This window comes from Solirubrobacter deserti (assembly GCF_027587175.1).
GTDB lineage: Bacteria > Actinomycetota > Thermoleophilia > Solirubrobacterales > Solirubrobacteraceae > Solirubrobacter > Solirubrobacter deserti.
Window position 1 is genome coordinate 113,642 of record NZ_JAPCID010000005.1, and the last position, 55,430, is coordinate 169,071.

The 55,430-nt window shown below is 72.2% G+C and carries 56 protein-coding genes and 2 pseudogenes (1 of these 58 cut by a window edge); 35 read left to right on the top strand and 23 right to left on the bottom strand.

Features of this window, described 5'->3' with window-relative positions:
• The 3 genes from trhA to OJ962_RS03815 all read right to left on the bottom strand — a co-directional run.
• Positions 1 to 74, bottom strand: partial view of a PAQR family membrane homeostasis protein TrhA gene (gene trhA / locus OJ962_RS03805; RefSeq protein WP_202952214.1) — the 5' end (the start) only. 598 nt of this gene lie to the left of the window's left edge; only the first 74 of its 672 coding nucleotides appear in the window; the start codon lies at positions 72 to 74; its stop codon lies beyond the left edge, outside the window.
• 63 nt (positions 75 to 137) lie between these two features.
• Entirely contained in the window at positions 138 to 425 is a 288-nt protein-coding gene (locus OJ962_RS03810) for a hypothetical protein (protein ID WP_270006188.1), read from the bottom strand.
• 275 nt (positions 426 to 700) lie between these two features.
• The gene (locus tag OJ962_RS03815; protein ID WP_202952216.1) at positions 701 to 1,114 is read right to left on the bottom strand and encodes a Na-translocating system protein MpsC family protein; all 414 of its coding nucleotides are present in this window, start codon (positions 1,112 to 1,114) and stop codon (positions 701 to 703) included.
• A 175-nt stretch (positions 1,115 to 1,289) separates the two neighbouring features.
• Here OJ962_RS03815 and OJ962_RS03820 point away from each other — a divergent pair, with 175 nt between their 5' ends.
• The 8 genes and pseudogenes from OJ962_RS03820 (at position 1,290) to OJ962_RS03860 (ending at position 9,929) form a co-directional block, all read left to right on the top strand.
• The gene (locus OJ962_RS03820; RefSeq protein ID WP_270006189.1) at positions 1,290 to 1,973 is read left to right on the top strand and encodes an STAS domain-containing protein; all 684 of its coding nucleotides are present in this window, start codon (positions 1,290 to 1,292) and stop codon (positions 1,971 to 1,973) included.
• Between the two features lie 40 nt (positions 1,974 to 2,013).
• Positions 2,014 to 2,337 (top strand): Na-translocating system protein MpsC family protein, encoded by a 324-nt coding sequence (locus OJ962_RS03825; protein WP_202952218.1) that lies wholly within the window; start codon positions 2,014 to 2,016, stop codon positions 2,335 to 2,337.
• A 186-nt stretch (positions 2,338 to 2,523) separates the two neighbouring features.
• Positions 2,524 to 3,619: pseudogene (locus tag OJ962_RS03830) on the top strand (ferredoxin reductase).
• Between the two features lie 27 nt (positions 3,620 to 3,646).
• Positions 3,647 to 4,763: pseudogene (locus tag OJ962_RS34300) on the top strand (fatty acid desaturase family protein).
• An 82-nt stretch (positions 4,764 to 4,845) separates the two neighbouring features.
• Positions 4,846 to 5,883: a DUF892 family protein gene (locus OJ962_RS03845; RefSeq protein WP_202952223.1), complete on the top strand. Its 1,038-nt coding sequence runs from the start codon at positions 4,846 to 4,848 to the stop codon at positions 5,881 to 5,883.
• 173 nt (positions 5,884 to 6,056) lie between these two features.
• Positions 6,057 to 7,781: a S8 family serine peptidase gene (locus OJ962_RS03850; RefSeq protein ID WP_202952224.1), complete on the top strand. Its 1,725-nt coding sequence runs from the start codon at positions 6,057 to 6,059 to the stop codon at positions 7,779 to 7,781.
• A 16-nt stretch (positions 7,782 to 7,797) separates the two neighbouring features.
• Positions 7,798 to 9,648, top strand: coding sequence for a RiPP maturation radical SAM C-methyltransferase (locus tag OJ962_RS03855; protein WP_270006191.1), 1,851 nt, complete (start codon positions 7,798 to 7,800; stop codon positions 9,646 to 9,648).
• Complete coding sequence (locus OJ962_RS03860; protein WP_270006192.1) at positions 9,645 to 9,929, top strand: hypothetical protein; 285 nt, start codon at positions 9,645 to 9,647, stop codon at positions 9,927 to 9,929. Before OJ962_RS03855 ends, OJ962_RS03860 begins: the two co-directional genes overlap by 4 nt.
• Here the strand turns inward: OJ962_RS03860 and OJ962_RS03865 are convergent.
• The 3 genes from OJ962_RS03865 to OJ962_RS03875 form a co-directional block, all read right to left on the bottom strand.
• On the bottom strand, positions 9,926 to 10,357 hold the full coding sequence (locus OJ962_RS03865) for a hypothetical protein (RefSeq protein WP_270006193.1): 432 nt from the start codon (positions 10,355 to 10,357) through the stop codon (positions 9,926 to 9,928). The genes OJ962_RS03860 and OJ962_RS03865 overlap by 4 nt on opposite strands.
• Before the next feature lie 90 nt (positions 10,358 to 10,447).
• On the bottom strand, positions 10,448 to 11,113 hold the full coding sequence (locus OJ962_RS03870; protein ID WP_270006194.1) for a response regulator: 666 nt from the start codon (positions 11,111 to 11,113) through the stop codon (positions 10,448 to 10,450).
• Positions 11,110 to 11,607, bottom strand: coding sequence for a histidine kinase (locus OJ962_RS03875; protein ID WP_202952229.1), 498 nt, complete (start codon positions 11,605 to 11,607; stop codon positions 11,110 to 11,112). Before OJ962_RS03875 ends, OJ962_RS03870 begins: the two co-directional genes overlap by 4 nt.
• A gap of 88 nt (positions 11,608 to 11,695) precedes the next feature.
• On the opposite strand from OJ962_RS03875, the gene OJ962_RS03880 reads away from it, so the two are divergent.
• From OJ962_RS03880 to OJ962_RS34305, 4 genes are read left to right on the top strand one after another with little or no spacing between them, the layout of a single operon-like run.
• Entirely contained in the window at positions 11,696 to 13,522 is a 1,827-nt protein-coding gene (locus OJ962_RS03880; protein ID WP_202952230.1) for a sensor histidine kinase, read from the top strand.
• A 3-nt stretch (positions 13,523 to 13,525) separates the two neighbouring features.
• Positions 13,526 to 15,382: a sensor histidine kinase gene (locus tag OJ962_RS03885; protein ID WP_202952231.1), complete on the top strand. Its 1,857-nt coding sequence runs from the start codon at positions 13,526 to 13,528 to the stop codon at positions 15,380 to 15,382.
• 57 nt (positions 15,383 to 15,439) lie between these two features.
• Positions 15,440 to 16,639, top strand: coding sequence for a TolB family protein (locus OJ962_RS03890; protein WP_202952232.1), 1,200 nt, complete (start codon positions 15,440 to 15,442; stop codon positions 16,637 to 16,639).
• Positions 16,636 to 23,304: a right-handed parallel beta-helix repeat-containing protein gene (locus OJ962_RS34305; RefSeq protein WP_202952233.1), complete on the top strand. Its 6,669-nt coding sequence runs from the start codon at positions 16,636 to 16,638 to the stop codon at positions 23,302 to 23,304. The genes OJ962_RS03890 and OJ962_RS34305 overlap by 4 nt, the downstream gene beginning before the upstream one ends.
• Here OJ962_RS34305 and OJ962_RS03900 read toward each other — a convergent pair.
• From OJ962_RS03900 to OJ962_RS03930, 7 genes are all read right to left on the bottom strand, one after another.
• On the bottom strand, positions 23,291 to 23,929 hold the full coding sequence (locus tag OJ962_RS03900) for a ferritin-like domain-containing protein (RefSeq protein WP_202952234.1): 639 nt from the start codon (positions 23,927 to 23,929) through the stop codon (positions 23,291 to 23,293). The two genes, OJ962_RS34305 and OJ962_RS03900, sit on opposite strands and share 14 nt — an antisense overlap.
• Positions 23,930 to 23,944: 15 nt before the next feature.
• Positions 23,945 to 24,586 (bottom strand): ferritin-like domain-containing protein, encoded by a 642-nt coding sequence (locus OJ962_RS03905; protein ID WP_202952235.1) that lies wholly within the window; start codon positions 24,584 to 24,586, stop codon positions 23,945 to 23,947.
• A 63-nt stretch (positions 24,587 to 24,649) separates the two neighbouring features.
• Positions 24,650 to 25,042 (bottom strand): helix-turn-helix domain-containing protein, encoded by a 393-nt coding sequence (locus OJ962_RS03910; protein ID WP_202952236.1) that lies wholly within the window; start codon positions 25,040 to 25,042, stop codon positions 24,650 to 24,652.
• Between the two features lie 72 nt (positions 25,043 to 25,114).
• Positions 25,115 to 29,089 carry an NHL repeat-containing protein gene (locus OJ962_RS03915; RefSeq protein WP_202952237.1) on the bottom strand — a complete coding sequence of 1,325 codons (3,975 nt, stop codon included), beginning with the start codon at positions 29,087 to 29,089 and terminating at the stop codon, positions 25,115 to 25,117.
• 34 nt (positions 29,090 to 29,123) lie between these two features.
• Positions 29,124 to 31,160 (bottom strand): sensor histidine kinase, encoded by a 2,037-nt coding sequence (locus tag OJ962_RS03920; protein WP_202952238.1) that lies wholly within the window; start codon positions 31,158 to 31,160, stop codon positions 29,124 to 29,126.
• Positions 31,161 to 31,236: 76 nt separating this feature from the next.
• Positions 31,237 to 31,905 (bottom strand): response regulator, encoded by a 669-nt coding sequence (locus tag OJ962_RS03925; RefSeq protein ID WP_202952239.1) that lies wholly within the window; start codon positions 31,903 to 31,905, stop codon positions 31,237 to 31,239.
• 22 nt (positions 31,906 to 31,927) lie between these two features.
• Entirely contained in the window at positions 31,928 to 32,335 is a 408-nt protein-coding gene (locus tag OJ962_RS03930) for a ParB N-terminal domain-containing protein (protein WP_202952240.1), read from the bottom strand.
• Between the two features lie 483 nt (positions 32,336 to 32,818).
• Between OJ962_RS03930 and OJ962_RS03935 the strand changes: the two genes are divergently transcribed.
• From OJ962_RS03935 to OJ962_RS03950, 4 genes are read left to right on the top strand one after another with little or no spacing between them, the layout of a single operon-like run.
• Positions 32,819 to 33,964, top strand: coding sequence for a sensor histidine kinase (locus OJ962_RS03935; RefSeq protein ID WP_270006195.1), 1,146 nt, complete (start codon positions 32,819 to 32,821; stop codon positions 33,962 to 33,964).
• Complete coding sequence (locus OJ962_RS03940) at positions 33,961 to 34,614, top strand: response regulator (protein ID WP_270006206.1); 654 nt, start codon at positions 33,961 to 33,963, stop codon at positions 34,612 to 34,614. The genes OJ962_RS03935 and OJ962_RS03940 overlap by 4 nt, the downstream gene beginning before the upstream one ends.
• Positions 34,611 to 35,012 carry a MerR family transcriptional regulator gene (locus OJ962_RS03945; RefSeq protein ID WP_202952242.1) on the top strand — a complete coding sequence of 134 codons (402 nt, stop codon included), beginning with the start codon at positions 34,611 to 34,613 and terminating at the stop codon, positions 35,010 to 35,012. The genes OJ962_RS03940 and OJ962_RS03945 overlap by 4 nt, the downstream gene beginning before the upstream one ends.
• A gap of 11 nt (positions 35,013 to 35,023) precedes the next feature.
• Entirely contained in the window at positions 35,024 to 35,815 is a 792-nt protein-coding gene (locus tag OJ962_RS03950; protein ID WP_202952243.1) for a phosphatase PAP2 family protein, read from the top strand.
• Here the strand turns inward: OJ962_RS03950 and OJ962_RS03955 are convergent.
• Entirely contained in the window at positions 35,748 to 36,311 is a 564-nt protein-coding gene (locus tag OJ962_RS03955) for a cob(I)yrinic acid a,c-diamide adenosyltransferase (protein ID WP_202952244.1), read from the bottom strand. The genes OJ962_RS03950 and OJ962_RS03955 overlap by 68 nt on opposite strands.
• A gap of 18 nt (positions 36,312 to 36,329) precedes the next feature.
• Here OJ962_RS03955 and OJ962_RS03960 point away from each other — a divergent pair, with 18 nt between their 5' ends.
• Positions 36,330 to 37,241 carry a hypothetical protein gene (locus tag OJ962_RS03960; RefSeq protein WP_202952245.1) on the top strand — a complete coding sequence of 304 codons (912 nt, stop codon included), beginning with the start codon at positions 36,330 to 36,332 and terminating at the stop codon, positions 37,239 to 37,241.
• Here OJ962_RS03960 and OJ962_RS03965 read toward each other — a convergent pair.
• A complete protein-coding gene (locus tag OJ962_RS03965) occupies positions 37,180 to 37,698 on the bottom strand; it encodes a TetR/AcrR family transcriptional regulator (protein ID WP_202952246.1) in 519 nt (172 codons plus the stop codon). The two genes, OJ962_RS03960 and OJ962_RS03965, sit on opposite strands and share 62 nt — an antisense overlap.
• Before the next feature lie 46 nt (positions 37,699 to 37,744).
• Here OJ962_RS03965 and OJ962_RS03970 point away from each other — a divergent pair, with 46 nt between their 5' ends.
• The 7 genes from OJ962_RS03970 (at position 37,745) to OJ962_RS04000 (ending at position 42,148) form a co-directional block, all read left to right on the top strand.
• Positions 37,745 to 38,095, top strand: a complete 351-nt coding sequence (locus OJ962_RS03970) for a VOC family protein (protein WP_202952247.1) — start codon at positions 37,745 to 37,747, stop codon at positions 38,093 to 38,095.
• A gap of 13 nt (positions 38,096 to 38,108) precedes the next feature.
• The gene (locus tag OJ962_RS03975) at positions 38,109 to 39,176 is read left to right on the top strand and encodes a Re/Si-specific NAD(P)(+) transhydrogenase subunit alpha (protein WP_202952248.1); all 1,068 of its coding nucleotides are present in this window, start codon (positions 38,109 to 38,111) and stop codon (positions 39,174 to 39,176) included.
• Positions 39,177 to 39,470 carry an NAD(P) transhydrogenase subunit alpha gene (locus tag OJ962_RS03980; RefSeq protein ID WP_202952249.1) on the top strand — a complete coding sequence of 98 codons (294 nt, stop codon included), beginning with the start codon at positions 39,177 to 39,179 and terminating at the stop codon, positions 39,468 to 39,470.
• Positions 39,457 to 40,830: an NAD(P)(+) transhydrogenase (Re/Si-specific) subunit beta gene (locus OJ962_RS03985; RefSeq protein WP_202952250.1), complete on the top strand. Its 1,374-nt coding sequence runs from the start codon at positions 39,457 to 39,459 to the stop codon at positions 40,828 to 40,830. The genes OJ962_RS03980 and OJ962_RS03985 overlap by 14 nt, the downstream gene beginning before the upstream one ends.
• A gap of 69 nt (positions 40,831 to 40,899) precedes the next feature.
• Positions 40,900 to 41,325, top strand: coding sequence for a MarR family winged helix-turn-helix transcriptional regulator (locus OJ962_RS03990; protein ID WP_270006196.1), 426 nt, complete (start codon positions 40,900 to 40,902; stop codon positions 41,323 to 41,325).
• Entirely contained in the window at positions 41,322 to 41,738 is a 417-nt protein-coding gene (locus OJ962_RS03995) for an organic hydroperoxide resistance protein (protein ID WP_202952252.1), read from the top strand. The genes OJ962_RS03990 and OJ962_RS03995 overlap by 4 nt, the downstream gene beginning before the upstream one ends.
• 41 nt (positions 41,739 to 41,779) lie before the next feature.
• Positions 41,780 to 42,148 (top strand): DoxX family protein, encoded by a 369-nt coding sequence (locus OJ962_RS04000; RefSeq protein ID WP_407697487.1) that lies wholly within the window; start codon positions 41,780 to 41,782, stop codon positions 42,146 to 42,148.
• On the opposite strand, the gene OJ962_RS04005 is transcribed toward OJ962_RS04000, so the two are convergent.
• Positions 42,134 to 42,550 carry a response regulator transcription factor gene (locus OJ962_RS04005; RefSeq protein ID WP_202952254.1) on the bottom strand — a complete coding sequence of 139 codons (417 nt, stop codon included), beginning with the start codon at positions 42,548 to 42,550 and terminating at the stop codon, positions 42,134 to 42,136. The two genes, OJ962_RS04000 and OJ962_RS04005, sit on opposite strands and share 15 nt — an antisense overlap.
• Positions 42,551 to 42,592: 42 nt before the next feature.
• Between OJ962_RS04005 and OJ962_RS04010 the strand changes: the two genes are divergently transcribed.
• The 4 genes from OJ962_RS04010 to OJ962_RS04025 are packed head-to-tail and all read left to right on the top strand — an operon-like array spanning position 42,593 to position 44,281.
• The gene (locus OJ962_RS04010; protein ID WP_255525646.1) at positions 42,593 to 42,724 is read left to right on the top strand and encodes a hypothetical protein; all 132 of its coding nucleotides are present in this window, start codon (positions 42,593 to 42,595) and stop codon (positions 42,722 to 42,724) included.
• A 9-nt stretch (positions 42,725 to 42,733) separates the two neighbouring features.
• Entirely contained in the window at positions 42,734 to 42,925 is a 192-nt protein-coding gene (locus OJ962_RS04015) for a hypothetical protein (RefSeq protein WP_202952255.1), read from the top strand.
• A gap of 31 nt (positions 42,926 to 42,956) precedes the next feature.
• Complete coding sequence (locus tag OJ962_RS04020) at positions 42,957 to 43,226, top strand: MoaD/ThiS family protein (protein WP_202952256.1); 270 nt, start codon at positions 42,957 to 42,959, stop codon at positions 43,224 to 43,226.
• Positions 43,223 to 44,281 (top strand): WD40/YVTN/BNR-like repeat-containing protein, encoded by a 1,059-nt coding sequence (locus tag OJ962_RS04025; RefSeq protein WP_202952257.1) that lies wholly within the window; start codon positions 43,223 to 43,225, stop codon positions 44,279 to 44,281. The genes OJ962_RS04020 and OJ962_RS04025 overlap by 4 nt, the downstream gene beginning before the upstream one ends.
• Here the strand turns inward: OJ962_RS04025 and OJ962_RS04030 are convergent.
• The 4 genes from OJ962_RS04030 to OJ962_RS04045 all read right to left on the bottom strand — a co-directional run bounded on the left by OJ962_RS04030 (position 44,261) and on the right by OJ962_RS04045 (position 47,487).
• Positions 44,261 to 44,797: a hypothetical protein gene (locus OJ962_RS04030; RefSeq protein ID WP_270006197.1), complete on the bottom strand. Its 537-nt coding sequence runs from the start codon at positions 44,795 to 44,797 to the stop codon at positions 44,261 to 44,263. The two genes, OJ962_RS04025 and OJ962_RS04030, sit on opposite strands and share 21 nt — an antisense overlap.
• Positions 44,797 to 45,621: a hypothetical protein gene (locus OJ962_RS04035; RefSeq protein ID WP_202952259.1), complete on the bottom strand. Its 825-nt coding sequence runs from the start codon at positions 45,619 to 45,621 to the stop codon at positions 44,797 to 44,799. Before OJ962_RS04035 ends, OJ962_RS04030 begins: the two co-directional genes overlap by 1 nt.
• A 3-nt stretch (positions 45,622 to 45,624) precedes the next feature.
• Positions 45,625 to 45,978, bottom strand: coding sequence for a CAP domain-containing protein (locus tag OJ962_RS04040; RefSeq protein WP_202952260.1), 354 nt, complete (start codon positions 45,976 to 45,978; stop codon positions 45,625 to 45,627).
• A gap of 75 nt (positions 45,979 to 46,053) precedes the next feature.
• Positions 46,054 to 47,487, bottom strand: a complete 1,434-nt coding sequence (locus OJ962_RS04045; RefSeq protein ID WP_202952261.1) for a hypothetical protein — start codon at positions 47,485 to 47,487, stop codon at positions 46,054 to 46,056.
• 84 nt (positions 47,488 to 47,571) lie between these two features.
• Here OJ962_RS04045 and OJ962_RS04050 point away from each other — a divergent pair, with 84 nt between their 5' ends.
• From OJ962_RS04050 to OJ962_RS04065, 4 genes are all read left to right on the top strand, one after another.
• On the top strand, positions 47,572 to 48,012 hold the full coding sequence (locus tag OJ962_RS04050; RefSeq protein ID WP_202952262.1) for a nucleoside deaminase: 441 nt from the start codon (positions 47,572 to 47,574) through the stop codon (positions 48,010 to 48,012).
• The gene (locus OJ962_RS04055) at positions 48,009 to 48,596 is read left to right on the top strand and encodes a hypothetical protein (protein WP_202952263.1); all 588 of its coding nucleotides are present in this window, start codon (positions 48,009 to 48,011) and stop codon (positions 48,594 to 48,596) included. The genes OJ962_RS04050 and OJ962_RS04055 overlap by 4 nt, the downstream gene beginning before the upstream one ends.
• A 69-nt stretch (positions 48,597 to 48,665) precedes the next feature.
• Positions 48,666 to 49,400: a hypothetical protein gene (locus tag OJ962_RS04060; RefSeq protein ID WP_202952264.1), complete on the top strand. Its 735-nt coding sequence runs from the start codon at positions 48,666 to 48,668 to the stop codon at positions 49,398 to 49,400.
• On the top strand, positions 49,360 to 50,004 hold the full coding sequence (locus tag OJ962_RS04065) for a DUF899 family protein (protein WP_202952265.1): 645 nt from the start codon (positions 49,360 to 49,362) through the stop codon (positions 50,002 to 50,004). The genes OJ962_RS04060 and OJ962_RS04065 overlap by 41 nt, the downstream gene beginning before the upstream one ends.
• A 70-nt stretch (positions 50,005 to 50,074) precedes the next feature.
• Here OJ962_RS04065 and OJ962_RS04070 read toward each other — a convergent pair whose 3' ends face one another.
• On the bottom strand, positions 50,075 to 50,524 hold the full coding sequence (locus OJ962_RS04070) for a GNAT family N-acetyltransferase (protein WP_202952266.1): 450 nt from the start codon (positions 50,522 to 50,524) through the stop codon (positions 50,075 to 50,077).
• Positions 50,524 to 50,943, bottom strand: coding sequence for a TIGR03667 family PPOX class F420-dependent oxidoreductase (locus OJ962_RS04075; protein ID WP_202952267.1), 420 nt, complete (start codon positions 50,941 to 50,943; stop codon positions 50,524 to 50,526). The genes OJ962_RS04070 and OJ962_RS04075 overlap by 1 nt, the downstream gene beginning before the upstream one ends.
• Before the next feature lie 23 nt (positions 50,944 to 50,966).
• Between OJ962_RS04075 and OJ962_RS04080 the strand changes: the two genes are divergently transcribed.
• Positions 50,967 to 51,770, top strand: a complete 804-nt coding sequence (locus tag OJ962_RS04080; protein ID WP_202952268.1) for a hypothetical protein — start codon at positions 50,967 to 50,969, stop codon at positions 51,768 to 51,770.
• Between the two features lie 664 nt (positions 51,771 to 52,434).
• On the opposite strand, the gene OJ962_RS04085 is transcribed toward OJ962_RS04080, so the two are convergent.
• On the bottom strand, positions 52,435 to 54,144 hold the full coding sequence (locus tag OJ962_RS04085; RefSeq protein WP_270006198.1) for an FG-GAP repeat domain-containing protein: 1,710 nt from the start codon (positions 54,142 to 54,144) through the stop codon (positions 52,435 to 52,437).
• A 42-nt stretch (positions 54,145 to 54,186) separates the two neighbouring features.
• On the opposite strand from OJ962_RS04085, the gene OJ962_RS04090 reads away from it, so the two are divergent.
• Both OJ962_RS04090 and OJ962_RS04095 read left to right on the top strand, forming a co-directional pair.
• Positions 54,187 to 54,735 (top strand): cupin domain-containing protein, encoded by a 549-nt coding sequence (locus tag OJ962_RS04090; RefSeq protein ID WP_270006199.1) that lies wholly within the window; start codon positions 54,187 to 54,189, stop codon positions 54,733 to 54,735.
• A 49-nt stretch (positions 54,736 to 54,784) separates the two neighbouring features.
• Complete coding sequence (locus OJ962_RS04095; protein ID WP_202952272.1) at positions 54,785 to 55,309, top strand: hypothetical protein; 525 nt, start codon at positions 54,785 to 54,787, stop codon at positions 55,307 to 55,309.
• Positions 55,310 to 55,430 lie beyond the last annotated feature (121 nt).

Here is a 55,430-nt window from a genome sequence, read left to right on the forward strand (position 1 = left end):
CAGAACGCGTAGACGTGCAGGCGGCCGCGCATACGCGGGATCAGCTCTTCGGCGGTGGAGGACGAGGTCGCCATGGCTGCGTCCGAGGGCCCGCGCACGACGCGGCCCGCGGGTCGCGTCGTGCGGCGTGGCGACGGCTAGTCGCGGCTCTCGGTGTACGGGTCGCGGCTGCCGGACTTCGCCAGCCCGCGGCTGATCATGTAGCCCACGGTCAGCAGGGTCACGTACAGCCACGCCTGCTGGGCGCCGAAGCCGCCGGCGTCGCTCTCATCCACAATCATCGCGGCGATGAGCACGGCGACGACCGCCGCGACGTACGCGATCAGCTCGGTGGTCTTGAAGGCGGCCTTGGTCTCGGTGCTGCGCCGGACTTCAGTGTGCTCGTTGCGGGCGCGGGTGCGCTCGGACGCGGGTGCTGCGGCCATGTCGGCCTCCTTGTTGTCGTGCCGCACGGACGCCGGTAGGCCTGGCCGCTGCGATCACGGGAATAGGTCTCAGGTGGGAACGAGCGACCGCAGTCGTCACGGGACCGCGGACGGGCTCGAGCCTGGGGCGAGAGCGCAACTCGCGGACGCGTGACGGAGCATGCGGCACCGTCGGTCCGACGAAGTCAACAGACCGCCGCTCGCGTTGCGAGCCTCGGCCTCACTGCCCTCGACCCAGAGGCACTACCCGGCACCGTGCCGCTATCAAACGCCCGTCAGCCGGGCTTGACGGAACCGGGGCGCGCCTCGTGGGAGTCGACGAGGTCGCTGGGACTCAGGACGAAGACCTCGCAGATCATGTCCGGGTCCTGCTGGTTGCCGCTCATGAAGCCCACCACAGGCCGGCCGGTCGCGTGCTCGATGACGGCCACGAAGCGCTCGCGCATGACCTCTTGGAACTCCATCCGCTGCGCGATCACCGCGTGCCCGCGCCCGCCGTCGAGCAGCGTCTGCTCCACGCGCGTGAAGCCGCCGCGCAGCAGGCAGACGACGAGATCGTCCTGGTAGTAGGTCTTGGCCTGCGTCGGACCGCGGCCGTAGAACTCCTTCAGGAGCGCCACCATGCCGTCTGAGATCGCGGTCAATACCTCGCCGTGCGTCGCGTGCAGGCTGTGGGCGTCCTCGGTCACGTGAGCACAAGCGTATCTCCCGGTATCGTTTACGGGTGAGGGCTGTTCGAGAGGTCACGGATGTGGCAGCTCAACTCGGACTTCGAGGAGCAAAAGCGATCCGGAGCCCTTGATGTCTGCCGACAGCCCTTCGTCCCGTGGTGACGCGCCACGCTTCAGCTGCAGCTGGTCGCTCGTGAGCGAGCAGGCCGCCGCGGCCCGGGCCTCCGGCCGCCTGAACGCGGACGCCGCCCTCGAGCTCGCCGACGCGCTCGACGACGCGCTCGAGCACGCGCGCCTGGTGCTGCTGGAGCTGCAGGACGTCTCGGCGGCCGACGCCGCAGGGCTGGATGCCATCATCTCCCGTTCGGCTCGCGCGCGCCAAGACGGCTCCCGACTGCTCGTGATCGCGGCGCCCCCGCACCTCGATGCCCCACTTCGGCTTGCCGGCGTCGAGCTTCTGACGGCGGACCCGGACGCACCCACCGGCTCGGATGCGGGCCCGCCGGCCAATGCGGTCAACGCGCGGGTCGTTCCCGGGCGCGTGATGTCAGTCGACGGACGCGTCGTCTGGCTGCACGCGGCCGATGGACAGGTGCATCGCGCGTGGGCGCCGGAGGACGTCCGGCAGCGCCTGCGGGCCCAGACCTGGGTGGATCTGTTCCTGGACGAGCGCGACCGGCTCAACGGCTGGTATGAGGCGCAAGCCGGGATGGCGATCAACCAGCGGCTAGCCGAGGCGGACACCACGCCGGAGACCGGCGCGCCCGTCGCCTGCCAAGGCGAATGCGGCGTGGTCTGGCAAGCGGCGGCCCCGGCGAGGTTGCTCGAGCACCACGAGCGATGCCTAACCTGCGCGGGCGCACTTGTCCCCGGCTGATCCTCCCGATCCGCTCGCCGGCCAAGCGCTCCTGGATGCTGTGACCGACGCGATGGTGGCGCTGCATCTGCGCTATTACAACCGCGCGCCGGCGACGGCGAAGACTCAGATGCTCGGGGACGACCTGCTGGCCTGCGTGCTCGGCGGCATCTACACCGACGTCGAGAAGACGTTGATCGAGATCGGCCGGACAGGCAGCGTCCACGACGCCCGCGGCCAGTTTCAGGACGCGATGCGGCACAAGTTCGTGGAGGCGGTCGAGCAACTCACCGGACGCGCTGTCGTGACCTTCATCTCCAACCACCACGTCGGCCCTGATCTCGCAGTCGAGTTGTTCTGGCTCGACGGACATTCATCGGGGTAGACTCCTCGACTGGAGGGCATGTCGGCGGGGTCGAGGCGCTCGGCACCACTTGCTGACTTCCGAACTTTCGGCTCTACGAGCGGTTCGGAGGTGGCCCCTGTGTTCGCATCCTCGACGTTCCGCCCACGGTTGTGGGATCACGCCCCGCACCGGCTGAGGAACTGATGGCCGATCGCGCGGGTGTCCGTGGCTGAACGCGGCGCACAACCCCAGGTCGCGCCGGCCCACCGCGGCCTGCTGCGCGCCGCGCGCGTGCTGTTCACGCCGCTGCGGGCGACGACTACCCGGAGCTGATCAATCCGCTGTGGACGACCCGCGAGTGCGCGGGCGGATCGAGGCGATCGAGCCCGAGACCCCGGACTCGGTCACGGTCGTGATCCGGCCCGGCTGGGTGTGGCCGGGCCATCTGCCCGGCCAGTTCCTGCGCGTGGGCGTGGTGGTCGACGGCATCCACCACTGGCGGGCGTACTCGCTGACGTCGGACCCGGGCCGCCCGGACGGGTGCATCTCGATCACGCCCAAGCTGCTGGGCACCGGGAAGGTGTCGCCGTACCTCGTGCGCCAGGCGCGGCCCGGGACGATCGTGCGGCTGGGCGGCGTCGAGGGCGAGTTCACCCTGCTCGACCCGATTCCGCGCGCGCTGCTGTTCATCAGCGCCGGCAGCGGGATCACGCCGATCATGAGCATGCTGCGCGACCTCGACCGTCGCGACCGGCTGGCCGACGCCGCGCACGTGCACTCCGCGCGGACGGCGCAGGACGTCGTGTTCGGGACCCAGCTTCACGCACTCGCGGCCCGCCACCCCGGGTACCGGCTGCATCTTCAGCTCACCGGCGCGGCCGGGCGCCTGGCCGCGAGCGACCTCGAGCGCCTCTGCCCGGACTGGCGCGGCCGCGAGACCTTCGCGAGCGGGCCGGGGGCGATGCTGGACGCGCTGACCGAACATTGGTCGCGCGCCGGCGTCGCACCGCGGCTGCGGATGGAGCGCTTCCAGCCCGTGATCGACGGCCATGGCGCCGGCGGCAGCGGCGGCCCGATCGCGTTCACCGCCAGCGCGACGCACGCGCAGTCCGACGGGACCATCCCGATCCTCGTGGCCGGCGAGCGCGCGGGGCTGGACCTCGCGTACGGCTGCCGCATGGGCATCTGCCGCACGTGTGTCGGCCGCCTTGGCTCCGGCCGTGTGCGCGACCTGCGCACCGGCAAGGTCTCCGGCCAGCGTGGAGAGATCGTCCGCACCTGCATCAACGCCCCCGAAGGGCCGATCGAGATCGCGCTCTGAAACCCGAAGGAACCTGACGTGTCAACGATGATCGAAAGCCCGCTGGCGCAACTGACCGACGAGGAGATCGACGAGCTCGCGCGCGAATTCGACGCGATCCACGACGAGGTCTTCGCCGAGCTCGGCGAACGCGACCGGCGCTATATCACGCGCCTGATCCGAGTCCACCGCGAGCTGGCCGTCCTCGGTCGCGTGCTCCTGTTCGGCGCGCGCTACAAGCCCGCGTGGATCCTGGGCACGGCGACGCTCTCGGTGGCCAAGGTCCTCGAGAACATGGAGATCGGCCACAACGTGATGCACGGCCAGTGGGACTGGATGCACGACCCGTACATCCACTCCTCCTCCTGGGACTGGGATTCCGCGTCGACGCCCGCGGCGTGGAAGCACTCGCACAACTACGTCCATCACACGTACACGAACATCCGGGACAAGGACAAGGACCTCGGCTACAAGATCATGCGGATCGACCCGCACCAGCCGTGGCGCCCGGTCTACCTGCTGCAGCCGGTCTACAACGTCGGGCTGATGGCGTTCTTCGAGTGGGGGTCGCGTTCCACGACCTCGACCTCGACGCGATCCGCAGCGGGGAGAAGCCGGTCGCCGAGCTCAAGACCGAGCTGCTCGGGATGGCCCGCAAGGCGGCGAACCAGATCGCCAAGGACTACGTCGCGTATCCGCTGCTGGCGGGCCGCAAGGGGTTCAAGAGCACGCTCGCGGCGAACTTCACCGCGAACGTGCTGCGCAACGTGTGGGCGCACTCGATCATCTTCTGCGGCCACTTCCCCGACCAGACCTACACGTTCAGCGAAGCCGAGGTCGCCGACGAGAACCGCGGCCGCTTCTACGTGCGCCAGCTGCTCGGCGCCGCCAACATCGAGGGCAGTCCGCTGTTTCACGTGATGAGCGGGAACCTCGGCTACCAGGTCGAGCATCACCTGTTCCCCGACATGCCCAGCACGCGCTACTCCGAGATCGCGCCCAAGGTCAAGGACATCTGCGAGCGCTACCGGCTTCCGTACAACTCCGGTCCGTTCCTCAAGCAGCTGGGCATGTCCAGCGCACGATCCTGCGCCTCGCCTTCCCCGGCGGGCGTCCGCGGCCGAAGCCCGGGCCATATTCCGCGAACGGACGTTCGAGTGTGTGACCCCGCACACGAGTCGAACGTGCGTTTGGATGACGCGCCCGAAGGGCAGTCTCAAAGCTCGCAATGAGATTGGAGACTCCCCATGGGTCAGTCCGGACAGAGCAAGCAAGAGCAGAAGATCGTGCAGTACCTCAACGAGGCGCACGCGACCGAGCAGGCGCTCGTCCGCGTCCTGCAGTCGCAGATCGCGATGACGCCGCGCGGCGCCTACCGCAGCGCGCTCGAGACGCATCTGCGTGAGACGCGCGAGCATGCTGAGCGCGTCGCCGGTCGCCTGGGCGAGCTCGACCAGGGCTCGAACCCGGTGATGGCCGTCTTCGGCGCCGTCGGCTCCGTCGCCGGCCAGGTGCTCGCGCTGGGCAAGACGCCGTTCGATCTCGTGCGCGGCTCCGGCGGCGAGGAGAAGGTCCTCAAGAACGCCAAGGACGCCTACACGTCGGAGGCGATGGAGATCGCCACCTACACGGTGCTCGAGCACCTCGCGAACGCGGCCGGCGACACGCGGACCGCCAAGCTCGCGGCGTCGATCCGTGCCGACGAGAAGCGCATGCTGGAGCGCATCGAGCGCGAGCTCCCGAAGCTGACCGCCGCGGTCTTCGGCGCCGAGGTCAAGGGCAAGCCGTCCTACGACGTGACCGAGACCGGCGCCGCCGACGCCGTCCGCGAGGCCGGCGAGCAGACCAAGGCTACGGCGCGCAAGGCCGCGGCCGCCACCAAGCGCACCACACGCCAGGCCCGCAAGGTCCCGGGCGTCGTGCAGGCTGAGGGACAGGTCAAGGGCGCCGTCGCGGGCGAGGACAACCTGCCGATCGCGCGCTATGACTCGCTCACCGCCGACGAGATCACCAGCCGCCTGCCCGAGCTGTCCCAGATCGACCTCGCGAAGGTCGACTCGTATGAGCGGCGCGAGCGCAGCCGCAGCACGGTGCTCAACCGCATCGACACGCTGCGCGGCAACGAGCCGTGGCCCGGCTACGACGAGCTCAACGTCGCCGACATCCAGTCGCGGCTGGCCGACGGCGACGACGACGTCGCCGAGCAGGTCCGCGCGTACGAGCGCGCCCACAAGAACCGCGCGGGCGTCGTGCAGAGCGCCGAGCGCGAGCTCAGCAACGCCTGAGGGCGGCTGGCGGTGGCCAGGGCTGAAATGTCAGCGTGCAGACAAACCGGAACGTCGTCTGCTGGGGCGGAATGCGTGATCGCCGCCCCATCGCAAGGATTCTCCACGGGTAAGGATCTCCTGGATAGAACCGCGGCGCTGGTGGTTCGTCCTCACGATCCGATGGAGGTCTCATGCCGCCCAAGAAGCCTCGCGCGAGCAAGCGCAGCGCGAGTACGAAGGCCTCGGCGTTCCCGGATTTGATCTACGCGCAGGCGTCGCCGCGCTCGATCGGCGGCGGCTCGCTGTTCGACGCGGGGTCCACCGTCACGGCGGCCAACGTCGGCGCGTACGTGTCCGACGCCCGCGTGCTGCAGGCGGCGGTGACGCGGCTGCAGGAGGCGGGGTTCCGGGTGCTGCAGGTGGCGCCGACGACGATCAACATCGCCGCGCCGCGGGAGACGTACGAGGAGGCGTTCGGGACGACGCTCGTCACGGAGGAGCGGGAGGTCCTCAAGCCGGGCCAGAACCAGGACACCGCGACGTACATCGACTGCCCGGAGACGGCGCAGTCCGGGCTCATCGACGTGGCCTCGAGCCGGTTCGCAGACGTGCTCGAAGGGGTGGCGATCGAAGAGCCGATGTACCCGATGCAGAACGCGTTCGCGCCGCTGAAGTCGTACTGGCATCTGCGGGTGCCGGGGGACGTGTCGCTCGGCGTGAACGCCGACCGCGCGCACCGGGCGGGGGTGACGGGGCGCAACGTGAAGCTGGTGATGGTCGACTCGGGCTGGTTCGCGCACCCGTACTTCACCCAGCGCGGGTACCGGTCCTCGCCCGTGGTGCTCGGGCCAGCGGCGGTCAACCCCGCGGCCGACGAGAGCGGGCACGGCACCGGCGAGTCCGCCAACGCGTTCGCGGTCGCGCCGGACATCGACTTCACGATGGTGAAGATCAACTTCGTCAACTCCGTCGGCGCGTTCAACGCGGCGGTGAACCTCGCGCCGCACATCATCTCGTGCTCGTGGGGCTCGAGTCAGCCGAACGGGCCGCTCAGCGCGGCCAACCAGGCGCTGGCGGCGGCCATCTCGGCGGCGGTCGCGGGCGGGATCATCGTCGTCTTCAGCGCCGGAAACGGGCACTGGGGCTTCCCGGGCCAACATCCGGACGTGATCTCGGCGGGCGGCGTGTTCCTGCAGGCAGACGGCTCGACGCGCGCGTCGGACTACGCCAGCGGCTTCCAGAGCAACATCTATCCGGGGCGCGGCGTGCCGGACGCGTCCGGGCTGGTCGGCATGCGGCCGGGCGCGAAGTACATCATGCTGCCGGTCGAGGGCGGCGACGCCATCGACGTCGACGGCTCCGGCGGCACGCACCCGAACGGCGACGAGACGACCAACAACGACGGCTGGGCGGCGTTCAGCGGGACCTCGGCCGCGGCGCCGCAGATCGCCGGCGTCTGCGCACTCATCCGGGAGGCCTGCGGGCGGCTCACGCCCGCCGAGGTCAAGGACGTGATCCGGCGCACGGCGCGCGACGTCACCGCCGGCCGCAACCACCCCAACTTCAACCATCCCGCCGGAGCCGGGTACGACCTGGCGACGGGCGCGGGGCTCGTCGACGCCCACCGCGCGGTGCTGATGGCGCGGGTGCGGTGCCTGCGGGCGATCGGGCCGGTTCCGATCACGCCGGGGCCGATCGTGGGGCCCCAGCCCATCGGCCCGCAGCCGATCAACCCAGGCCCGATCGGGCCGCAGCCGATCGGCCCGGGCCCGATCGGCCCGCAGCCCATCGGCCCGGGGCCCGGCCCGATCAACCCGGGCCCTATCGGGCCCGCGGGCCATCAGGGCCTGTCGGCCGAGGACGCGGACGCGATCGAGGAGCTGCTCGTCAACGATGAGATCGACTTCGGCGAGTGACCCCGCGCCACCGCGGGTGCTGTTGGTCAGCGCGCCGTTCGCGGCGCTGGAGCGCCCGTCGCTCGGGCTCGGCCTGCTGCAGGCCGAGCTGGAGGCGGCGGGCATCCCGTGCGAGACCCGCTATCTCGCGTTCCCGTTCGCGGACCTGATCGGCCTGCGCGAGTACCAGTGGGTCTCGAGCGAGCTGCCGTATACGGCGTTCGCCGGCGACTGGCTGTTCACGGCCGCCCTGTATGGCCCGCGGCCAGCGGCGGACGCGGCGTACGTCGAGCGCGTCCTCACGCGCGAGTGGGGGCTCGACGAAACGGCGGTCCGCCGCCTGCTGCGCCTGCGGGCCTACTGCGAGCCGTACCTGACCCACTGCGTGCAGACGGTCGACTGGGACGCCTACGACGTCGTCGGCTTCACGTCCACGTTCGAGCAGAACATCGCCTCGCTCGCGCTGGCGCGGCGGGTCAAGCAGCACCACCCGCACCTGACGATCGCGTTCGGCGGCGCGAACTGGGAAGCGGAGATGGGCCGCGAGCTGCACCGCCGCTTCCGCTTCGTCGACCTCGTGTGCTCCGGCGAGGCCGACCGCTCGTTCCCGGCCGTGCTCGCCGCGCTTCACGGCGACCTCGGCCACGTGCGCGGGATCGTCCACCGCGCCGGCGGAACGTCGACCGCCACCGCGCCCGCGCCGCTGCTACACGACCTCGACGCGCTGCCGTACCCCGACTATGACCCGTTCCTGCGCGACCAGCAGGCCAGCCCGAGCGCCGCCGGGCTGACGCCGACGCTGCTGCTCGAGACGGGCCGCGGGTGCTGGTGGGGCGCCCGCTCGCACTGCACGTTCTGCGGCCTGAACGGCAACTCGATGGCGTTCCGCTCCAAGTCGGCGGACCGCGCGCTGGCGGAGATCCTGCACCTCGGCGAGCGCTACGGGACGACGCAGTTCAATGTCGTCGACAACATCCTCGACATGGAGTACTTCAAGACGCTCCTGCCGCGGCTGGCGCTCGAGCACCCCGGGCTCTCGCTCTTCTACGAGGTCAAGGCGAACCTCTCCAACGAGCAGCTCGCGCTGCTGGCGGCCGCGGGCGTCCGGCGCATCCAACCCGGCATCGAGAGCCTCAACGACCACGTGCTCAAGCTGATGCGCAAAGGCACCACCGCGCTGCAGAACGTGCAGCTGCTCAAGTGGTGCCGTGAGCACGGCATCCGCGCCGAGTGGAACGTCCTCTACGGGTTCCCCGGGGAGACCGCCGCCGACTACGCCGCCATGCTGGAGCTGATGGAGCGCATCCGGTTCCTGGACCCGCCGAGCGCGTACGGACCCGTGCGCCTGGACCGCTTTGCGCCCTACCACGACGACCCCGCCGCGTTCGACCTGCAGAACGTCCGGCCGCTGGTCCCGTACCGGTTCCTGTATCCGTTCCCGGACGAGGCGCTGATGCGGATCGCCTACTACTTCGACTACGACCACGCGGACGGGCGCCGCCCGGACGCCTACGCACGCGCCGTGATGGCCGCGGTCGACCGCTGGCAGCGCGAGCCCCGGCGCGGCGCGCTCTGGCGCGTCCCCGGCGGAGACGGCACCACGACGGTCGTCGCGGAGCATCCGTCCGGCGCGCGCCACGCGACCGAGCTCACTGGCTGGGAGGCGTGCGCCTACGACGCGTGCGACCGCGTCCGCTCGCGCGCCGGGCTGCTGCGCGAGCCGTGGGCCGAGAGCGTCGGCGCCGACGCGGTCGAGACGTTCCTGCGCCGCAGCGTCGGCGAAGGCTCGATGGTGCGAGACGGCGACCGCTTCCTCAGCCTGGCCGTGACCGTCCCCGCGCGCGCGTGGGCGCCGAGCGCCGCGGACGAGCTCGCGGCGACGGCATGAGCGTCGCCGCCGTCCTCGTCGTCCTGCGCGCCGACACCGAGACGGGCGAGCGCATTCGCCTGTGGTTCGAGCAGGCCGGCTTCACGGCCGGCCCGCTCGTGGGCATCTCGTTCTCCGTCGAGGCTCCGCGCGAGCTGCTGGAGGAGCGGTTCCCCGACTTCGCCGGCAACGAGGGCACCGGCGCGGAGCTGCGCCTGGACCGGCTGCCGGGCGACGTCGCCGCCGACGTGCAGGCCGTCGTCAGCGAGGCGCCGCCCGACTTCGGGCCGACGAGCTACTAGGAGAGGGTCTTCGCGGCGGAGCGGAACTTCTTGACCGCGCTCGCGAGCGTCTTGGCCGCGGACTTGATCTTCGACTTGCTCTTGTCGCCGATCGCGTCGGCGAGCTTGTTGAGGCCGTTGATGTAGGTCTCGCTTGCGTCGACCAGCTTCTTCTGCGCGGTCTTCATCTGCTGCGACTCGGGCGTCTCGGCGTCGATCTTGTCGTGGAAGCGCTGGACGGCGGGGATCAGCTTCTCCGTCTCGGTCTTGGCGTCCTGCAGCTGCGCTTCGGTCTCGAGGTCGTCCGCGACGTTCTTCTCGTAGCGATCCTCGGCCTTGCTGAGCCGCTTCGCCTCGCGCTTGACCGTGGACTTGAACGACGCGTCGCTCGCCTGCGCGGCGGCGGGAGCGAACAGGAAGGCAAGGGCAAGACCGACAACCAACGACAACCGCATGGAAGTTCCTCCGGAGAAGCCGTGATAGGGACGCCGGATTGGCTACCCGTCGCTTGATCCGGTAAACGGCTCAGAAGTGCGGAGTCAGCTCCGCCCACTACCCGGCCGCACCAGCCCGGTCTCGTAGGCCATCACGACGGCCTGCACGCGGGAGGCGACGCCGAGCTTGGACAGCATGCGGGTGACGTGCGACTTGACCGTCGTCTCGCTCAAGAACAGCTCGCGCCCCATCTCGGCGTTCGACATCCCGCGGGCGAGCAGCCCGAGGATCTCGCGCTCACGCGGCGTCAGCCCGTCCAGGCGGCCGCGCACCTCCGGGTCGAAGTCCGGCCGCGCGAGGAAGTGCTCGACCAGCCGCGTCGTGATCGCCGGATCGAGCAGCGACTCGCCGCCGGCCACGGTGCGCACCGCCTCGGCCAGGCGCTCGCCGCTCGTCGACTTGAGCAAGAAGCCCGCGGCCCCGGCGCGCAACGCGCGGTAGACGTACTCGTCGCGGTCGAAGGTGGTGATCACGAGGATGCGGGCGCGCGTGCCGGACGCCAGCAGCCGCTTGGTCGCCTCCAGCCCGTCCAGCCGCGGCATGCGGATGTCCATCAACACCACGTCCGGATGGGTGCGCAGGGTCTCGTCGACGGCCTCGACGCCGTCGGACGCCTCGGCCACGACCTCGATGTCGTCCTCGGCCTCGAGGATGGCCCGCAGGCCGCCGCGCAGGAGGGCCTGGTCATCGGCGATCAGGACCTTGATCACGCTTCGAGGGGCAGCTTGATCGCCCATCCGTCGGCGCCGCGGCGTCGGACGCTCCCCGCGCACGGCCGCACGAACGCGCGCAGCGCGGCCTCGTCGCGCGCGTCGACCTCGCCCCGGCAGCGGATCTCGAGCCAGGCCTCGTCGACCGTGAACGTGAGCTCGGACCCGGCGAGCAGCTCGACGCAGCGGTACGCGCACAGGGCGACGCCGCCGGGCAGCGGCGTCACCACCCCGGGGACGTCGCTCGGCGCGGGAGCGAGCGCGAGCGGCGTGCCGTCGTCGAGCAGCCGCGCGAGCCGGCGCAGCTCGTCCATCGCCTCGGCGGTGAGCCCGCGGACGGCCTGGATCGCGCGCGCCACGCCGGAGCTCGCGGCGTCGTCGAGCATCCGCTCGGCCACGGCGGCCTGGATCTGTATGGCAGCGATGCGGTGGGCGATCAGGTCGTTGAGGTCAGCCGCCAGTGAGAGTCGCGGACCGGAGGGAAGGCGCGTCACGGGTCCCGACGCTAGAGCACACAACCGTTGTCCACCCACACCAAAAGGTGGATGTCAGGCCCTCTTTCGGATGCCACACTCGCGCCTCGTGGCCGCTCCGCTGAAGCTTCCGATCCCCGTGGCCGCGGCTGCCCTGTTCGCGCTCAGCGTCCTCGAGCTGTGGCTGCGGCCGATCACCGACCCCGTGTGGGAGGTGATCGCGGTGCATGTCGTGCTCTTCGGCACGCTGCTCACGCTCCCCCGGGCGCCGGTCCTGGTGGCGTGGGTGCTGCTGGCCGAGGTGCTGGTCGCGCGCGGGCTCATCCTGGACCGGATCGGCATGACCGGCGGGTCGATGCTGTTCTTCGTCGCGACGTTCTCCGCCGCGTCACTGGTGCCGACCCGCCAGGCCGGCTGGCTGGTGCTGCACGTCGTCGTCCAGACCGCGTGGCGCGTGAAGCTCGGCATCGCGCCGTTCGTGGCCATGTACAGCGACGTGCTGCTGATGCTGGCCGGGATCGGGGTCGGCGTGTTCCTGCAGCGGCGCCACGAGCGCCTGGGCGCGATCCGGCGCGAGCGCGACCGCCTAGTCGCCGCACTCGAGACCGGCCCCGGCGACGCCGCGACCGCGGAGCAGCTGCGCACCTGGAGCCTGCTCGAACACCGGATCGAGCCCGCGATCGACGCGCTGCCCGGCATGGTCGAGACCGCCCGCGCCGCACGCGATCCCGCGGACGCGCTGCACGCCGTCCGCGCCCGCGCGGCCGACGCGCTGGCCGAGATGCAGGCCACGATCCACGCGCTCGGCGACTCCGCGCCGCCCACGGCCACGCGGCCCGCACCGCCCGACGTGGGGCGCACGCGCTCGATCTCGCCGCTGCCCGTCGTGTGCGGGCTGCTGGTGATCGAGGCGGTGATCGAGATGTTCGTCGGCGGGCAGGTGAGCTACTTCGCACCCATCCTGGCGCTGCTGCCGTTGCTGGCGCCGCGGGCGCTGATCACGACGTCCGTGCTGGTCGGCGTGACGGCGATCGTGTGCTCGCTGGCGGGCGAGATCCCGGTCGCCGCGCGCGCGGCGGACTACTCGGCGATCATCACCGCCGTCGTCGCCGCGACCACCGCCAGCCTCCCGCGCGCGGTCCTGAGCCTCGTGCTCGTGACGACCGGGCTGCTCGTCGCGCAGGGCCTGGATCCCACGTTCGACTGGGCTACGCTGGCGTTCATCGGGACGGCGTTCGTGTATGTCGGACACTGGTTCTTCGGGCTGCGGCTGCGTGAGGTCGCGACCGAGCAGCAGCAGGTCGAGAGCGGCCTCGCCGAGATCGCGGACGCGCTCGCGCAGCTGGAGGCGCGTGCGGCCCGGGCCGAGCGGGTCCGCCTCGCGCGCGAGCTGCACGACCTCGTGGGCCACGCGCTGACCGCCGTAGCGATCCAGGCCGGGGTGGCGCAGGCGCGGCTCCGGAAAGGGCTCGCGCCGGAGTTCGAGCCGCTGGCGGCGGCCGCGCGCCAGGGCAGCGCCGAGCTGCGGCGGCTGGCGAACGTGCTCGGCGATGACACCGACATCACGGCCGAGCTGGCGCGGATCACTGACACGGCGCGCGCGACCGGCCAGCGGGTCCAGCTCGAGCTGGAGGAGCCGCCCGCCGAGCTGGACCCGCACGTGCGGCACACGCTCGTGGCCGTCGCCAGTGAGGCGCTCACCAACGCCGCCAAGCACGCCGCCGGCGCGACCGTCCGCGTGCGCCTCGACGCCCGCCCCGATCGCCTCGAGCTGGCCGTGGTCGACGACGGTGGCGACTGCCAGGCGCTGCCCAGCGGCGGGCGCGGGACGGAGTCGATGGCGGATCGCGTGCGCGAATGCGGCGGCACGTTCGTGAGCGGCCCGCGGCCGGAGGGCGGCTGGACGGTCCAGGCGCGGCTGCCGCTCACCGCCTGAGGCATGGTCAAGCTCCCGATCACGCGCGTCGCGGCGGTGCTGTTCGCGTTCAGCTTGATCGAGCTGACGCTGATGCCGCAGACGTCCCCGGCGCCGGCGGTGATCGCCGTGCACGTGGTCGTGCTGGCGACGTTCGCGGCGCTGCCACGGGCGCCGATCGCGGTCCTGGCGCTGATCCTGCTCGAGCTGATGCTGGTCAAGGAGCTGCGGATCAACGAGTGGGTGAGCGTGTCGCTGGCGCTGTTGACGCCGTTCGCCGGCTTCGCGGCCGCCGCGCTCGCCCCCGTCCGCCGCCTGCCCGTCGTCGTCCTGCTGCTCGCCGTGCACATGACGTGGCGCGCGACGCTGCCGAGCGCCGAGGTCGTCCTAATCGTGGTCAACTGCGGTCTGATCGCGGCGGCCGTCGCCACCGGCGCGATGGTCCGCGAGCGGCACCGGCGGCTGGTGCGCCTGGTGGCCGAGCGTGACGCGCTCGTGGCGGCGCTGGACGCGGGTCCGAGCGACGCCGGCACGGCGGAGCAGCTGCGGATGTGGAGCCTGATCGAGCAGCGGGTCGAGCCCGTGATCGCGGCGCTTCCGGAGCTGGTGGAGCGCGCCGCGCACGCGCCGGAGCCCGAGGCCGCCGCGCGGCTGGCCGCCGTCCGCGCGCAGGCCGCCGACGCGCTGGCCGAGATGCAGGAGACGGTCCGCTCGCTCGACGGCCCGCCGCCGCTCGTGCCCGCCGCGGTCGACGACACCAGGCTGCGCCGGGTCCACGCGGGCGCCGCCGACCGCAGAGCTGTGCGGTTGCGCTCGGCCTCGCCGCTCGTGGTCGCGTGCGCGCTGCTCGCCGTGGCCGGACTCGTCGAGCTGGCGGTCGTCGACGGCGCGACGCCCTGGCCGCTGCTGCTGGCCGCGATCCCGCTGCTGGTCCCGCGCGCGCCGCTCGTCGCGTCCCTCGTCTTTGCCGGCGTGGCGATCGTGTGCTTCGCCTCCGGCGCGATCGCGCTGCTGGTCACCACGCCGGACTTCGCCGCCTCGCTCATGCTCGTCGTGCTGGGCGCGCACTGGTCACGGCGCGGGGCGCTGGGCGGGATGATCGTCGGGGGCGCGATGCTCGCCGCGTTCTGGCTCGACGCGGCGGGGGACTGGGAGGCGGTGTCGTACTTCTCGGCGGCGCTGCTGTACCTCGGCCACTGGATCGCGGGCGCGCTGTTGCACGACCTCGCGTCCGAGCAGCGCGCGGTCGGGATGACGCTCACCGAGGTGGCGAGCGCGCTCGACGCGCTGCGGGCGCGTGCCGTCCGGCGCGAGCGGGTGCGGCTCGCGCGCGAGCTGCACGACATGGTCGGCCACGCGCTGACCGCGGTCGCGATCCAGGCGGGTGTGGGGGAGGCGCGGCTCAAGCGCGGACTGCAGCCGACGTACGCGCCGCTGGCGGACGCGGCCCGCCAGGGCACCGTCGAGCTGCGCCGCCTCGCGCAGGTGCTCGGCCACGAGGCCGACATCGCCGCCGAGCTCCGGCGCGTCACGGACACCGCACGGGCCACGGGACAGCGGGTCGAGCTCGACCTGGAGCCGCCGGAGCGCGAGCTCGCGCCGGCGGTCCGGCACACGGTCGTGTGCGTCGTCGCCGAGGCGCTCACCAACGCCGCCAAGCATGCGGCGGGAGCGACGGTCCGCGTGCGGGTGAAGGCGCGTGCGGACCGCCTCGAGCTCGCGGTCGTCGACGACGGCGGGGGCCATCACGAGCTGCCGAGCGGCGGCCACGGGATCGACTCGATGGCGGCTCGCGTGCACGCGTGCGGTGGCACGTTCGCGAGCGGTCCACGCCCCGGAGGGGGCTGGACCGTCCAGGCCGCGCTGCCACTTTCTGTGTAGCGACGCACACCGCGCGGACGACGACGGTACCCCACTCGCCGACGGATAGTCAGCGGTATGCGGTACCTCCCCATTGCAGTGCTCCTCGCCGGCCTCGCGATTCCCGCGACGGCTCAGGCCGACTCCATCTCCTTCATCAAGGGCAACGATGTCTGGCTCGCCGAGCCCGACGGCTCCAACGCCCGGCAGGTCACGCACTACGGGACCTACAAGGCCGCCTCGCAGGGCGACGACGGGACGCTCGTCGCCATCAGCGGCAGTCACATGTACCGGATCGATCGCACCACGGGCGAGCAGTTGAACTCGATCAACATGCCGCTCGGCCCTGGCTGGTTCGGCCCCTGGGAACCGGCGGTGTCGCCCGACGGCACGAAGGTCGCGTACGAGATCCGCGACTTCAACGGGTATCCCGCCGTCGCCTACTCGAACACCGACGGCAGCATCCAGAGCCGTCCGCTGCACACGGGCTGGACCTGGCCGGCGTGGATCGACAACGAGTGGCTGCTGCACTCGGAGAAGCCGAACGCGCTCGCCAAGGACACGATCGTGCGCAAGGTCGGCTCGCCCAACAACGACGGCACCGTGTGGTTCACCCATCCGGGCCGCACGCCGCTGGCCGACGTGGACATCAAGGGCAACCTGTTCGCCGGCATCACCGACGAGCAGTTGCTGACGGTGTTCCGCTTCACGGGCCAGCCCGGAACGGGCGCGGTCGAGGGCTGCTTCCAGTACGAGCAGCCGAACGGCAAGTTCACCGGCCCGGCCTTCTCGCCCGACGCGCGCTCGCTCGTGTGGGGCGAGGGCGACGGCATCTGGCGCGGTGAGATGCCCGATCTCAGCGGCGCCTGCGTGGCGCCGCCGAACGGCCGCCTGATCATCCCGGGCGCGTACAACCCCGACTGGAGCCCCGCGCCCGTCGGCAGCGGCCCGGCGCCGCAGCCGCCCGCGCCGCAGCCGCCCGCGCCGCCCGCGCCCCCGGCTCCGGCCCCGAACGACGCCAAGCCGCTGACGATCTCCACCCCCAAGCAGAGCCTGAAGACCGCGCTCAAGAAGGGCCTGACCGTCAAGCTCGCCAACGCGACGACCAAGACGAAGGTCACGGCGATCTACAAGAAGAAGACGGTCGCGTCCGGCACGGGGACGGGCACCGTCAAGCTGACGTTCACGCGCAAGGCCGCGCGTGACCTCAAGCGCAAGAAGCGCGTCACGCTCACGCTGAAGGCGGGCGCGGTCACTCAGACGATCACCCTCAAGTGACCCGCGCGCTGCTGCTGGCGCTGACGGTGCTGGCGCTGTTCGCGCCGGCAGCAGCGGCCGACACCATCGTCGTCAACTGGGGCCTCGACGACCCCGACCACACCGACGGCACGGGCGTCTGCGAGACCGACGAGGGCAACGGCTTCTGCACGCTGCGGGCCGCGATCCAGACCGCGAACCGGACGGCGGGCAAGGACACGATCGCGTTCGATCTGGACCGGATCGCGGCGCGCATCAAGCCGCAGACCGCGCTTCCGCCCATCACGGAGGCCGTGCTGATCGACGGCTGGTCGGTGCCCGGGGCCAACCCGGAGTCCGGCACGCCGATCGTCGAGATCGACGGCTCGGACGTGCCGATCACCGACCCGGGCAGCCACAGCGGCTCGATCCGGGTCGTCACCCCGTACGGGCTCGACGTCCGCGCGGCCAACTCGGAGATCCGCGGGCTCGCGATCCACGGCTTCCCGACGGTCCAGCTGGGCCTCGCGAACGCGGACTCCACAATCGTGCAGGGCAACTACTTCGGGCTGGACTCGCTCGGCCGGGACACGGGCGCGATGGCGATCGTCGGCGTCTACGTCTACAACACGATCCAGGCCACGATCGGCGGCGCGACGGCCAAGACGCGCAACACCATCAGCGGCAACTGGACCGGGGTGCTGGTCACGGGCGGGCGCTCGGTCGCGAACCTCGTGCACGGCAACTTCCTGGGCTCCGACCCCTCAGGGCTGCGGGTGATCGGCAACGAGGCCAACGGCGTGCTCGTCACGTCCAACTTCGCCGTCGGCGCGGCCGTGAACACGCTCGTCGCGGGCAACCTGATCGTCGGCTCCGACAACGGCGTGCGCGTGATCAGCGCCACCGGGACGTCGGTGTTCAACAACTGGGTCGGCCTCACCGCCACCGGCCTCGGAACCGACGCGATGGGCGAGCGCGCCGGCAACAACGTCGGCATCGACGTCCACGGCGCCTACGACACGCTCGTCGGCGGCGGCGACGAGGCCTGGGGCAACATCGTGGCCGGCAGCCGTGACGCCGGCGTCGCGGTCCGCTACGACTCCACCGACACGCGCGTGGAGGGCAACATCGTCGGCACCGACCCGACGGGCGGCGCCGGCGTCGACTACATGGGTCAGCCGCTGCGCAAGGCGAAGGCCGGCATCGCGGTCATCCCCGGCGGCAACGGCGAGCTGCCGAAGCGCACCGTCGTCGGCGGCGAGAAGCCCACGATGGGCAACCTCAGCTCCAACGCCGAGATCGGCGTGGCCGTGCTCGGGCCGGTGGAGGACGTCACGCTCCAGCGCAACCTCGTGGGCACCGACCTGCCCGGCTTCAAGGCGGTCCCGAACGACATCGGCGTCGCCGTGGGAGAGGAGGACGACAACGAGTACGGGGACTCCCCGATCAACGTCCGCGTCGGCACGCCGGGGCACGGCAACGTGATCTCGGGCAACCAGCGCGCCGGCGTGATGCTGCGCCAGCGCAGCCACGAGATCCGCGTGCAGGGCAACAAGGTCGGGCCCGGCTACGACAACCGGCCGATCGGCAACGAGGAGGCCGGGATCCTGGTCGGCGGCACCGGCAACGTGGTCGAGGAGAACGTGGTCGCCGGCAACGGCGCCGGCATCGGCGCGGTCGAGAACGCGAGCGAAGCCGTGATCCGGGCCAACCAGGTCAAGGACAACCAGGACGTCGGCATCGCCGTCAAGAGCGTCGACGCGCAGGAGTTCCCGAGCCGGAACACGGTCGAGCACAACTTCGTGACCGGCAACGGCGGGCACGGGATCGACGTCGGCCAGAACGTCACGGAGACCGTCATCCGCGCCAACGCGGTCGGCCGCAACGACGGCTCCGGCGTGTACGTCTACGACGCGGACGACACCATCGTCGACGACAACGACGTCGACGAGAACGCCGACGACGGCGTCGAGCTGCTGGCGGCCGAGCGCGTGCAGCTCACGCGCAACGCGATCGACGGCAACCAGGGCCACGGCGTGCACGTGGCCACCGACACCAAGGAGGTCGTGGTCGGCTGGGGGCTCGAAGAACAGCCGCTCGGCGGCTGCGTCGAGCGCTGCAATGTGATCGCGCGCAACGGCGGCGCGGGCGTGGCCGTACCCGGCGACGAGGAGCCCGTGACCGTGCGCGGCAACCAGTTCGTCGAGAACGACGGCATGGCGGTCGACATCGGGCGCAGCGGGCCGGACGCGCTCGACGCCAAGGACAACGACAAGGTGCTCAACACGGCCGCCGGCGTGCACGGCACCCGTGACCCGCAGACCGACGAGGTCGCGATCACCGGGCAGCTGCCGATCGGCTTCGACGACGACATGGTCGTCGACCTCTACGGCCTCACCGCCGAGCAGGCGACGGGCTCCGAACGGGCGCGCTCGGGCACGTTCATCGGCAGCGCGTTCCCGGACGAGCGCGGCAACTTCGTGCTGCGCACGCAGGAGCCCTACGCCACTTACATGGCGGTCGTGATCGACGACTTCGGGCGCACGTCCGAGAGCTCGCTCCAGTGCTCGGCCTACGAGGGCAACGCCGACGTGGACGAGGACGGCCTCTGCAACGACTGGGAGATGGAGGGCGTCGACTACGACGCCGACGGCAACGCCGACCTGATGCTCGGCATGGGCGACCCGACCCAGCCGGACGTGTTCGTCGAGGTCGACTACACCGAGGGCGACTTCTGGGGCCTGGGCGGCGACGCCGCCCCGTCCTACCTCGCGCTGAGCATGGTCGAGGAGGCGTTCGCGGACGCGCCCAAGCCGATCCGGCTGCACCTCGAGCGCGACGAGGAGCTCGACGAGTTCGACGCGCCGCTGGAGGTGATGCAGCGCGGCCCGGAGCGGCACGACGACCTGCGCGACCTGCGCTACGGCAACGAGACCGAAGGCTGCGACGGGAGCTTCGGCTCCGAGGAGGACCGCGAGGCGCGCTACTGCTTCGCGCGCCTCGGCGCCCGTGGCCTCGTCTACCGGTACGCCGTCTTCACCGACGATCTCGCCGGCTGGGAGGACGGCGCCGCCGCCGCGGGTGACGCGCTGGCGATCGGCGTCAGCGACTGGGGCGACCCGCACATGCAGGCCATGGCGGGCGGCGAGAGCGTGTGCGTGAACCCCAAGCTCTGCCGGGCGCGCGTCCACGCGGCCGTGCTCATGCGCGAGCTCGGGCACACGCTCGGCCTCGACGAACGCGGGCGCGAGTTCGCGCCCAACTACCTGAGCGTGATGAACCCGTCGCTCACGTATTCGAACTTCTCCTGGCCCCGTCCGCTGGACTTCTCGCGGCGTGTGCTGCCGACGCTCGACGAGGCGTCGCTCAACGAGCCCGAGGGCCTGCGCGCGGCCGGCGACCCCGTGTGGACGGAGACCGTCCGGATGGCCTACGACCCCGAGTGGGACGTGTGCCGGCCGAAGACCGAGTCCGTGCTGCACCCGGTCGACTGGAACAGCGACGGCGACACGGCCGACGTCGGCGTCGCGGCGTCCATCAACGACCCCGACGGGACACCGGACACCACGCTGCAGGAGTGCGAGAAGCCCGAGAACAAGCTCGACCAGATCGAGGGCTACGACGACTGGTCGAACCTGCGGCTGGACCCGCGCACGGTGCCCTCGCGCTACGACGAGGCGCAGCGCCGCGCGGCCGCGCCCGAGGTCGACCACAAGCAACTGCTGGCGGTGACCGACAGCGACGACGACGGGACGCCGAACAGCACCGACAACTGCACGCAGCGGGCCAACCCGGGCCAGGAGGACGCCGACGCGGACGGCATCGGCGACGCGTGCCTGGACCTGATCACCGAGCGCGACGTCTCGCTGGAGCTCACGTCCGACGACCCGGACCCGGTGATCGGGCGGGCGCTGACGCTGACGGCGACGCTGCGCAACGAGTTCCCGCTGCCGGCGACGGGCCTGACGGCGCGCGTGCCGGTGCCGGAGGGCTGGACGCTCGAGCACGCCGAGGCGACCGCCGGCGAGTACGCCAACGGCGAGTGGCGCGTGCCGTCGCTGGCCAAGCGCTCGGACGCGACGCTCACGCTGCGCGTCGTGCCCGCCCAGGAGGTCGAGCGGTCGCTCGTGGCCGAGCTGATGGCCGCCGACCAGCCGGATCCGGACTCCAAGGCCGGCCACCCGGGTGAGTTCGAGGACGACCGCGTCGTGCTCGACTTCGACCCGCGGCCGACCGAGATCGTCGTCGGCGTCGCCGACGCGCGCGTGCAGGAGGGCAACCGGGCCGCGGTGAACGCGCAGGTCAAGCTCTCGCTGCCGCGGACGTGGAAGCGGCCGGTGACGGTGGGCTACACGACCGTCGCCGGCACCGCGACGGAGGACGACTTCACCGCGGCGCAGGCCACGGTCACGATCGCGCCCGGCAAGCAGTCGGCGGTGATCGAGGTCCCGGTGCGCGGCGACCGGCTGGTCGAGGAGACCGAGCGCTTCACGCTCGCGCTCACCGTCCAGGGCGGAGCGCTCGCGCGCGACACCGCGACAGTCACGATCGTCGACAACGACGCGCCGGCCAGGCCGGGGCAGCTCGACTTCCTCGGCTGCGTGTCCGAGGACCGCGGCCCGCTCAGCGAGTGCCAGAACACGGCGGCAGGGCTGGGTGAGGCGGGCACCGTGCTCGCGCCCGACGACCGCTTCATGTACCTGGTCGGCCACGACCGGATCTCGGTCGTCGAGCACGGGAACCCGCCCGTGGTCCACCAGTGCTACTCGCTGCTGGACAACATCAAGGGCTGCGACTCGACCATCTCGCGCGTCGTCATCCTGGACGCGACGTTCAGCCCCGACGGCCGCTTCCTGTACATCGTCACCCGCTACGGCGGGACGGGACTGGCGCCCGGCATCCGCGTGTTCGCCCGCGATCCGCAGACCGGCAAGCTGAGCAAGGCCGCGTGTTACAACGGCATCGCGGGCTGCCCGATCCTGCCCGGCATCACAGAGCTCGACCGGGTCAAGGGCGGCCGCACCGAGTTGCGCGCCGACGACTCGCAGCTGATCGTGATCGGCGACCAGCCCGACGGCGATCCGGGGCGGATGCTGACGTTCCAGCGCGCCGCGGACGGCACGCTGTCCGAGAGCCGCTGCTACGACGAGGGCGAGTTCGCCGAGGCGCCGTGCGTGCCGCTGGACGCGAGCTGGGGCAACGACGCGGAGGTCGCGCCCGGAGGACCGGGCTGGCTGGTGCGGACTGACGCGGGGCTGCTCGCGCTCGAGCGCGACGCGCACGGCGCGCTGTCGCCGGCGCCGTGCGAGGCGTGCGCGTCCTTCAGCGGCTCGGGTGACGTCGAGGTGACGCCGGAGGCGATCTACGTCGCGTCCGAGCACACCCTCACCACGCTCACGCCGGACCTGCACGTGGCCAGCTGCGTGCAGGACGCCGGGCTGGACGAGAGCCGCTGCCCGGTGCGGGTGGAGGCGCTCGCCGGTCTGCGCGGCCTACGGGTCTCGCCCGACGGCAAGGACCTCTACGCGGGCGCGCGCGGCGGTGGGGTGCTCGTGCTCCACCGCGACGCGGCCGGCGCGATCGTCGGCGGCTCGTGCGCCGTCGCGGAGACCGCGACCAGCCGCTGCGGCGACGGGTTCGCAGGCGGCGGCTTCGCGTTCCGCGAGCACGAGGTCTGGACCGCCCGCGACGGGGTGCTGGCGCGCTTCGTGCGCTTCGCCGAGCGCGGCTCGGGCAACCGGCCGCCCGTGTGCCAGGGCGGGACGCTGTACACCAAGCCAGGTGTGCCCGTCGACGTCGCGTTGCGCTGCTCGGACGTCGACGGAGACCCCGTGCGGCTCGAGGTCTACACCGAGCTCAAGCTCGGGACCTTGAAGCTCGGGGACGAAGGGCTGGGCCGCTATACGCCGGGCATGACCCGCGGGCCCGAGCCGATCCGCTTCCGGGCCAACGACGGCCGCGAGTGGTCGCCGATGGCTGAGCTCACCGTCTACGTCGACGATCTCGCGCCGGTGTGCGAGTCCGGGCGCCAGGGCTTCCGGGCGCCGATCGAGACCCAGGTGGTCGTGCGGTGCACGGACCCCGAGGGCGGGCCGGTGAAGGTCGAGCTCGTCGACGCGCCGCACGTCGGGACGCTGTCGCCCGAGTTCGTGCTGCGCTACGAGACGCGCGCTTCGGCCGAGACGGCGTTCACGTTCCGCGCCACGGACGAGGGCGGCAACGTGTCGGCGCTCGCCCGCATGGAGCTCGTGCTCACCTACCATGCGCCGCAGGTCCCGCCGGAGCTCGGAGGTGGCCCGGCACCCCAGCCGACGCCGGGCCCCGGCGCCGGCCCCGGCCCCGGCCAGTCCCGCGGGCCCGGCAGCTCGTGCCGGTCCAACTGCCGGCCGGACGAGTCCGGCTACGTCCCGGTGACCATCACCTGCCCGCGCGACGAGGGCAACCAGTGCGTCGGCGACGTGCAGATCTGCGACCCGAAGGGCTGCCGCAGGATCGGCAAGACCTCGGCCGTGCTCGGCAAGAGCACGTTCAAGGTCATGCCGGGGGCGTCCAAGACGGTCAAGGTCAAGCTCAACAAGAGCCTGCGCTCCAAGCTCAACAAGAAGCGCAAGCTCAAGGTGCAGCTGGTGGTGACGCTCAGGCGGACGGGGGCGCCACCGCTGGTGACGACCACGCGGGTGACGCTGAAGGCGCCTAAGCGACGATGAACCGCGTCTTGGCGACGGCGCTGAGCACCTGCTTCATGCTCAGCGCCTCGTCGAAGGCGGCGGGAGCGGGCGGCGCCCCGTTGATGTCGCGGATCCAGGCGGCGTGGCGCGCCTCCACGGCGTGGATGGCGAGCGCCGCGGTGAGCACCGCGTTCGAGCGGATCGCGGCCGCCTGACCCTTGTAGGCGGCCACGCCCGTGTCCTCGAGCAGCTGCGCGGTGGCCGCGAAGTCCTGCGCGTTCTCGGTCGTGCCGCGGAAGTTGAACTTCGGCTTCTTGACCGCCGCCGAGCCGAGCGCCTCACGCAGGCCGGCCACGTGGCTGCGCTCGTGCTGGCCGACCACCTGGGCGAAGCCGAGCAGCTCGCCGGACAGCCCGGCGCGCGCCTCGGCCTGCGTGTAGAACTCGGCCTCCAGGTACTCCAGCGTCAGCGCGTAGTTGAGGATCGCCACGTCGCCCTTGGACTGCGCGAAGGCGTTCGGGGAGAGCAGGCCGAGCAGCGTCGCGCCGCCGAACAGGCCTCCGCCGAAGGCGACGGCCCTGCGGAACGCGGACGACCGCGTCATCGCCTCGTCCTGCGTCTCGCGGATCGCGCCGTCGACGTCGACGGCTTCCAGATCGAGCATCCGTTCCATCTCCTTCTAGGCCTTGACGAACCCGGTCGCGGCGACCTGCGCCTCGACCTCGTTGCGCCCGAGCTGGCGGTTGAGGTCGGTGGGCGCGGGCGACACGCCCATGATGTGCCGGATCCACGCGGCGTGGCGCGCCTCCACGGACACGATCGTGGCCGCCGCGGCGAGCGTCTTCGGACGCAGCTTGTAGCCCTGGCCGTCGTAGGCCATCACGCCCAGGTCCTCGAGGACCATGGCGGTCGCCGCGAACTTCGTCGCGTCGGTCGTGGTGCCCTGGAAGTCGAACGTCGGCTTCGGGATCGCCGCGCTCCCGAGCGCCTTCGCCAGGAACTCGACGTGGGCGAGCTCGTGGTCGCGGACGGTGCGCGCGAACTCCAGCAGCCGTCCGCTGAGCGCGCCTCCGGCCACGGCCTGCACGTAGAACTCCGACTCGAGGTACTCGAGCAGGAGCGCGAAGTTCAACACGCGCGCGTCGAGCGCCGCCGACGGCTTGCCTTCGGCGACCGCCGGCAACCCGCCGATCACCAGGCCGCCGGCCACGACGGCGCCGGCACCGCGCCGGAACAGCTGTGCGCGGGTGTGCCCGCGCGTCATCGCGCCGCGGAGGACCTCGTCCGGGTCCGCGACGTCAAGCGTCACATGATGGGGCATTCAGGAGCCCTCCGAGAAAGTGGTGTGGAGAAGTGGTCCGACCATGCCCTGCGGCTTGCGGCATTACACGGATCGGCTGGAAACGGGCGGGATCGCGACATCGCGATGGCGACGGCGCAACTCGCTCGGCGTCACGCCGTGATGCAGGCGGAACGCCTTGATGAACGCGGACGCGTGGCCGTACCCGACCTGCTCGGCGACGGCCGTCATCGGCGCGTCCGTGAGCAGGACGAGCTCGGCCGCACGGCCCATCCGCACCGCGAGGATGTGCTCGCGCACGGTGGTGGAGCCGACCGCGGCGAACACCCGCTGCAGCTGACGCTCGGAGGTCAGTGCGACGCGGGCGATGCCGGGCACCGTGAGCACGGCATCGAGGTTGGACTCGATGTGCTCGGTGGCGGCATGCCAGATTGCCCGGTGGATCCCGGGCGTCGTTGAACGCTGGACGGTCGGCATGAGGAAGACACGGGGCGGACGTGTCGCCCCTTGTAGACCCTGCTGCGCACCGACCCTGGTGCGCGGATCAGCTCAGCAGCGGATGCGGCGCGTGAACGCTGGTCCCGGCCGCCCGTCCCCGCTCAGGGCCACGATCGTCACGCGCCGCACGGCGCACCCGACGCGCAGCGACGCGCGCGCCGGCGTGAAGCTCTCGACTCCGCCGTCCTTGGCCTCGACGGCGACCGCGTACCGCGCCGCCGCGGCCTGGCCGCGCCAGCGCAGCGTGCCGCCGCGCAGCGTCACCTTCGCCACCCGCCGCAGCTTCGGCGACGGGCCGGAGAAGCGGGCCACGACGCGCGTCGCGCGGGGGAGCCCGTCCTGCGTCACGAGCGCCTCGACCGTACGCCGCCCGGTGCCGGGCTTGAAGCGCACGCGCCCGGAGGCCCGCGCGGTGGTGACCAGCTCGCGGGCGCCGTCGGCGCCGCGCTCGACGAACGTCACGCGCTGGCCGGGGAGGCGGTCGAGCGTCCAGCGCAGCACGCCGCGCTTGACGGACGCCTTCACGTTCACCGGGGCCAACCCCGGCGCCGAGCGGACGGCGCGCACGGCGGACGGGGTCTCGACGCGCCAGCGGCCCGCGGGCGGATCGAGCAGCGCGACGGTGGTGGTCGCGCGCTCGGGGTCCTGCACGACGATCGCCTCGCGGGTCTGCAGCAGCGAGCCGTCGGCGGGCGTCGTCACGCGCCGGCCGCCCGGGCCGACGAGCGTGACGTTGGGCGCGGCGCCCTCACCTTCGACCGCGACCACGTGGACCTTCGCGCGCTCGCCGACCGTGAAGGCGTGCGCGGCGCTCGCGGCCTTGGGGCGCTCGCGCCGGAACGGCCCGACGTCGCACGCGCCGATCAGCACGTCCACCGGCTCGCCCCACTTGCGCGCGAAGCCGATGCGCGCGTCCGGCTGCCCGAAGCACGACGCCACGCCGGTCATCGACAGCACGGTCTCCGCGCGGCCCTCGATGACGCCGCCGGGCAGGTTGATGTCGGTGACGCCGTCGACGCTGAAGTCGCCGTCGGCGAACCACGCGTCCCGGATCTCGCCCGTCGCGCCGTAGCCGCCGAGGCTGTAGTCCAGCCGGCCGGTGAGGTCGATCTTGCTCGGGTGCGTGTACTTGACGGTGAGGTTGCCGACGGGGACCTCGACGATCTTGCCCTCGCCGGAGACCTCGACCACCCACGGCGTGCCGACGGTGAGCTTGACCTTCGCGTCGGCGGACCCGACCTCGCCGTCGAAGATCGGCGGCAGCTCGAGCCGCGGGCCGAAGGACACGCCCGCGTTGGCGGAGATCGTCAGCGCCGGGCGGCCGAAGACGTCCGTGCCCTGCTCGAACTCGCCGCCGAAGCGCTGCAGGAAGAAGCCATAACCGATCGGCTTGGCAATCTTGGAGACCTGGATCGAGATCTTGCGGACGTGGCCGCCGGCGAAGCCGCCCGGGCCGAGCGTGATCGCGACCCCGACGTCCGCCTTGCTCGGCAGCTTGATCGTGCCGAAGCCCTCGAACGAGGACGGCGGGCCGCTGTCGTAGCCGAAGCCGACGTCCTCGAGCTCGAGCCCGAACAGCCACGCCTTCTGCAGCTTGCCCTTGAGGTTGTAGGAGATGCCGTTGCTGTTGGACGCCGCGATCCCGCCTTCGAGCGTCAGCCCGCCGTCGGCGTTCGGGTTGAAGGGGTCCTTGGTCGCGTGCGGCACCGCCCGGAAAGCGGACGGCAGCTTGAGCTTGAAGCCGACCTTCGTCGTGCCGCCGTTGTCGCCGGAGAGCTCGAAGGTCGGCGCGATCGAGGCGGTCATCCCGGCCAGCGCGGACGGGAACGCGTCGGCGCCGGCCTCCACGATCGGCAGCGCCAGCTTGGCCGCGGAGTTCTGGGCCCCGAGCTGCCAGTTGAAGCCGAGCGGCACGCGCAGGGAGGCCTCACCGAGTGAGAGCCGTGACGGACCGGTCAGCATGAGCCGCCCGCTGCCGGGTTCCTGGCGGACGATCACGCGCTTGCCGGCGTCGGGCTGCACGCCGACTCCGTTGACCCGGATCGGGCCGGCGGAGGACAGCTCGGTCACGCGGCCGACGATCTTCGCGGTGAAGCAGCCCGCGGGCGAGGTGGCCTGCGCGGTGACGACGCCGACCGTCACCGACGCGTGCGCGCCCTCCGGGCACAGCGCGGGCGGGGGAGGCGGGGGGCCGGGGTCCGACGGGGGCGCGCCGCCGACCGTCCAGCTCGTCGAAGCGGGCTCGGACTCGTTCCCGGCCGCGTCGTAGGCCCACACGGTGAAGCGCTGCGCGCCCTGCGGAAGATCGAAGGCGCGGTAGGGCGACGAGCAGTCGACGGCCTCCCGGCCGGCGATCTGGCAGCGGAAGGTCGCGCCGTCCTCGCTCGCGCGAAAGGTGAAGCGGGCGTCGGCGCCGTCCGGGGTGGCGCTGTCGAGCGTCACGGTCGGCGCCGTCGTGTCCGTCGTGAAGCGGCGCACCGCCGCCCGGTGCTCCTCGTTCTCGGCGCCGCGCGGAACGAAGCGCACCTCGAACTGGTGGACGCGGTCGGTCAGGCCGGTGTACGTCTTCGGCGAGATGCACGGCTCCCACGCCACCCGCTCGAGCAGCCGGCATTCGTAGACGCCTTCCTGCTCGGTCAGCGCTGCGAACTCGAAGCGCGCGTCGCGGCGGTTGATCATGCCCGAAGGGCCGCCGGTGATCGAGACCAGCGTCGGGTAGGCGCCGAGCACGCGGCCCACCGCGAAGTCGCCGAAGCCGATCTTCGGGGAGGTATAGCCCGCGAACACGATCCCGCCGTCGCGCGGGTCGACCGTGACCGCTTCGGCGACGTCCAGCGCGCGCTGCCCGGCGAGCGGGAAGACGCCGACGCCGGTGCCCGCGAACGCCGGGTCCAGACGCCCCTCGCTCGTGAAGCGCGCGACGACGACGTTCGTGTCGCGCTCGGTGCCCACGCGCTCGGTGGTGCTGCCCGAGACGACGAGCTTGCCGTCCGGCGCGACCGCGACCCCGCTGGCGTAGTCGCCGGTGGCGACGTTGACGAGCGTGTAGCCGCCCGTGCCGAACGTCGGGTCCAGCGACAGCTCCGGCGTGAGCCGCGCAACACCGAGGTCGTTGCCGTTGGCGGCGCCGCCGTGGCTGTTGATCGCGAGCGCGAAGCGCCCCTCCGACAGCTCGACGAGGTCCGCGGGCGAGTCGTCCTCGAAGTCGCCGCCGAGGAAGATCGTCTTGCGGTTCACGAGCCGCGTGCCGTTGTCGGTGATGCGGGCCATCCCGATCTGCGACTCGCGCCGGAACCAGGCCCCCCACCCGGCGACCACGATGTCCCCGTCGGGCTCGACCGCGAGGTCGGTCACTCCATCGCCGCGCTCGGACCCGTCGAGGAAGCGGAAGTCCAGCCGGCCGTCACCGCCGCCGAACGTCGGGTCCAGCGCGCCCGTGGGCGTGAAGCGCATGACGACGGCGGTCGAGAGCTCCGAGACGTCCGACACGGCGCCGACCACGATGCGGCCGTCGTCCATCACGTCGACCGCGTTGAGGTACCACGGCTGCGGGAGCTGGACGACCCCACGATTGCCGAACGTCGTGTCCGGCGCGCCCGTCGTCGTGTAGCGGATGATCGCGCCGCCGGGGCGGTTCTGGCCGACCGTCACCAGCTTGCCGTCGGGACCGAGCGCTCCAGCGTTCACCCAGTCCGTGCCCGGGACCTCGACGCGCGAGACGCCGCCGGTGCCCCAGCTGCCGTCGAGCGAGCCGTCCGGGTGCAGCCGCACGACGCCGGGGTCGTAGTCGGCATCCTCCCGCGAGGTGCCATGCTCGCCGTCGCCGATCACGAGGATCTTCCCGTCGCGCTGGATCAAGACGTCGGCGGCATCGTCGTAGCGCCCTTCCCCGTAGGTGCCGACGTCCTTGACGACGACCCCGCCGTTGCCGAACGAGCGGTCGAGCTCCCCGGGCCGCTGCGCGTGCGCGGCGGGCGCCGAGACGAGGAGCAGGGTGAGGCAGAGCGCTGCGAGCAACCGGGGCATGGACCCAGCCTCTCGGCTCCGGCGTCCACCGAAATCAGGACTTCGGTGCTTCTCGCATCACCTTTTGGTGTATCTCGAAGGCCAGCTCGGCGCGGACGCGCCAGCCGCCGTCGCCGGTCGGCCCGGCCTGGAGCGTGCCGGAGTAGAGCTCGACGCGTTCGAGCATCCCGCGCAGGCCGCGCCCGCCGCCGGCGCCGACGCCCTGCCGGCCGGGCGCGTTGACGACCTCGATCACGAGCCGTTCGTCCATGCGCTCCAGGCGCACCGTCACCGGCACGGGGCCGGCGTGGCGGCCGACGTTGGTCAGCGCCTCCTGGACGATGCGGACCGTCGTCAGCGCGAGCGGCAGCGGCAGCTCCGCCGCGTCCACGCGCAGATCGAGCGTGACCGGCAAGCCGGAGCGTTCGGCCAGCCGCGTGATGTCGTCCGCGGGCGCCGCGCCCGCGCCGAGCCGGACCAGGTCGCGCTGGACGTCGCTCGCCACCTGCGCGACGGCGATGCCGGCGCGGCGGGCGCGCGCGAGGTCGAGCGCGGCGTAGCGGACCGCGACCGCGGCCTGGAGGGTGATGATCGTGACGGCGTGACCGACGACGTCGTGCAGCTCACGCGCGGCGGCCAGCCGCTCGGCCATCACCCGCTCGCGGGCCCGGACCTCCTGCGCCCGGTCCGCGCGCTCGTGGGCGCGACGCGCGCGCACCGAAGACGCCACGCGGTCGCGCACGAGCAGGCCTCCCAGCCCGCACGCGAGCGGCAGCAGCCCCGCGAAGCTGTACGCGTAGAACTGGTACGGCATCTCCTCGAGCACCATGCACACCAGCGACGTGACCGTGCCCGCCGCGACGACCACCACGCCGCCCGTCCGCCGGCGCGCGTGCGCGGCGCCGATGAACGTCACCGCGGCCGCCGCGTAGAACTGCGAGAACGTCAGCGTGCTCAGGTCGTGCACGAGCATCCGGGCGACGACCAGCGCGAACACGGCCAGCGCGGCCGTCACCGGCCAGCGCCGGCGCAGCAGCAGCGGCAGGGGATAGAGCACCGCCGTCACCCACGGCGAGGCCGGCCCGAGCACCGGCCCGGGCACGGGGAACGCGGGCACGAAGGGCTCGATCGCGACCGTCAGCCGGTCGGCGAGCCCGAGCAACGTCAGCAGGACGACCGGCGCCGCCAGCCCGACCGCGTGCCCCACGCGGGTGCGCCGCGCGGCCGCGACGGCCGACCCGAGCGCCCGCGTGCCGTCGCCGGCCCGCGCGTCTGCGCTGTCGCCGTCCCGTCGCGCCGCGGCCTCGTCGCCCGCCGCCACCGCGAGCGTCGGCTCCTCGTCGGGCGTGCGCAGCAGCCGCACCGCGCGGCGCAGCTCGAGCATCGCCGCCTGGGCGCGGTCGTGCACGGCGGCCATCAGCTCGGCGAACTCGTCCGCGGCCGCGTGACGGGCGCGGTCGGCGAGCGGGCGGACGCCGTTGAGCAACATCGCCACAGCGGCGTCGACCTCGCTCGCGATCCGTGCACGCTCGCCGGCCAGCGCAAGGTCGATCCGGCGCTCGGCACCGGCCTCGAGCTCGAGCACCTCACGCTCGCGGCGCTCGGCCTCGCCGCGCCGGTCGCGTAGCGCGACGCCCGCGCTCACGCCGCCGATCGCGAGCGTCAGCGTGTGCGCGTAGGCGCCGAGCGACGGGCTCGCGTAGACGCCGAAGCCGGCGAGATCCATCGTCACCACCGAGAGCACGAGCAGCCCGCCGGCGGCGAGCCCGCGCCGCGGGAAGCTGCGCGGCGGCGCGCCAGCCTCCGAGAGGAACAGCGCGACGAGCAGCACGACGCTCTGCGCGGCGGCGCCCGGCGCCCGCTGCTCGGCGGCGTCACGCGTCGCCACGATCGCCACCGCGGCCAGCGCGGCCCACCCGGGCGCGCGTCCCGCCAGCAGCAGCGGAAGCGGCAGCACGAACGCCCACAGCATCACCACGAGCGAGAACGGCGCCCCGCCCGGCCCGGTCACCTGCCAGGCCGCCTCGCCCGCGCTCCAGACCGCGAGCGCGAGGACGAGCGCTGCGGCGCGGCGGCTCGTGCCGAAGACCATCACCGTCCAGCGTGCAGCGCGAGCGGGCCGCGCGCATCAATCGAACGGTGTGCCCGAGCGCGCCGTTCGGTGCGCGTCACCCGGCGGCGCGGCCGCCCGGCCGGACGAGCCCGCTCTCGTAGGCCAGCACCACCGCGCCGACGCGGCTACGCACGCCCAGCTTGCTCAGCAGCCGCGTGACGTGGGACTTGACCGTCGCGTCGCTGAGGAACAGCTCGTTGCCCATCTCGGCGTTCGACTTGCCCTGCGCGAGCAGCCGCCAGACCTCACGCTCGCGTTCGGTGAGGTCCGAGAAGCGCTGCCCCAGCTGCTCGTCGGGCGCGGGGCGCACGAGGTACTCCTCGATCAGCCGCCGCGTCAGCACCGGGTCCAGCACGGACTCCCCGGACGCGATCGTCCGCACCGCCGCGGCCAGGCGCTCGGGCGCGAGCGCCTTGAGCAGGAACCCGCTCGCCCCGGCACGCAGCGCCCTGTAGACGTACTCGTCCTGGTCGAACGTCGTCACCATCACGATCCGCGCGCGCGAGCCGGCGGCGAGGATCCGGCGCGTCGCCTCGATCCCGTCCAGCACAGGCATCTGGACGTCCATCAGCACCACATCCGGGTGCGTGCGCAACACCCCTTCGACCGCGGCGGCGCCGTCGGAGGCCTCGCCCGCGAGCTCCATGTCCGGTTCGAGCTCCAGCAGCGCGCACAGCCCGCCGCGCACCAACGCCTCGTCCTCGGCCACGAACACCTTCAGCACGCGGGCAAGGGTAATGCGGCGCTCAGACGCCGATGGCCGCGTCGATCGCGACCGCTCCGCGGGCGCGCGCGACCGAGACGCGATGATGGCCGTCGCGCACGGCGTACCCGTCGCGCACCCGCACGACGGAGATCGGCGGCAGCGCGACCCCGCGCTCCTCAGCCGTCCAGATGCTCTCCCAGCGCCGGCGCGCCGCCGCCCGCACGGGGGCGAACCGCTCGTCGAACTGCGTCGCGCGGCTCGGCTCGAGCGTGCCGCGGATCTCGTCCAGCGCGATCTCGCGCACGCCGCCGGTCGCCGCGACCGGATGCGCGCCGGTGTAGACGGGCAGCTGGACACGCGCGCGGCGGAGCTTGCGCATCCGTGCACCGCGGCGGGCTCGGGTGAACGCGGTCTCCGCGTCGATGAGGGTGTTACCGGTCTTGAGCATGTCTGCAGTGTCGGCCTGAGACCCTCGGCGCACATCGGGCGAACGGGCCGAGTTGTCGCCTTACAGCCCTTACCGGCAAGACTGGACGTATGTACTGATGGACGCGAGACGTTTCCGTCGATCGGACAACTGCCGTTCACAAACGCACCACCAGCGCGAAAAACTAGAAAGACGAGTTTTGCGATTTGGAGCGGGAGCGAACCCCTGAGTGCGCTGGATCGAACCGGAGGGGTTGCGCAACGTTCGTCGCTTGAGGTAGAACACCCGCCGGGTTCGGAGGTTCGGAGGGTGGAACAAATGGAGCATGGACCGGCTCGGAGGCCGGCGCTTCCTACGGTGTCGCTGGCCGCAGCGGGTGCTGCGGCGGTGTCGCTCGCGGTCGTGGCCGTCCCCTGGCTGCGAATGTCGTTCGAGGCGCCGGGGTTACGGGTCGCACTCGAAACCGGGGGTGCCTTACTGGCCGCGACGACGGTCGCCTTACTCGTGCGCCAATGCGGCTTACGCTCGCGCCCTGATCATCTGTGGCTGACGCTGGGGCTCGTCGTCCTGGCCGCCACCTCACTGGGCGTCGCCGGCCTGATCGTCGCCGGTGCCTGGTCTGGAGCCGAGGCGCGCTACGCCATGGGCGGCAACCTCGCCGGCACCGTGCTGCTCGCCGTCGCGGCCTTCGCGCCCGCCGGCCGCCTGAAGGTCCGGGCACGCAGCATCCTCGCGCCCGGCACGCTGATCGCGGCGCTCGTCTTCGCCGCCACCGCACTCTTCGCCGGTGCGGCCCCCGGCGCCGGCCGCGTCCCGGTGCAGGTCGCGATCGCCATCACGCTGGTGGTCGCCGCCATCGGCCTTGCCCGCCGCGCCAGCGCACGCGACGAGGCGCTGCTGCGCTGGATCGCGATCGCCGTCGTGCTCGGCGGGTTCGCGAAGCTCGACTACGCGCTGTTCCCGCCGACGGGCGCCGACAACGTGCACCTCGGCGACGCGCTGCGGATGCTCGCGTGGGCGACCCTGTTCGCCGGCGTGCTCGGGGAGCTGCGCCGCAACGTGCGCGCCCGCGCCGACGCCGCCGTCGATCGAGAGCGCCGCCGCCTCGCCCGTGAGCTGCACGACGGCGTCGCGCAGGAGCTCGCCTTCATCCGCCGCCGCGCCGGCCGCTTGGGGGAGACGGCCGACGGCATCGAGATCCTCGGCGCTGCCGAGCGCGCGCTGGAGGACTCGCGGCGCGCGATCGAGGCGCTCGTGCCGCCCGCGTCCGAGACGCTGGACGTCGCGCTGGAGCGCCTCGGCGCGAAGCTCGCGAGCGAGTGCGATCTCGAGGTCCAGGTCAACGTCCGGGCACACGGCGAGGTCAGCGACGAGGTGCGCGCCGAGCTGTCCCGGATCATCTGCGAGGCGACTCGCAACGCCGCGCACCACGGCGGCGCGCGCCACGTGCGCGTCGACGTCGCCGGCACGCCGCTGGCCGTGCGGATCATCGACGACGGCAGCGGCTTCCGCGACGGCGCCAGCAGCGGCCTGGGCATCGCGGGGTACGGCCTGATCGCCATGCGCGAGCGCGCCGAGCTGGTGGGCGGGAAGTTCAGCCTCGAGTCCGTCCGCGGCGCGGGTACTCTCGTGCAGGTGGTGCTGCCATAGACCCCGTACGAGTACTCGTCGCCGACGATCACGCGCCGACGCGGGACGACATCGCGGTAGCGCTCGGGCGGGACGGCGGCTTCGAGATCATCGCCACCGCGGAGGACGCGCCCGGCGCGGTCGACGCGGCGCTGCGCGAGCAGCCGGACCTCGCGCTGCTGGACGTCAACATGCCCGGCAGCGGGCTGGCGGCCGCGTGGGAGATCAGCGCGCGCCTGCCCTCCACCCGGGTCGTGATGCTCACGATCTCGCGCGACGACAGCCACGTGTTCGCGGCCCTGCGCGCCGGCGCGGCGGGCTACCTGCTCAAGGACACCGAGACCGAACGGCTGCCGACCGCGCTCAAGGACGTCATGAACGGCGAGGCCGCGCTGCCGGTCACGCTCGTCACGCGGCTGGTCGAGGAGTTCCGCGACCGCGCGCCGCGCCGCCGCGCGCTGATGCCGAGCCGCGAGGGCGAGCCGCGGCTCACCTCCCGCGAGTGGGAGGTGCTGGAGCTGATGCGGCGCAAGATGACGACGGCGCAGATCGCGCGCACGCTCGTCGTCTCGCCGGCGACGGTGCGCTCCCACGTGGCCGCGATCCTGCGCAAGCTGCGCGTGCCGGACCGTGACGCGGCAGTGAGGTTGCTGGACAATCCGGAGCCGTGAAGGCCCACGGCGAGTTCCTCGCCGGAGCGGTAGGTGAGATCGCCGGCGTCTCCGGCACCACGATCGGCCAGTGGGCGCGCTGGGGGTACATCCGCGCGTCCCGCTCCGACGGGGACCCGCACGTGTACGCGTTCGAGGACGTGCTGGAGGCGCTGATGGTCAAGGCGCTGCTCGACCGTGGCGTCTCGCGGCCGATGATCCGGCGCGCGATCGCGCATCTGGACGGCGACTGGCCGCTGACCGACGCGCAGCTGGCGACCACGCGCAACGGGCGCCGCCCCCGGATCGTGCTGCGCGAGCCGGACGGCGCCTTCGTGCTCTCCCCCCGGGGCTGGCAGCTGATGGTCGCGCCGCCGCCGCTCGAGGACGTTCGCCTGCGCGTTAAGCGCGACGGGTAGTTTGGACCCCGATGCGCCGCCCACTGCTCTTGCTCGCGCTCGCCGCCGTGGTCTATCTCGGCGCCGCGTACGTGCCGCAGCTGCGGGCGGCGGACGCCCACGCGCTGTACGGCTTCATCGGGCTGACGACGCTGCCCGGCGCCGGGCGCACGCTCGAGCTCATCTCGCTGTTCGATCCCGCGCCGTTCGCGGCGCTGACGCTCTTGATCGTCGCGCTCGGCGTGCTCTTCGGCCGCGTGCGCGCGGGACTGCTGGGGGCGGGGATGATGGTCGCGGCGGAGGTGAGCGCGCAGGTGCTCAAGCCGCTGCTGGCCGTGCAGCGCGACGTGCCGTTCCTGGAGCCCGCGGCCTGGCCGAGCGGGCACACGACGGCGGTGATGGGGTTCGCGCTGGCGCTCGCGATCGTCGCGCCGCCGCGGTTGCGCCCGTACGCCGTCGCGGCGGGTGCCCTGCTGACCGTGCTCACCGTCAACGCGCTGCTGATGGCGGGCTCGCACTATCCGAGCGACGTGCTCGGCGGGCTGCTGCTGGCGTCCGCGTGGGCGTCGGGCGCCGTGCTGTTGCTCGGCGAGGAGGAGCGCGTGACTGTCCGCGGGCCGCTGCTCGCGTCCGGCGCGCTGTTCGCGCTCTTCGCGCTGGCCGTGCTGCCGCGCGTCGACGCCGCGGTGGACTATGCGATCGCGAACACGACCTTCGCGCTGGGCGCGCTGACGATCGCCGCGGCGGCGCTCGTGCTCAGCGGTAGCGTCCCGGCTCCCACAGGGGCTCGGCGGCGCCTGCCGCCTGATTCACCCCGCGGCTGAGGATGAACAGCAGATCGCTGAGGCGGTTCAGGTAGCGCACCGTCTCGGCGTTGACCGCGTCCCCGCAGGCCAGCACGCGGCGCTCGGCGCGCCGGCAGACCGTGCGGCACACGTGCAGGTGCGCCGCGGCGAGCGTCCCGCCCGGGAGCACGAACGACTTCAGCGCCGGCAGCTCGGCGTTGGCCTCGTCGCACGCCCCCTCCAGCCACGCGGTCTGCTCCTGGATGACGCGCAGGCGCTCGCGCGTGCCGCCCTCGGGGACCGAGATGTCCGCGCCGACGTCGAAGAGGTCGTTCTGGATCCGCCGCAGCCACGCCGCGTACTGCTCCGGCAGCCCGCCGGCGGCGAGCGTGACGCCGAGCTGCGCGTTGAGCTCGTCGACGGTCCCGTACGCCTCGATCCGCGGATCGGTCTTCGGGACGCGGCTCATGTCGCCGAGGTGGGTCTCGCCGCCGTCGCCGAGCCGCGTGTAGATGCGTGTCAGATTTACCGTCATCGCTATACCAGTCTGCCGATGAGACGCGTGATCCTCGCCGCCGTGCTCGCGGCCCTCGCCGCGGGCTGCGGCTCCAAGGCCGAAGTCCCGACGGGCGGGCGCGTCGCGGTGACGGTCTCGCAGGACTTCGGGGAGACGCGCCTCGCGCCGACCCGCAGCCTCCAGGCGGCCGAGCAGGACACGGTGCTGGACATGCTCGACCGCTCCCAGTTCGAGGTCCGCGCGAGCGGCGCGGCCGTCGAGGAGATCGACGGGCTGTCGGGCGGGCGCGAGAACGGCAAGCCGGTCGAGTGGTTCTCGTACGTGAACGGCATCGCGACGCCGTCCGGCGCCGCCACGCGCAAGCTCTACAGCGGCGACCGCATCTGGTACGACCACCACGGCACGAACTCGACGGTGCGCGCGGTGGTGGGCTCGTTCCCGCAGCCGTTCACGTCGGGGATCGACGGCAAGAAGCTCCCGATCCGGGTCGTCTGCCTCGCGCCCGAGGACCGCTCCTGCGACGAGGTCGAGGAGCGCCTGGAGGCCGCCGGCATCCGCGGGCTCACGCGCTCGAACCTCGAATCCTCGCCGGGGGAGGTGCTGCGCGTGCTCGTCGGGACCTGGGCGGAGGTCCGCAAGGACATCGCGGCCCGCACGCTCGAGACCGGGCCGGCCGAGTCCGGCGTGTTCGCGCGCATGAACGCCGCCGGCAACGAGATCGAGTTGCTCGACCCCGACGGCGCGGTCGAGAAGACGCTCGGCCCGGGCGCCGGCCTGGTGGCCGCGACGGCCTACCGCGACCAGCGCCCGACCTGGATGATCACGGGCACGGACGACGTCGGCGTCGCCGCGGCGGCGGCCGCCTTGACCGAGGACATGCTGCGCTTCAGGTTCGCGCTGGCGATCGAGGAGGGGCGTGGAGTGCCCCTGCCGGTCGAAGGGCCCTAAGGGCCGCCCGCGCCTCCTCTGGGTCGCCGCCCGCCGCCAGCGCCGCGCGCCACGCGGCCGCGAGCATCGCGCCGAGCGGCGCGCCCACGGCCTCATTCAAAGTGGCTGCGATCGGATCGGGCTCGCGGGGCTCGGACAACATCCTCATGAACCCGGCTCTGCGGGCGTAGTCGTAGGCCACCAGCAGCGCGGCGCCCACGGCGTCGGTCTCGAAGTCCAGCGCCGCCGCCAGCGCGCCTTCCATGCGCTCCGCGACGCGGCGGTCCACGTCCTCGCGGACGAACGCGTACAGCCCCGCCTTGCTGCCGAAGTGGTGGTAGAGCGGGCCGGTCGTGGTCTCGGCCGCGGCGGCGAGCTCGCCGACCTTGACGGCCTCGTAGCCGTGCTCGCCGAACGCCTCCAGCGCCGCGAGCACCAGGCGTCCCTTCGCGGTCGCCTTCGTCGGAATCCAATCCATCCGTAAACATGTTACGCGATTCCGTAATTCAGTTATAGTCGCGTCCATGAAGCTCCAATTCATGTACCTGCCGACGCAGGATCTCGCTGCATCGCTCGCGCTGTACCGCGACACGCTGGGATTGGACGAGGCGTGGCGCGAGGGGGAGGACACCGTCGCCCTCGCGCTGCCGGGGAGCGACGTGGCGCTGATGATCGACGCCGCGCCGATGCCCGACTGGGGGCCCGGGCCGATCTTCATCGTCGACGACGCTTCGGCCTTCCACGCCCAGCACGACGGCGCGTACGACCTCACCGTGCCGCCGTTCGAGATCCCGGGCGGCCAGATGTCCATGTTCAAGGACGCCGGCGGCAACCCGGTGTACGTGATGGATCAGAGCCGGGAGGCCGTGGGGTAGGGTTCCGCCTCACTTGCGGATCGGGGTTCCTAAGGAGAGGGTGGACCGCGAACGACGAGTGGCCCTCGTGCCCGACGTCGTCCGACGCCTGCGCGCGGCCGAGCACGAGGTGGTGATCGAGGCCGCCGCCGGGCTGACGGCGGGCGCCACCGACGAAGCGTACGTCCAAGCGGGCGCGACGATCGGCGATCCCTGGGGCGCGCAGGTGGTCGCGAAGGTCGCCCCGCCGACCGCCGACGAGGTCGCACGGCTGGGCGGCGACACCATCCTCGTCGGCTTCCTGAACCCGCTCGGCGACCCCGGAGGGCTGGAGGCGATCGCGGCGCGTGGCGCGACCGCGCTCGCGATGGAGAAGGTGCCGCGCATCAGCCGTGCGCAGTCGATGGACGCGCTCTCCAGCCAGGCGACCGTCTCGGGCTACCGCGCGGTGCTGATCGCGGCGACCGAGCTGCCGCGCTTCTTCCCGATGTTCATGACCGCGGCGGGCACGGTCCCGCCCGCGCAGGTGCTCGTCCTCGGCGCGGGCGTCGCCGGTCTGCAGGCCATCGCGACGGCACGCAGGCTCGGCGCCGTGGTCACCGCCTTCGACATCCGCTCCGCCGTCAAGGAGCAGATCCAGTCGCTGGGCGCGAAGTTCTTCGAGGTGGAGGGGATCGGCGACGCCGAGGCCGCGGGCGGCTACGCCCGCGAGCTCACGCCGGAGGAACAGCAGCTCCAGCGGGAAGCGCTGAGCGTGCAGATGGGCAAGTCGGACGTGATCGTCACCACCGCGCTCGTGCCCGGCCGCCCCGCGCCGAAGCTCATCCCGGCGGCCGCGGTGGAAGGCATGAGGGCCGGCTCGGTGATCGTCGACCTCGCCGCCGAAGCGGGCGGCAACTGCGAGCTCACGCAGCCCGGCGAGACGTTCGTGACCGACAACGGCGTGAAGATCATCGGCCCGCTCAACCTGCCTTCCGAGATGGCCGAGCACGCGTCCGCGCTGTACGCGCGCAACATCCTCAGCTTGATCGAGCTCGGCTTCGATCCCGGGGACGAGGTCGTCGCGGGGGCGACCGTGGTACGGAACGGGAAGGTGGTGTAAGTGGATCTGCTCACCGAGCTCGCGATCCTCGTCCTGGCGGCGTTCGTCGGCTTCGAGGTCATCTCCAAGGTCCCGAACACGCTGCACACGCCGCTGATGAGCGGCACGAACGCCATCCACGGCATCGTCGTGCTCGGCGGCCTGATCCTGATCGGCCACGTCGACGGCGTCCTGAACGACATCCTGCTCGTAGTCGCGATCGCGTTCGGCACGATCAACGTCGTCGGCGGGTTCCTCGTCACCGACCGCATGCTCGGCATGTTCAAGGGCAAGAAGCCGGATGAGCCGCGCTGACGTCATCAGCGCGCTCTACATCGTCGCCTTCACGCTGTTCATCGTGGGGCTGCGGATGCTGCGCGCGCCGCGCACCGCGGTGCGCGGCAACCAGGTCGCGGCCGTGGGCATGGCGATCGCGGTCGGCGCGACGCTCGCGCAGGACGGTGTCGGCGACTGGGCCCTGATCATCGGCGGCATCGCGATCGGCGTCGCCGTCGGTGTGCCGGCGGCGCAGCGCGTGAAGATGACCGCGATGCCGCAGATGGTGGCGCTGTTCAACGGCGTCGGCGGCGGTGCCGTGGCGATCATCGCCATCGTCGAGTTCCGCGCGGCCGAGGTGGACCTCCCGCTGGACGAGCTGATCCCGCTGCTGTTCGCGGCGATCATCGGCTCGATCTCGTTCTGGGGCTCGAACATCGCCTTCCTGAAGCTGCAGGAGCTGATGAAGGGCTCGATCCGCACGCCGCCCGCGGTCAACGCGGCGCTGCTGGCGATCGCGGTCGCGCTCGCCGCGGTGATCGCCGCAGGCAGCGACTCCGAGTTGCTGTTCTGGCTGATCCTGCTCAGCGCGGGCGCGCTCGGCGTGCTCGCCGTCGTGCCGATCGGGGGCGCCGACATGCCGGTCGTCATCTCGACCCTGAACGCCTTCACCGGCCTCAGCGCGGCCGCCGCGGGCATCGCGCTCGACAACACGGCGCTGATCGTGGCCGGCATGCTCGTCGGCGCGTCCGGCTCCATCCTCACCAAGCAGATGGCCGACGCCATGAACCGCTCGATCGGCAACGTCTTCTTCGCCGGCGTGGGCACGGGCGCGGCGAGCGCGCTGGCCGCGCCCGGGGGAGGCGGGACCGCGCGCAGCACGAGCGCCGCCGACGTCGCCATCCAGCTCTCCTACGCGCGCCTGGTGGTGGTCGTGCCCGGCTACGGCATGGCCGTCGCGCAGGCCCAGCGCGCCGTCGCCGACCTCGCCGTCGCGCTCGAGAAGCGCGGCGTCGAGGTCCTGTACGCGATCCACCCGGTCGCGGGCCGCATGCCCGGCCACATGAACGTCCTGCTCGCCGAAGCCGACGTCCCCTACGACAAGCTCAAGGAGATGGACGACATCAACGGCGAGTTCGCACGCACCGACGTCTCGCTCGTGATCGGCGCCAACGACGTCACCAACCCCGCCGCGCGCACCGAGCCAGGCTCGCCGATCTACGGCATGCCGATCCTCGACGTCGACAAGTCGAGCAGCGTGATCGTCCTCAAGCGCTCCATGTCATCCGGCTTCGCCGGCATCGACAACCCGCTCTTCTACGACCCCAAGACCGCGATGCTGTTCGGCGACGCCAAGGCCTCGGTGGCCGACATCCTCACCGAAGTCCAGGCGCTGTGACACGAACCTAAAGAGGGACTGTCCCTCTTTAGGTTGCGCACAATTGAATCGCGCGCTACGGTGATCGGCGTGAACCCGCTCGCGCTCGAGCAGCAGGTGTGCTTCGCGTTGTACTCGGCGTCGCGCGCCGTCACGGCCGCGTACCGGCCGCTGCTCGCGCCGCTCGGCGTGACCTACCCGCAGTACCTGGTGCTGCTCGTGCTGTGGGAGCACGGGACGCGCTCGGTGCGGGACCTCGGCGAGGCGCTGCACCTGGACTCCGGGACGCTCTCGCCGCTGCTCAAGCGGCTGGAGGCGAGCGGGCTCGTGACCCGGGCGCGCGCGGCCGAGGACGAGCGTCAGGTCCGGGTCGGCCTCACCGACGCGGGATGGGAGCTGCGCGAGCGCGCGGTCGAGATCCCCGCCCAGTTGCACGACGCCACCGGCGTCGACGACGAGACGCTCGCGGCGCTGCACCGCGCCTGCCATGCCCTGATCGAGGAGTCGCAACGATGAAGACGCTCTACACCGCCGAAGCGACCGTCACCGGCGAAGGCCGCGACGGCCACGCCAAGTCCTCGGACGGGGTGCTCGACCTTGACCTCGCGGTCCCCAGCGAGATGGGCGGCAGCGGCGGCGCGACCAACCCCGAGCAGTTGTTCGCGGCCGGCTACGCGGCGTGCTTCCACAGCGCGCTGCGGACGATCGCGCGCCGCGAGAAGACCGACCTCGGTGAGTCGACGATCACGGCCCGCGTCGGCATCGGCCCGAACGAGAACCGCGGCTTCAGCTTGGCGGTCACGCTCGTCGTCGACCTGCCGGGCTTCGACCGCGAAGAGGCCCAGCGGCTCGTCGAGGCCGCCCACCAGGTGTGCCCGTACTCGAACGCCACGCGCGGCAACGTCGACGTCGCGCTCGAGCTCGCGTGAGGCGCCTGCGAGCCGCCGCCCAGATCCTGCTCGGCGCCGCGATGGTCGGCGCCGGCACCGGCCACCTCACCTTCCAGCGCGAGGAGTTTCAGGCGCAGGTCCCGCCGTGGGTGCCGATCGACGAGGACCTGACGGTGCTGCTGTCGGGCGCCGTGGAGATCGGCCTCGGCGCCGCGCTGCTGGTGACCTGGAAGCAGCCGCGGCGCGCGCTCGCCGGAGCGGCCCTCGCCGCGTTCTACGTGGCGATCTTCCCGGGCAACATCGCCCAGTACACCGAGCACCGCGACGCGTTCGGCCTGGACACCGACACCAAGCGGCTGGCGCGGCTGTTCTTCCAGCCGCTGCTGATCGCCTGGGCGCTGGCCGCCACCGACGCGCCGCGCGTCTGGCGCGAGTCACGCCAGGCCTGAGCGCTGGGCCCAGAGCGCGGCCTGCGTGCGGTCGGTGGCGCCGATCTTGCGGCACGCGCCCGACAGCGTGTTGCGGACGGTCTTGTGCGAGATCCCGAGCCGCAGCGCGATGACCTTGTTGGCGTGGCCCGCCGCGACCAGCCCGAGGATCTCGCGTTCGCGCTCGGTCAGGTCGGGCGGCATCTCGCGCTGGGCCGACAGGACCTCGCGGGCGGCGCGCGGGTCCAGCGGCGCGTCACCCGCCGCCGCGGCGCGCACCGCGCGCACGACCTCCTCCGGCTCGGCGTCCTTCAACAGGTAGCCGGTCGCGTCCGCGGGATCGCGCTGATCGTCGGCGCACTCGCTCCTGTGTTCGCGTTCGGACTCGCCATCGACATGCTCGTCGCGGGGCTCGTCGTGCACGCCGAGAACGGGTTCTTCGCCTCTGACGGTGGCTAGGAGCTGGTGCTGGCGCTGGGCTTCAGCGCGCTCGCGATCGCGATCGCCGGAGCGGGCCGCTACAGCGTCGACGCCGCCCTCGGCGTCGCCCGCCGCGTCCCCGGCTACCCCGGTGGCGAGCGGCGGTCGCTGGCGTAAGATCGGCGCATGGAGGAGGAGAAGGCCAGACTGCAGCAGGAGATCTCCGTCGCCATGGAGCAGGTGATGGAGAACCTGGGCGACGGGACGCTCGTCATCCCGGACCCGGTCCAGCGCGGGCTGGCGGAGACGACGAACCCGACCCTGGACGTGGAGGGCCTGCGCGCGCTGCGCGACGACCTCAACCACCTCTTGCGATGAGTTTGCGCGGGCGCTTCGGTCTGTACTGCACATGACCGGAGCGCTCGTCCGTCTGCGCGGTCCCCTCAAGCAGCTCGCCGGCAGCGGCGAGCTCGAAGTCGTGGGGGCGACCGTCGGCGAGCTCCTCCAGCACCTCGAGCACGACACACCGCCGCTCGACGGCTGGATCCTCGACGAGCGCGACCGGATCCGCCGCCACATCAACGTGTTCGTCAATGGCGAGCGCGGGCGCGAGGACACGCCGGTCGGTCCCGGGGACCGCATCGACGTGCTGCCCGCGATCTCAGGAGGGAGCGCATGACCGAGCTGCTCGTCGGTACCAAGAAGGGCCTGTTCGTGCTGGAGGGCGAGCCGGGAGCGGCCTTCGACGTGACCGCCCGCGCGTTCGCGGGCGAGCCGATCGAGTACGCGATGCGCGACCCGCACTCCGGGCGCACGCTCGCGACGATGACCTCGCCCTGGTACGGGCCGAAGATCTTCTACACCGACGATCCCGTCGCGGGCGGGTGGGAGCAGGCGCAAGGGCTCGAGCTGCCCGAGGGCGCGCTGGAGCGCATGTGGGTGATCGTGCCCGACGACGACGGCACGCTGTACGCCGGCGGCGACCCGGGGGTGCTGTTCGCCAGCCACGACGGCGGCGTCACGTGGGAACTCAACCGCACGCTGTGGGAGCACCCGACCCGGCCGCTGTGGCAGCCGGGCGGCGGCGGGCTGTGCCTGCACTCGATCGCGCCGACGGTCGGCACGCCCGGCCGGCTCGCGCTCGGCATCAGCGCCGTCGGCGTCTGGCTCACCGACGACGCGGGTACGTCCTGGCGCCACGGCAACCGCGGCCTGCGCGCCCGCTACCTGCCTGACGATGCACCCGAGGACACGATCAACCTGTGCGTCCATGACCTCCAGCGCGCGGCCAAGGACCCAGACCGCCTGTTCATGCAGTTCCACGGCGGCGTCTACCGCTCCGACGACGCGGGCGAGAGCTGGACCGACATCGGCGCCGGGCTGCCGTCCGACTTCGGCTTCCCGCTCGTCCTCGACCCGGCCGACCCGGACTCCGCGTACGTCATTCCCCTCAAGGGCGCCGAGGACCGCGTCACGCCCGAAGGCCGCGTCGCCGTCTATGAGACGCGCGACGCGGGGGAGAGCTGGACGGCCCGCGGCGACGGCCTGCCCGCCGAGCACGCCTACCTGACCGTGCTGCGCGAGGCGTTCGACCGCGGCGGCGAGGGCGAGGCCCTCGAGCTCTACTTCGGCGCCACCAGCGGGGACGTCTTCGGCTCGGGCGACGCGGGCGGGAGCTGGGGCTGCGCGGCCGCTCGGCTCCCGCCCGTGTACTCACTGCGGGTGGCGGCGTGAGCTGACGCGCGCGGTGGGCTCGGACGTGGTCGCGGTGGTGCCGTCCTCGTTGGTCGCCGCGACCACGACGCGCAGGCGGCGGCCGACGTCGCGGTCGGTCGGCCGGTAGCGGCGGCGGTCAGCGCGCGGGATCGCCCGCCACGTCGAGCCGGTCAGCCGCTGCCAGCGGTACGTGAACCGCGTCGGCCGGTTGATCCAGGCGCCCTTGGTGGTCTTCAGGGTCGCGCCGCGCCGGACCGCGCCGATGATCGCCGGGTCGGTCGTGGGCGAGGGGACGGTCACCGGGTCCTCGCCCGCGCCGGCGCCGCCGCTGCACGCCGGCGCGATCGTCGCGCACGGCGCCATGAACACCGAGTCGTAGGTGTTCCAGTGCGTGGCCAGGTAGCTGCCGGGCGCGGGCGCCGGGCTGAAGTAGTCGTCGCGACCGCAGTCGAAGCTGACCGTGATCGCGCCCTCGACCGACGCGCAGTCCGTGCGCAGCTGGCTGGCGGCGCCCTCGTTCTCGGCGTAGCACATCACGTCCACGCCCTGCCAGCAGTGCCCGTAAACCGGTTCTGCTGACCGGCGGGCTGCGTGGAGTGCGGCGCGCCCCACTGCACCGCGCCGAGCGTGTGCGTGATCTCGTGCAGGAAGCCCTCGGGCCAGAAGCCGTGCGCGCCCGGCCCGGGCACCTCACCGCCGTCGCGGGTGAACAGGACGCCGGTGAGCCCGCCCCGGTTGTGCGGGTTCTCCGGACCGGGCTGCTCGCCGCCCCCGCCGGTGATCGTCTCCGCCAGCCCGTGGTCGGAGCCGGTTGCGGACAGGTTGTCGGCGAGCACGATCGCGTTGCGCGGGCCGCCCAGGTCCCCGAGCACGCGCTGCACCGCCTGCGCGACGGCGCGGAAGTTGTCGGCGTACTCCGCGTGCGCGCCGGGGAGCGCGACGGTCTGGATGTCCACGAACTGGCGGCCGCAGCGCGTGCCCATGTCGAAGCGCAGCGCCTTCGTCCCGCCGGCCTGGGCGCCGAGGTAGCGGTTGACGAGCGCGACGTTGGCCTGCAGCGCGTCCATCCATCCGCCGGAGCGGTCGGGCCGGTCGGCGGCGTAGGCGTAGACGACCTTGATCTGCGGCGTCTCGGGCGCGAAGGCGGCGTGCGTGCGGTCGTCGCTCGCCGTGACGTCCCCGCACCAGCTGGTGGGGACACCACCGCCGGCCTGCGCCGCGACGGCGACGCTGCGGCGCAGGTCCAGGTCCGGGAGGTCGTCGCGCGTCTCGCCGTGGACGGTGGTCGTCGGCGCTTTCGGGGCGAAGACCACCGGCGCCGCGAGGGCGGCGAGCAGGAGCAGCGTGGAGCGGAGCATGGCCTACGGCCGGGCGCCGAAGTTCGCGGTGACGGTCGCGCCCGAGGCCGGGTCCTTCGGCACGCCGAGGCGGACGCCGAAGCCGATCTCGCGGTAGTTGCGCTTGACGATCGTCCGGCGATGGGCGGGCGAGTCCATCCACGCCTCCATCGTCCGGCGCGGGGTGGCGAGCGTGCCGGTGCCCCAGGCGAGGTTCTCGCCGAGCGACCAGCCGTCGTCGCGGCGCGCGTAGCCCGCGGCGAGGATGCGGTCGACGAACGTCTCGCCGCCGTTCTCGTGGCTGAAGTAGCCCTTCTGGACCATCTCGTCGGAGTGGCGACTGGCCGCTCGTCCGAGCCGGGCGTTCTCTTTCAACATGTGGCCTCCGGGAACTCGACTGGACGTTCCTCCTGCAGGCCATAACGCGTCCAGGCCCCGAAACTTCGTGCCGACCTACGCCACCACGGCGACCTCGGATTCGAGGTTTGCGGCGGCGCCGAGCAGAATGGATTGAGTCGCTTCGAACCGTTCTTGGGCTTCTGCCGCAGTACTCCCGATTGCGGTCATTCCCATCCGCCCCAGCTCGGTGAGGGCGCTGAGCATGTGGAACACCACCCCGCGGCCGTCAGGATCCAGACCCGGTCGATCCGCAAGAGCGAACAACGCACCGTCCCCGAGCGCGGACAGACGAGGTGAAGCGAGGTAGTCGGTCGCCACGTAGTGGCGGATCGCGCCGTCCGGCGCGCGGAAGACGCCCGCCCGCGGGTCGTAGCTTCCACCCGTCACCAGCTCGAGCGCGTACAGCGGGTGCGTCGTCGCGCCCTTGCGCAGGTTGATCTCGATCGCGTACGCGCTCCAGCTGCCCGAGCGGTTGCGGCCGACGATGAAGTCGATCGCCGCGCGGCCGATCGCGCCCTCGGCCACGAGCAGCGCGCCGATCCGCTCGGCGGCCTCGGTGATCAGGCCCGAGTACGCGGGCTCGGCCGGGAAGCGGCAGCCGACGCAGCGGTCGCCGTCCAGCAGCTGGTCGTGGGTGGAGACGACGCGCGCGCCGTCGGCCGAGAGCTCGAGCTGGACGCTCGGGCTGCGCAGCTCGCGCGCGACGATCCGCTCCTCGACGACGCCGCCGCCGCGCTCGAGGCGCTCGAAGTACTCGTGCAGCGTGACGTTCGGCGCCTGCAGGCGCATCGCGTCCACGCGCTCGGCGATTCGCAGCAGCTCCGCGCGCGTGCCGGTGCGCCCGATCCCGCGCAGCTCGACGATCGCGTTGCCCTCGCCGGACACGCCGTCGTCGAGCTTGACGACGACCTGCCCGATCCGCGGCCGGACCGACCGCAGCCGGGCGATCGCGGCGATCACGTCCGCGCGCGAGCGCACGTGCTCGACGCCGAGCGGGTGCGCGACACCCGCGCGCGCGAACAGCTCCCGCCCGCCGCTCTTGGTCCCGAGGTAGGCGAGCGCGGGGTGCGCGCCCTGGACGGGGACGCCGAGCTCGGCGCCGAGCGCGAACTCCAGCTCGGTCGTGATGTACGGGACGAGGTGCGCGTCCTGGTGGTCGGTGATCTCCCAGCGGATGCGGGTGAGCAGCGTCGGGCGCTCGAGCAGCTTGGCCGAGAGCGGGCGCAGCGACGGGTCGTCGGCGCTGAGCATCGTCAGGCGGTTGCGGGCGTCCTCGCGGATGTCGGCGGGCAGCAGGCCGAGGTAGTACTCGACGATCTCCTGAGCGACCGGCATCGACGTGACGTAGACCACGCGGACGTGGCGTTCTCGCAGCCGCAGCAGCAGGCACAGCAGGCGTTCTTCGTACGCCTGCGTCTCCGCCGGGGGCTCGTGGAACTTCTCGATCGTCCGGGACGGGACGACCACGACCGTCGTGGCTCTCCTCATGGCGCGCGGAAATATGACGACTCGTCGAGGCGCTGCCTAGCCCACCAAGGGATAAATGTTCACACCGCCGCGTACCCTGGACGAATGGATGCCCGGGCGATGCTGGCGGTGGCCCTCGAAGAGGCCCGGATCGGCCGTGCAGAGGACGGAATCCCGATCGGCGCGGCGCTGTTTTCCCGCGACGGTGAGCTGCTCGGGCGCGGGCACAACCGGCGCGTCCAGGACGACGATCCGTCGGTCCACGGCGAGACCGACGCGTTCCGGGCGGCCGGACGGAGACGCTCGTATCGCGACACGGTGATGGTCACCACTTTGTCGCCGTGCTGGTACTGCTCAGGGCTCGTCCGCCAGTTCGGCATCTCGGCCGTGGTCATCGGCGAGTCGCGTACGTTTGCCGGCGGGGCCGCGTGGCTGCGAGAGTCGGGTGTAGAGGTGATCGACCTGGACTCGACCGAGTGCTACGAGCTGCTGCAGGGTTTCATCGCCGAGCACCCTGAGGTCTGGAACGAGGACATCGGGGAGTGATCGCGGCGGCGCTGATCTCGCTGGCGGCCGCCTGCCCGGCGGAGACGCCGGCCGCGATGCGGCTGGAGGGCGTGCCGCCGGTGCTGGTCTCCGGCCGCTCGTACACCGCTTCGCTGGCGCCGACCGGCGTGGGGGAGGCGACGGGGGCGGGGTGGACGCTCGGCGTGTTCGACCGGCTCGGGCGCGGGTGGAAGGCCGACCTGCCTTCGCTCGGGTTCCAGCAGGCGTTCAGCGTCGGGCTGACGGGGGCGCCGTACGCGGTGTCGGCGACCTACGCGGAGCCGTCGTGCACGCGGACGCTCTCCGTATCGGCCGCGGTGGAACGGCGGGTGCTCGCCGTGGCCGACTGCCGGCGCGGTGTGAGCGAGCCGCGGACGCTCGTCGTGGGCTGCGACGGGCGTCGTGTGCGGGTGCGCGGGTTGAGCTGGCGCGGGTGGAACGAGGACGTGGCGGTGGGGACGGGCGCGGGCGGCGCGCGCGTGCGGCTGTCGCGGCCGCAGGAGTGCGTCGCGGTCGACGGCTTCATCTATACCCGGGCGCGCGTTGACGGGCGCCGCTACGTGCTCGACTGCCCGATCGTTTGAGTTTGCGCACGGGTTTCCGTGCGAAACGTTCGCTGGAAGTGAAGCGGTTCGTCTCTCAGGCTGGGGCGCATGGTCTTCGCTCCGCTGCTCGCCGCGCCTGTCCTGATGTGGCTCGCCTCCTGGGTCGAGCGACGCCTCGGCCCGGCCGTCGGCGGGGCGGTGGCGGCGATGCCGTTCGCGATCACGCTCATCGTGGTCGCGCTGGGCGCTGAAGGGCCGGCGGTGGCGGAGAGCGCGGCGGCGCACGTGGTGGCGCAGGTGGCGTTCGCGGTCGCCTTCGCGCGGGTGATCGTGCGGCGCGGCTCCTTGCTCGGAGTCGCGGCGGCGGCGGTCGCGTTCGCCGCCGTCTCGCTGCTCGTCGCCCTCGTCCCGGCGTGGGTGGCGATCGCCTGCGCGGTCCCGGCGCTGCTGGCGAAGATCAAGGTGCCAGGCACCTCGAGGTTCGAGGGCGAGCCGCTCGACGCGCGGGTCGGCGCGGGGGTCGTGACCGCGATCGTGGGCTGCGCGCTGGTGGTCGCCGAGGTGTCGGGGCCGGAGCTGGCGGGAATCGTGGCCGCGTTCCCGACGCTCAGCGCGACGTTCGCTCTGCTGGTCGCTCGCTCGCGGGGCGTCGCGGCGGCCGCGAGCGCCTTGGGCGGGCTGATCGTCGGGCTGCGCGGCTACCTCGCGTTCTGCGTGGTGGTCGCGGTGACGGGCTCGGTCGTGCTCGGGCTGCTGGCGGTCGCCGCGATGAATGTCACGGCCGCGTGGAGTCTGAGGTTGCATGTCACTTCCGCAGATCGTGGACGAGCAGAGCTGGCGTGAGGCCAACGGCGCGCTGATCGAGAAGGAGAAGGCGGCGACGCGAGCGCGCGACGCGCTCGCCGCCGAGCGCCGGCGGCAGCCGATGACGGCCTTCCGGACGGACTTCGCGTTCGACGGGCCCTCCGGGCGGTTGACCTTCCTCGACCTGTTCGAGGGCCGGCCGCAGTTGATCCTCTACCACTTCTGGTTCCCCGAGGACGGCGAGCCGTGCGGCGGCTGCTCGATGTTCACCGACCAGGTGTCCGAGCTCGCCCACCTGCACGCGCGTGACGTGTCGTTCGCGCTGGTCTCGCGCGCGCCGCAGGAGCGGATCGCGGCCTACAAGGCGCGGATGGGGTGGAGCGTGCCGTGGTACACGGACGACCTGTCGTTCCAGCAGGCGTGCGGGACGACGGAGTACTTCCGGCTGCAGGTCTTCCTGCGTGCCGGGGAGCGCGCGTTTCTCACCTACGAGACGCGCGGGCGCGGCGTCGAGGCGCTCGGGTCGGTGTGGACGTTCCTCGACCTGGTGCCGTTCGGCCGCCAGGAGGAGTGGGAGGACACCCCGGCGGGGCGGCCGCAGGAGCCGCCCTACCAGTGGTGGCGCAAGAAGGACGAGTACTAGGCGCCCGATGGGCGCGGCCGGCTTCGCCGGCGCGTGCCCATTCCGGCTGCAGCATCGCTTCGCGGATGCTCTATGCGAGCTTCGCGCCGAGGAACAGCGTGCGGCCGGGCGGCTTGGGCTCGAGCTTGAAGCCGAGGCTCGTGTAGAGGCCGATCGCGTGCGTGTTCTGCTCGTTGACGTCGAGCTCGATGCGCTGGCAGCCGCGCTCGCGGGCGCGGTCGATCGCGGCCTGGGTGAGCGCCTTGCCCAGGCCCGTGCCGCGCGCGCGGTCCTTCACATAGACGTCTTCGAGCCAGCAGTCCTCCGTGCCCGTCCAGGCCGAGAGACGGAAGCGGATCTGGGCCAGGCCGTCGGTGCCCGCGAGCAGGAACTCCGTGTTCGGGTCCTCGAGCAGCTTGGCGGCGGTCGTCCGGAACGTCTCGTCGGACGGCGTCGTCGAGTTCCACCAGTCGCGGAAGCCGATCAGCAGGTCGGTGACGGTGTCCAGGTCCTCCGGCCCGGCGGTGCGGATGTCAGGCATCAGAAGCCGCGCACCTTGGTCAGCTCGATGTCGACGGCGACGCTGTACTCGGCCGCGAACGCCTCCGGCGTCATCTTCAGGCTGCTCAGGCTGCGCTGGTACTTCTCGACGTACGCCGCGTCCTCGTGCGCGGGCTCGCTCGAACCGACGATGGTCGCCCGGCCGTTGAGCACGACGATGTCACCGCCGGTCTCCGTGCCGCGGAAGTTCAGCGACACCCTCGGGTTGCTCTCGATCGTCTTCACGCGCAAGCTCTTCGGGAGGGTGTACAGGCGGACGTTGGTCGCGCCGTCCCACAGGAACCACACCGGGTTCGGGACGGGTTGCCCGCCGGGCGTGACCGTCGTCAGCCACACCACCTCGTCCTCTCGGAGATGGCGAGCGGCGCGTTGTCCGAAGTCCGTGGCCTCATCGATCATCAACTGATCGTAAGGTCCCGGGCATGCGAGCGATCGTCGCGGCGCTGGTCGCGTTCCTGGCTGCGGCCGCTCCGGCGCTCGCGCACGACTCGCTGGCGCCCGCCGGGGCGGACCACAACTGGCTGCCCGACGAGGAGTGGGTGCACCGGCACTGGGTGCCGTTCGACGAGCGCGCCCTCGAATCCGCGCTGCGGTTGCGGCCGGGGCAGCTGGAGGCGTATCTCTACAACGACCATCACACGGTGGCCGCGCTGGCCCGTGCGCGGGGGATGGAGTTGGACCCGCTCGTGGCTCGCCTGGCGCCATCGTCGCCGCTGTTGCGCGAGCGCACGGTGCGCGTGCTGACCCAGGGCCATCTCGCGCAGCACCTGTTCTTCCACGTCTTCCACGGGTTGGATCTGCACCCGCACGCTGAGGACGTGTTCGGCATGCCCGCGGACGCGTACCGGGCGTTGCGCGAAGAGGGCGCGAGCTACGCGGAGATCGCGCGCGAGGGCGACGTGCCGGTGGCGCGGCTGCGCGCGCACGCGCGGAAGATGCTCGCGGCCGACCGGCGGGACGGTGTCGCGCGCGGGGAGGCCGTGGCGGCGTCCTCGGCCCGGGTGCAGGCGCGTGCGCTGCGGCGGCTCGACTGCTGGCTGACCCGTCCCGCCCCCGCGCTTGACCCCGGCAATCCGTACGGCAAGAATCGCTTCCTGCACGGTTCGCACGCGGCGGGCTGGCCGGGGACGGCCGCCGAGCGGCGCGCGGACGATCGGCGGGTCGAGCGCTTCCGGCGCGGGCTGATGCGTGCGTGCTGGCCGCATCCGAAGGCGTGGAAGGAGTGAGGACATGTCGCTGAAGGGCACGTCGTGCTTGGGGCTTGCCGTGATCGCCGCGTGCGTGGTCCCGGGAGCCGGCATTGCGCAGGAGCCGGCGCCGGCGCCGCCGATCTGGACGTTCCCGGCGTCGATCTACCCCGACCTCTCCGCCGCCCCGCCCGAGGACGTCGCGGACGCGAATAGGCTGTGGCTGCGCTCGAAGGCTTCGGCCGCGAAGCGCTTCCCGACGGTCGCCGCCGCGCGCAAGCTCGGCTACAAGGGCCAGGTCTCCAAGATCAAGCGGCCCAAGCCGTTCTTCTTCCACCTCCGGAACACCAAGCTCCACGAGGACGGCCGCGAGCTCGACGTGCGGTATCCCGAGGCGGTCGTCTATTGGTACGACCCGCCGCGCCCGATGATCCTCGTGGCGTTCATGTACCGGGTGCACGAAGGCGCCGAGCCGGCGTACGCGCGGTCCGTCCTGCCCTGGCACTCCCACTGCGACGGCTGGTCGGTCGTCATGCACACCTGGTTCACGAACGACCTGCGCAGCGGCATCGCCCGCAAGCCGCCGCGCCCGGAGTTCTCCGCCACCTTCGGCCGCGACTTCGGCGACCCGACGCCGGACTCGGCGTCGGGCTGCCAGCCCCGCGGGCACCGCCGCGGCGAGCACCCCCACCCCAACCACCACTTAACGCCGCTTGCGGGCCCTGTTGCTCTTGCCGGCCCGCACCACCACATTGCGCTTCTTGACGAAGTCGCGGACGGTCACCGAGCCCTGCGTCACGCGGGTGGTCGTCGTGTCGCACCGGTCGGTCACCAGCCACTTCGTGCCGCGCACGGTCGCCGCGCTGTAGCGCCCGGACGTCCGGAACGCGCCCTTCCCGTCACCCCACAGCTTGCGCGACTTCTTCTTCTGCGCGGCCGCGGACGCCCGCTTGGACCGGGGACAGCTGAGCTGCTCGGTGAGCGTCAGCGTCGTCAGCGGCCGCGACCCGCGCGTCTGGCTGCTGATCCTGAAGATGCCGTCGAAGAACTTCGCGGTCCCGCCGTTGTTGGCGGCTCTCAGCTCCACCGTGCCGTTGCGCGCGTCAACTGTCGTGCCGACCGGCAGTCGCTGCGTCTGCGCGAGGTCGACGTACGCGCGGCTCCCGGGCAGTCGGACCCGGACGCGGCCCTCGACGGGCGTCGCGTTCACGTTGCGCCCGGCGACCGGCTCGGGCAACGGCGTGGGAGTGGGGGCCGGCGGCTGCGGCGGCTGTGGAGGTGGCGGTTGCTGCGGGGGTGCAGTCGTGTTGAGAAATGAACTGAAGCTGCCCGGGAACGCCGAGCTCACTGCGAGATCCGGCCGCCCGTCGCGATTGAAGTCCCCGACAGCTGGGGTGTAGGCGCTCGCAAGCGCGATTGAAGGCTCTGGCGTCGTGCCTCCGGACAGCACCGTCAACGCACCGGCGCCCAAGCTCGCGACCGCTACGTCGGGTGAGCCGTTGCTGTCGAAGTCAGCGACGGCGATGTCTCTCGGCTGATCCGGCACGGCGACAGGCGACGTCGCGGTGAAGCCATCGTTGCTGCCGTTGCGCACCAGCAACTGAACCGAGTCACCCCCTTCGTTCGCCACCGCGAGGTCGAGACGGCCATCCCGATTGAAGTCACCGGCTGCGATGCCCCACGGCTCCGCTCCGACCGGCACGGGGTCCTCGGCGGCGAACGTGCTGCCGTCTTGGCTGCGGATGAGGATCGACACGCTGTCATCACCGGCGTTGGTCACCGCGAGGTCGGGACGACCATCGCCATCGAAGTCACCTGGCGCGAGCTGGCGCGGGTTCGCGACGACTGGATAGCGGTTCGGCTGCTCGTCGACGAAACCGGTGCCCTGGCGGCGCAGCACGCCGACGGTGCTGTCCCGCCAACTCCCGTAGGCCAGATCCAAGGCGCCGTTGCCGTCGAAGTCCGCTGCGGCGAGGGCGCTTCCTCCTCCGGGCACAAACCCGGGGGAACCGCCGGAGACAAAGCCGTCATTCGTTGCGTTGCGCACCAGCAGCGAGACACTGGTCGCCTCAAACGTCGCGATCGCCAGGTCGGCCCGCGAATCCCCGCCGAAGTCGCCAGATGCGATCGAGTTCGGTCCCTGGGGAACGCTGATCGGTGACCCGGGCTCCTCCACGAAACCGCCGCCCGGCTGCCGCAGATAGATCGAGACGCTGTCCGAATTCGTCGCGAAGCGACCATTTACCGCGGCGACATCGAGGAGACCGTCGCCATTGAAGTCGTTGACGGTGATCGCATACGTCGCGTACCGCGTCGGGAAGGGCGAGCCGGCCTCGAGTGCGAAGGTCGCGGCATGCGCGCTCGCCGGAAGCGCCAGCACTGCGAGGACGGCGACTAGCGAGTGGCGCTTCATTGATCGATTCTCCCGCATCCCGATTGGATCTAGCCTGGTCGAATGGACGAGGCGCAGATGGAACAGTCCGAATATGGACGAGTTGCGGCGAGCGAGGGCTGGTTCACGGTCAACGTCCGCGACGCCGCGTGGGTGCGCAACGAGTACTTCGGCGACGCCTGCATCTTCGAGGGCGACCAGGCCGGCTTCCCGCAGATCGGTTACACGCTGTGCGTCCTGCAGCCCGGTCAGCCGAACGGCATGTACCACCGCGAGGGCAACCAGGAGGACTTCCTCGTCCTGCAGGGCGAGGCGCTGCTGATCGTCGAGGGCCAGGAGCGGCGCCTGAAGGCCTGGGACTTCTTCCACTCACCGGCCGGCACCGAGCACATCCTCGTCGGCGCGGGCGACGGACCGTGCGTGGTCTTCGCGATCGGCGCGCGCGACAACGGCGACGACTCCACCGACACGCTCTACGTCCGCGACAAGACCGCGCTCAAGCACGGCGCCGGCCCGGAGCAGGACACGCCGCACTCCAAGGAGGCGTACGCGCCGTTCCCGAAGTGGGTCAACGGTCCGCCGCCGTCTTTCGACGGACTCCCGTTCGCCTGACGCGCCTGCTTGATCCAAGCAACATGTTGCGCTGCGATCATCCTTGCCTATGGACGACGAAGACAAGCCGAAGAGCTTCGAGGAGGCCCTCCGCGAGATCGCCGACGAGGTGCAGCGCGGAATTCAGCGCTTCCAGGCCGGCGAGTTCGAGGACGTCGCACGCTCGTACGGGATCGACACGGATCGTGCGAAGCGGTTCGTGGACGGCGCGGGTGAGTGGCTGCGCGCCCAGACGGAGAACCTTGGGGACGTCGGGTTCCCGATGCCGGCGCCGACGCCGAGCCCGTCGCCGGCCAAGAAGCCGACCTGGAACGACGATCCGCTGAGCGGCGCGGGTCCGGACCCGCTGGACATGCCGACCGACGAGCAGGGGCGAGCGCTCGCCGCGCTGGACTCGGGCCGGTGGACGATCGAGCCGGGCACGTCGATGCTCGCCGCGCACGGTGAGGGTCCCGGGCCGAGCGACGCGCTGGGCCTCGTGCGCGAGCTGCGCGTGCGGGACTGGATCGACGCTGACGGCGAGGTCACGCTCGTCGGTGGTGCCGCGCTGCGGCGCTGGCTCGAGCGCAACTAGCCGCGCTTTCGAGGCGCCCGGCGCGCCGGTCGCGTCGGGCGGGTGGTCACTTGGGGCCCTATGCGGGCCTCAACTGACCAGGGGCCGGCCCGCCGGGGCGGAGGACCGGCCGGTCTCTCCT

Bases quoted from the DNA above. Each gene is read 5' to 3' on its own strand.
- OJ962_RS03910 (WP_202952236.1), bottom strand. From the start codon at position 25,042: ATGCCGACCGTCCAGCGTTCAACGACGCCCGGGATCCACCGGGCAATC.
- OJ962_RS04085 (WP_270006198.1), bottom strand. From the start codon at position 54,144: ATGAAGCGCCACTCGCTAGTCGCCGTCCTCGCAGTGCTGGCGCTTCCG.
- OJ962_RS04025 (WP_202952257.1), top strand. From the start codon at position 43,223: ATGACCGAGCTGCTCGTCGGTACCAAGAAGGGCCTGTTCGTGCTGGAG.
- OJ962_RS04075 (WP_202952267.1), bottom strand. From the start codon at position 50,943: ATGATCGATGAGGCCACGGACTTCGGACAACGCGCCGCTCGCCATCTC.
- OJ962_RS04065 (WP_202952265.1), top strand. From the start codon at position 49,360: ATGTCACTTCCGCAGATCGTGGACGAGCAGAGCTGGCGTGAGGCCAAC.
- OJ962_RS04070 (WP_202952266.1), bottom strand. From the start codon at position 50,524: ATGCCTGACATCCGCACCGCCGGGCCGGAGGACCTGGACACCGTCACC.
- OJ962_RS03965 (WP_202952246.1), bottom strand. From the start codon at position 37,698: ATGGATTGGATTCCGACGAAGGCGACCGCGAAGGGACGCCTGGTGCTC.
- OJ962_RS04015 (WP_202952255.1), top strand. From the start codon at position 42,734: ATGGAGGAGGAGAAGGCCAGACTGCAGCAGGAGATCTCCGTCGCCATG.
- OJ962_RS03900 (WP_202952234.1), bottom strand. From the start codon at position 23,929: ATGCTCGATCTGGAAGCCGTCGACGTCGACGGCGCGATCCGCGAGACG.
- OJ962_RS04080 (WP_202952268.1), top strand. From the start codon at position 50,967: ATGCGAGCGATCGTCGCGGCGCTGGTCGCGTTCCTGGCTGCGGCCGCT.
- OJ962_RS03905 (WP_202952235.1), bottom strand. From the start codon at position 24,586: ATGCCCCATCATGTGACGCTTGACGTCGCGGACCCGGACGAGGTCCTC.
- OJ962_RS03960 (WP_202952245.1), top strand. From the start codon at position 36,330: ATGAGACGCGTGATCCTCGCCGCCGTGCTCGCGGCCCTCGCCGCGGGC.
- OJ962_RS04040 (WP_202952260.1), bottom strand. From the start codon at position 45,978: ATGTTGAAAGAGAACGCCCGGCTCGGACGAGCGGCCAGTCGCCACTCC.
- OJ962_RS04020 (WP_202952256.1), top strand. From the start codon at position 42,957: ATGACCGGAGCGCTCGTCCGTCTGCGCGGTCCCCTCAAGCAGCTCGCC.
- OJ962_RS03970 (WP_202952247.1), top strand. From the start codon at position 37,745: ATGAAGCTCCAATTCATGTACCTGCCGACGCAGGATCTCGCTGCATCG.
- OJ962_RS04045 (WP_202952261.1), bottom strand. From the start codon at position 47,487: ATGAGGAGAGCCACGACGGTCGTGGTCGTCCCGTCCCGGACGATCGAG.
- OJ962_RS04090 (WP_270006199.1), top strand. From the start codon at position 54,187: ATGGACGAGGCGCAGATGGAACAGTCCGAATATGGACGAGTTGCGGCG.
- OJ962_RS03885 (WP_202952231.1), top strand. From the start codon at position 13,526: ATGGTCAAGCTCCCGATCACGCGCGTCGCGGCGGTGCTGTTCGCGTTC.
- OJ962_RS03845 (WP_202952223.1), top strand. From the start codon at position 4,846: ATGGGTCAGTCCGGACAGAGCAAGCAAGAGCAGAAGATCGTGCAGTAC.
- OJ962_RS04050 (WP_202952262.1), top strand. From the start codon at position 47,572: ATGGATGCCCGGGCGATGCTGGCGGTGGCCCTCGAAGAGGCCCGGATC.
- OJ962_RS04035 (WP_202952259.1), bottom strand. From the start codon at position 45,621: ATGCTCCGCTCCACGCTGCTCCTGCTCGCCGCCCTCGCGGCGCCGGTG.
- OJ962_RS03850 (WP_202952224.1), top strand. From the start codon at position 6,057: ATGCCGCCCAAGAAGCCTCGCGCGAGCAAGCGCAGCGCGAGTACGAAG.
- OJ962_RS04060 (WP_202952264.1), top strand. From the start codon at position 48,666: ATGGTCTTCGCTCCGCTGCTCGCCGCGCCTGTCCTGATGTGGCTCGCC.
- OJ962_RS03955 (WP_202952244.1), bottom strand. From the start codon at position 36,311: ATGACGGTAAATCTGACACGCATCTACACGCGGCTCGGCGACGGCGGC.
- OJ962_RS04000 (WP_407697487.1), top strand. From the start codon at position 41,780: ATGGTCGGCGCCGGCACCGGCCACCTCACCTTCCAGCGCGAGGAGTTT.
- OJ962_RS03985 (WP_202952250.1), top strand. From the start codon at position 39,457: ATGAGCCGCGCTGACGTCATCAGCGCGCTCTACATCGTCGCCTTCACG.
- OJ962_RS03930 (WP_202952240.1), bottom strand. From the start codon at position 32,335: ATGCTCAAGACCGGTAACACCCTCATCGACGCGGAGACCGCGTTCACC.
- OJ962_RS03950 (WP_202952243.1), top strand. From the start codon at position 35,024: ATGCGCCGCCCACTGCTCTTGCTCGCGCTCGCCGCCGTGGTCTATCTC.
- OJ962_RS03920 (WP_202952238.1), bottom strand. From the start codon at position 31,160: ATGGTCTTCGGCACGAGCCGCCGCGCCGCAGCGCTCGTCCTCGCGCTC.
- OJ962_RS03890 (WP_202952232.1), top strand. From the start codon at position 15,440: ATGCGGTACCTCCCCATTGCAGTGCTCCTCGCCGGCCTCGCGATTCCC.
- OJ962_RS03915 (WP_202952237.1), bottom strand. From the start codon at position 29,089: ATGCCCCGGTTGCTCGCAGCGCTCTGCCTCACCCTGCTCCTCGTCTCG.
- OJ962_RS04095 (WP_202952272.1), top strand. From the start codon at position 54,785: ATGGACGACGAAGACAAGCCGAAGAGCTTCGAGGAGGCCCTCCGCGAG.
- OJ962_RS04030 (WP_270006197.1), bottom strand. From the start codon at position 44,797: ATGTGCTACGCCGAGAACGAGGGCGCCGCCAGCCAGCTGCGCACGGAC.
- OJ962_RS03860 (WP_270006192.1), top strand. From the start codon at position 9,645: ATGAGCGTCGCCGCCGTCCTCGTCGTCCTGCGCGCCGACACCGAGACG.
- OJ962_RS03810 (WP_270006188.1), bottom strand. From the start codon at position 425: ATGGCCGCAGCACCCGCGTCCGAGCGCACCCGCGCCCGCAACGAGCAC.
- OJ962_RS03995 (WP_202952252.1), top strand. From the start codon at position 41,322: ATGAAGACGCTCTACACCGCCGAAGCGACCGTCACCGGCGAAGGCCGC.